54 protein-coding genes and 1 riboswitch (2 of these 55 cut by a window edge) are annotated in these 56,265 nt (G+C 64.9%); of the genes, 30 read left to right on the forward strand and 24 right to left on the reverse strand.

What is annotated here, in order from left to right:
* The 4 genes in view from cobD to CRO48_RS16885 are tightly spaced (each overlapping or abutting the next) and all read right to left on the reverse strand, a layout consistent with a single transcriptional unit that may run on beyond the window.
* Positions 1 to 726, reverse strand: the 5' portion of a protein-coding gene (gene cobD / locus CRO48_RS16870) for a threonine-phosphate decarboxylase CobD (RefSeq protein WP_097141027.1). It extends 279 nt beyond the left edge of the window; 726 of the gene's 1,005 nt are visible here — the first part of the coding sequence; the start codon lies at positions 724 to 726; its stop codon lies beyond the left edge, outside the window.
* Positions 723 to 2,030 carry a cobyrinate a,c-diamide synthase gene (locus CRO48_RS16875; RefSeq protein ID WP_097141028.1) on the reverse strand — a complete coding sequence of 436 codons (1,308 nt, stop codon included), beginning with the start codon at positions 2,028 to 2,030 and terminating at the stop codon, positions 723 to 725. The genes cobD and CRO48_RS16875 overlap by 4 nt, the downstream gene beginning before the upstream one ends.
* Positions 2,027 to 2,869 (reverse strand): uroporphyrinogen-III C-methyltransferase, encoded by an 843-nt coding sequence (gene cobA, locus CRO48_RS16880; RefSeq protein ID WP_097141029.1) that lies wholly within the window; start codon positions 2,867 to 2,869, stop codon positions 2,027 to 2,029. Before cobA ends, CRO48_RS16875 begins: the two co-directional genes overlap by 4 nt.
* Positions 2,869 to 3,360, reverse strand: coding sequence for a cobalamin biosynthesis protein (locus CRO48_RS16885; protein WP_097141030.1), 492 nt, complete (start codon positions 3,358 to 3,360; stop codon positions 2,869 to 2,871). Before CRO48_RS16885 ends, cobA begins: the two co-directional genes overlap by 1 nt.
* Before the next feature lie 314 nt (positions 3,361 to 3,674).
* Here CRO48_RS16885 and CRO48_RS16890 point away from each other — a divergent pair, with 314 nt between their 5' ends.
* The 3 genes from CRO48_RS16890 (at position 3,675) to CRO48_RS16900 (ending at position 7,031) form a co-directional block, all read left to right on the forward strand.
* Positions 3,675 to 4,712 (forward strand): patatin-like phospholipase family protein, encoded by a 1,038-nt coding sequence (locus CRO48_RS16890; protein WP_097141031.1) that lies wholly within the window; start codon positions 3,675 to 3,677, stop codon positions 4,710 to 4,712.
* 1 nt (position 4,713) lies between these two features.
* Positions 4,714 to 6,162 (forward strand): GntP family permease, encoded by a 1,449-nt coding sequence (locus tag CRO48_RS16895; RefSeq protein ID WP_097141032.1) that lies wholly within the window; start codon positions 4,714 to 4,716, stop codon positions 6,160 to 6,162.
* Between the two features lie 83 nt (positions 6,163 to 6,245).
* Positions 6,246 to 7,031, forward strand: coding sequence for a TSUP family transporter (locus tag CRO48_RS16900; RefSeq protein ID WP_097141119.1), 786 nt, complete (start codon positions 6,246 to 6,248; stop codon positions 7,029 to 7,031).
* Between the two features lie 21 nt (positions 7,032 to 7,052).
* On the opposite strand, the gene cobO is transcribed toward CRO48_RS16900, so the two are convergent.
* The 9 genes from cobO to CRO48_RS16945 all read right to left on the reverse strand — a co-directional run bounded on the left by cobO (position 7,053) and on the right by CRO48_RS16945 (position 18,798).
* A complete protein-coding gene (gene cobO, locus CRO48_RS16905; RefSeq protein ID WP_097141033.1) occupies positions 7,053 to 7,694 on the reverse strand; it encodes a cob(I)yrinic acid a,c-diamide adenosyltransferase in 642 nt (213 codons plus the stop codon).
* A 10-nt stretch (positions 7,695 to 7,704) separates the two neighbouring features.
* On the reverse strand, positions 7,705 to 8,094 hold the full coding sequence (locus CRO48_RS16910) for a GFA family protein (protein ID WP_097141034.1): 390 nt from the start codon (positions 8,092 to 8,094) through the stop codon (positions 7,705 to 7,707).
* Positions 8,091 to 12,086 carry a cobaltochelatase subunit CobN gene (gene cobN / locus CRO48_RS16915; protein WP_097141035.1) on the reverse strand — a complete coding sequence of 1,332 codons (3,996 nt, stop codon included), beginning with the start codon at positions 12,084 to 12,086 and terminating at the stop codon, positions 8,091 to 8,093. Before cobN ends, CRO48_RS16910 begins: the two co-directional genes overlap by 4 nt.
* Positions 12,087 to 12,315: 229 nt before the next feature.
* Positions 12,316 to 13,365 carry a cobalamin biosynthesis protein CobW gene (gene cobW / locus CRO48_RS16920; RefSeq protein ID WP_097141036.1) on the reverse strand — a complete coding sequence of 350 codons (1,050 nt, stop codon included), beginning with the start codon at positions 13,363 to 13,365 and terminating at the stop codon, positions 12,316 to 12,318.
* Between the two features lie 4 nt (positions 13,366 to 13,369).
* Positions 13,370 to 13,897 (reverse strand): bifunctional adenosylcobinamide kinase/adenosylcobinamide-phosphate guanylyltransferase, encoded by a 528-nt coding sequence (gene cobU / locus CRO48_RS16925; protein ID WP_097141037.1) that lies wholly within the window; start codon positions 13,895 to 13,897, stop codon positions 13,370 to 13,372.
* Complete coding sequence (locus CRO48_RS16930; protein ID WP_097141038.1) at positions 13,897 to 14,673, reverse strand: CbtA family protein; 777 nt, start codon at positions 14,671 to 14,673, stop codon at positions 13,897 to 13,899. The genes cobU and CRO48_RS16930 overlap by 1 nt, the downstream gene beginning before the upstream one ends.
* Positions 14,674 to 14,685: 12 nt before the next feature.
* Entirely contained in the window at positions 14,686 to 14,862 is a 177-nt protein-coding gene (locus CRO48_RS16935) for a CbtB domain-containing protein (protein ID WP_097141039.1), read from the reverse strand.
* A 44-nt stretch (positions 14,863 to 14,906) separates the two neighbouring features.
* Positions 14,907 to 15,223: riboswitch (cobalamin riboswitch) on the reverse strand.
* A gap of 92 nt (positions 15,224 to 15,315) precedes the next feature.
* Positions 15,316 to 17,145, reverse strand: coding sequence for a peptidoglycan-binding domain-containing protein (locus CRO48_RS16940; RefSeq protein ID WP_097141040.1), 1,830 nt, complete (start codon positions 17,143 to 17,145; stop codon positions 15,316 to 15,318).
* A gap of 192 nt (positions 17,146 to 17,337) precedes the next feature.
* Positions 17,338 to 18,798, reverse strand: a complete 1,461-nt coding sequence (locus tag CRO48_RS16945; protein WP_097141041.1) for a cobyric acid synthase — start codon at positions 18,796 to 18,798, stop codon at positions 17,338 to 17,340.
* Between the two features lie 226 nt (positions 18,799 to 19,024).
* Between CRO48_RS16945 and CRO48_RS32240 the strand changes: the two genes are divergently transcribed.
* The 7 genes from CRO48_RS32240 (at position 19,025) to CRO48_RS16980 (ending at position 26,296) form a co-directional block, all read left to right on the forward strand.
* Positions 19,025 to 19,168, forward strand: a complete 144-nt coding sequence (locus CRO48_RS32240; RefSeq protein WP_097141042.1) for a hypothetical protein — start codon at positions 19,025 to 19,027, stop codon at positions 19,166 to 19,168.
* Between the two features lie 735 nt (positions 19,169 to 19,903).
* Positions 19,904 to 20,902: an ABC transporter substrate-binding protein gene (locus CRO48_RS16955; RefSeq protein WP_097141043.1), complete on the forward strand. Its 999-nt coding sequence runs from the start codon at positions 19,904 to 19,906 to the stop codon at positions 20,900 to 20,902.
* Between the two features lie 253 nt (positions 20,903 to 21,155).
* Complete coding sequence (locus CRO48_RS16960) at positions 21,156 to 22,064, forward strand: ABC transporter permease (protein WP_097141120.1); 909 nt, start codon at positions 21,156 to 21,158, stop codon at positions 22,062 to 22,064.
* Positions 22,057 to 23,109 carry a quaternary amine ABC transporter ATP-binding protein gene (locus CRO48_RS16965; protein ID WP_097141044.1) on the forward strand — a complete coding sequence of 351 codons (1,053 nt, stop codon included), beginning with the start codon at positions 22,057 to 22,059 and terminating at the stop codon, positions 23,107 to 23,109. Before CRO48_RS16960 ends, CRO48_RS16965 begins: the two co-directional genes overlap by 8 nt.
* Before the next feature lie 319 nt (positions 23,110 to 23,428).
* A complete protein-coding gene (gene bmt, locus CRO48_RS16970; RefSeq protein ID WP_097141045.1) occupies positions 23,429 to 24,448 on the forward strand; it encodes a betaine--homocysteine S-methyltransferase in 1,020 nt (339 codons plus the stop codon).
* Positions 24,449 to 24,864: 416 nt separating this feature from the next.
* The gene (locus CRO48_RS16975; protein ID WP_245423555.1) at positions 24,865 to 25,731 is read left to right on the forward strand and encodes an amino acid ABC transporter substrate-binding protein; all 867 of its coding nucleotides are present in this window, start codon (positions 24,865 to 24,867) and stop codon (positions 25,729 to 25,731) included.
* Positions 25,732 to 25,954: 223 nt separating this feature from the next.
* Positions 25,955 to 26,296: a hypothetical protein gene (locus tag CRO48_RS16980; RefSeq protein ID WP_097141047.1), complete on the forward strand. Its 342-nt coding sequence runs from the start codon at positions 25,955 to 25,957 to the stop codon at positions 26,294 to 26,296.
* 107 nt (positions 26,297 to 26,403) lie between these two features.
* Here the strand turns inward: CRO48_RS16980 and CRO48_RS16985 are convergent, their stop codons facing one another.
* The 3 genes from CRO48_RS16985 to CRO48_RS17000 form a co-directional block, all read right to left on the reverse strand.
* Positions 26,404 to 27,150 carry a phosphodiester glycosidase family protein gene (locus tag CRO48_RS16985; RefSeq protein WP_097141048.1) on the reverse strand — a complete coding sequence of 249 codons (747 nt, stop codon included), beginning with the start codon at positions 27,148 to 27,150 and terminating at the stop codon, positions 26,404 to 26,406.
* 276 nt (positions 27,151 to 27,426) lie between these two features.
* Positions 27,427 to 28,125 carry a 4Fe-4S dicluster domain-containing protein gene (locus CRO48_RS16995; RefSeq protein WP_097141050.1) on the reverse strand — a complete coding sequence of 233 codons (699 nt, stop codon included), beginning with the start codon at positions 28,123 to 28,125 and terminating at the stop codon, positions 27,427 to 27,429.
* Positions 28,126 to 28,232: 107 nt separating this feature from the next.
* Complete coding sequence (locus tag CRO48_RS17000; RefSeq protein ID WP_097141051.1) at positions 28,233 to 29,807, reverse strand: trimethylamine methyltransferase family protein; 1,575 nt, start codon at positions 29,805 to 29,807, stop codon at positions 28,233 to 28,235.
* A 306-nt stretch (positions 29,808 to 30,113) separates the two neighbouring features.
* Between CRO48_RS17000 and CRO48_RS17005 the strand changes: the two genes are divergently transcribed.
* Positions 30,114 to 30,812: a corrinoid protein gene (locus CRO48_RS17005; protein WP_097141052.1), complete on the forward strand. Its 699-nt coding sequence runs from the start codon at positions 30,114 to 30,116 to the stop codon at positions 30,810 to 30,812.
* A gap of 80 nt (positions 30,813 to 30,892) precedes the next feature.
* On the opposite strand, the gene CRO48_RS17010 is transcribed toward CRO48_RS17005, so the two are convergent.
* On the reverse strand, positions 30,893 to 31,051 hold the full coding sequence (locus tag CRO48_RS17010; protein ID WP_097141053.1) for an entericidin domain-containing protein: 159 nt from the start codon (positions 31,049 to 31,051) through the stop codon (positions 30,893 to 30,895).
* A gap of 18 nt (positions 31,052 to 31,069) precedes the next feature.
* On the opposite strand from CRO48_RS17010, the gene CRO48_RS17015 reads away from it, so the two are divergent.
* From CRO48_RS17015 to CRO48_RS17060, 10 genes are all read left to right on the forward strand, one after another.
* On the forward strand, positions 31,070 to 31,708 hold the full coding sequence (locus CRO48_RS17015; RefSeq protein ID WP_097141054.1) for a DUF1638 domain-containing protein: 639 nt from the start codon (positions 31,070 to 31,072) through the stop codon (positions 31,706 to 31,708).
* Positions 31,709 to 31,826: 118 nt separating this feature from the next.
* Positions 31,827 to 32,684, forward strand: a complete 858-nt coding sequence (locus CRO48_RS17020) for a formyl transferase (protein ID WP_097141055.1) — start codon at positions 31,827 to 31,829, stop codon at positions 32,682 to 32,684.
* Between the two features lie 158 nt (positions 32,685 to 32,842).
* Positions 32,843 to 33,145: a virulence factor gene (locus tag CRO48_RS17025; RefSeq protein WP_097141056.1), complete on the forward strand. Its 303-nt coding sequence runs from the start codon at positions 32,843 to 32,845 to the stop codon at positions 33,143 to 33,145.
* Entirely contained in the window at positions 33,138 to 33,713 is a 576-nt protein-coding gene (locus CRO48_RS17030) for a methylenetetrahydrofolate reductase C-terminal domain-containing protein (protein ID WP_097141057.1), read from the forward strand. The genes CRO48_RS17025 and CRO48_RS17030 overlap by 8 nt, the downstream gene beginning before the upstream one ends.
* Positions 33,714 to 33,716: 3 nt before the next feature.
* A complete protein-coding gene (locus tag CRO48_RS17035) occupies positions 33,717 to 34,811 on the forward strand; it encodes a methylenetetrahydrofolate reductase (protein WP_097141058.1) in 1,095 nt (364 codons plus the stop codon).
* A gap of 80 nt (positions 34,812 to 34,891) precedes the next feature.
* Positions 34,892 to 35,857, forward strand: coding sequence for a methyltetrahydrofolate cobalamin methyltransferase (locus CRO48_RS17040; protein ID WP_097141059.1), 966 nt, complete (start codon positions 34,892 to 34,894; stop codon positions 35,855 to 35,857).
* 4 nt (positions 35,858 to 35,861) lie between these two features.
* Positions 35,862 to 36,209 carry a hypothetical protein gene (locus CRO48_RS17045; RefSeq protein WP_097141060.1) on the forward strand — a complete coding sequence of 116 codons (348 nt, stop codon included), beginning with the start codon at positions 35,862 to 35,864 and terminating at the stop codon, positions 36,207 to 36,209.
* Positions 36,210 to 36,407: 198 nt separating this feature from the next.
* Positions 36,408 to 38,462 (forward strand): ASKHA domain-containing protein, encoded by a 2,055-nt coding sequence (locus tag CRO48_RS17050; protein ID WP_097141121.1) that lies wholly within the window; start codon positions 36,408 to 36,410, stop codon positions 38,460 to 38,462.
* A gap of 202 nt (positions 38,463 to 38,664) precedes the next feature.
* Complete coding sequence (locus CRO48_RS17055) at positions 38,665 to 41,409, forward strand: cation-transporting P-type ATPase (RefSeq protein ID WP_097141061.1); 2,745 nt, start codon at positions 38,665 to 38,667, stop codon at positions 41,407 to 41,409.
* 113 nt (positions 41,410 to 41,522) lie between these two features.
* Positions 41,523 to 41,921, forward strand: coding sequence for a hypothetical protein (locus tag CRO48_RS17060; RefSeq protein ID WP_097141062.1), 399 nt, complete (start codon positions 41,523 to 41,525; stop codon positions 41,919 to 41,921).
* 51 nt (positions 41,922 to 41,972) lie between these two features.
* On the opposite strand, the gene CRO48_RS17065 is transcribed toward CRO48_RS17060, so the two are convergent.
* Positions 41,973 to 42,890: a LysR family transcriptional regulator gene (locus CRO48_RS17065; RefSeq protein ID WP_097141063.1), complete on the reverse strand. Its 918-nt coding sequence runs from the start codon at positions 42,888 to 42,890 to the stop codon at positions 41,973 to 41,975.
* 118 nt (positions 42,891 to 43,008) lie between these two features.
* Here CRO48_RS17065 and CRO48_RS17070 point away from each other — a divergent pair, with 118 nt between their 5' ends.
* Positions 43,009 to 43,215 (forward strand): hypothetical protein, encoded by a 207-nt coding sequence (locus tag CRO48_RS17070; protein WP_097141064.1) that lies wholly within the window; start codon positions 43,009 to 43,011, stop codon positions 43,213 to 43,215.
* 107 nt (positions 43,216 to 43,322) lie between these two features.
* Positions 43,323 to 43,547 carry a hypothetical protein gene (locus tag CRO48_RS17075; protein ID WP_102026007.1) on the forward strand — a complete coding sequence of 75 codons (225 nt, stop codon included), beginning with the start codon at positions 43,323 to 43,325 and terminating at the stop codon, positions 43,545 to 43,547.
* A gap of 149 nt (positions 43,548 to 43,696) precedes the next feature.
* Here the strand turns inward: CRO48_RS17075 and CRO48_RS17080 are convergent, their stop codons facing one another.
* Complete coding sequence (locus tag CRO48_RS17080; protein WP_097141065.1) at positions 43,697 to 44,293, reverse strand: GNAT family N-acetyltransferase; 597 nt, start codon at positions 44,291 to 44,293, stop codon at positions 43,697 to 43,699.
* Positions 44,294 to 44,584: 291 nt separating this feature from the next.
* Here CRO48_RS17080 and CRO48_RS17085 point away from each other — a divergent pair, with 291 nt between their 5' ends.
* Entirely contained in the window at positions 44,585 to 45,598 is a 1,014-nt protein-coding gene (locus tag CRO48_RS17085; RefSeq protein WP_097141066.1) for a GlxA family transcriptional regulator, read from the forward strand.
* Between the two features lie 130 nt (positions 45,599 to 45,728).
* Here the strand turns inward: CRO48_RS17085 and CRO48_RS17090 are convergent, their stop codons facing one another.
* The 5 genes from CRO48_RS17090 to CRO48_RS17110 form a co-directional block, all read right to left on the reverse strand.
* Positions 45,729 to 47,075 (reverse strand): diguanylate cyclase, encoded by a 1,347-nt coding sequence (locus tag CRO48_RS17090; RefSeq protein WP_245423556.1) that lies wholly within the window; start codon positions 47,073 to 47,075, stop codon positions 45,729 to 45,731.
* Between the two features lie 131 nt (positions 47,076 to 47,206).
* The gene (locus CRO48_RS17095) at positions 47,207 to 48,034 is read right to left on the reverse strand and encodes a response regulator (protein ID WP_097141067.1); all 828 of its coding nucleotides are present in this window, start codon (positions 48,032 to 48,034) and stop codon (positions 47,207 to 47,209) included.
* A 286-nt stretch (positions 48,035 to 48,320) separates the two neighbouring features.
* On the reverse strand, positions 48,321 to 48,566 hold the full coding sequence (locus CRO48_RS17100) for a hypothetical protein (protein WP_245423557.1): 246 nt from the start codon (positions 48,564 to 48,566) through the stop codon (positions 48,321 to 48,323).
* A 142-nt stretch (positions 48,567 to 48,708) separates the two neighbouring features.
* A complete protein-coding gene (locus CRO48_RS17105) occupies positions 48,709 to 51,210 on the reverse strand; it encodes a DUF3772 domain-containing protein (RefSeq protein WP_141402067.1) in 2,502 nt (833 codons plus the stop codon).
* A 153-nt stretch (positions 51,211 to 51,363) separates the two neighbouring features.
* Positions 51,364 to 51,924: a DUF924 family protein gene (locus CRO48_RS17110; protein ID WP_097141070.1), complete on the reverse strand. Its 561-nt coding sequence runs from the start codon at positions 51,922 to 51,924 to the stop codon at positions 51,364 to 51,366.
* Positions 51,925 to 52,080: 156 nt separating this feature from the next.
* Between CRO48_RS17110 and CRO48_RS17115 the strand changes: the two genes are divergently transcribed.
* From CRO48_RS17115 to ccoP, 6 genes are all read left to right on the forward strand, one after another.
* Entirely contained in the window at positions 52,081 to 52,566 is a 486-nt protein-coding gene (locus tag CRO48_RS17115) for a hypothetical protein (protein WP_097141071.1), read from the forward strand.
* 89 nt (positions 52,567 to 52,655) lie between these two features.
* Positions 52,656 to 53,084, forward strand: coding sequence for an OsmC family protein (locus CRO48_RS17120; RefSeq protein ID WP_097141072.1), 429 nt, complete (start codon positions 52,656 to 52,658; stop codon positions 53,082 to 53,084).
* A 290-nt stretch (positions 53,085 to 53,374) separates the two neighbouring features.
* Positions 53,375 to 55,033: a cytochrome-c oxidase, cbb3-type subunit I gene (gene ccoN, locus CRO48_RS17125; RefSeq protein ID WP_097141073.1), complete on the forward strand. Its 1,659-nt coding sequence runs from the start codon at positions 53,375 to 53,377 to the stop codon at positions 55,031 to 55,033.
* Between the two features lie 3 nt (positions 55,034 to 55,036).
* Positions 55,037 to 55,768, forward strand: a complete 732-nt coding sequence (gene ccoO / locus CRO48_RS17130) for a cytochrome-c oxidase, cbb3-type subunit II (protein ID WP_097141074.1) — start codon at positions 55,037 to 55,039, stop codon at positions 55,766 to 55,768.
* Positions 55,769 to 55,772: 4 nt separating this feature from the next.
* The gene (locus tag CRO48_RS17135; RefSeq protein WP_097141075.1) at positions 55,773 to 55,946 is read left to right on the forward strand and encodes a cbb3-type cytochrome c oxidase subunit 3; all 174 of its coding nucleotides are present in this window, start codon (positions 55,773 to 55,775) and stop codon (positions 55,944 to 55,946) included.
* On the forward strand, positions 55,937 to 56,265 hold the beginning of the coding sequence (gene ccoP, locus CRO48_RS17140; RefSeq protein ID WP_097141076.1) for a cytochrome-c oxidase, cbb3-type subunit III. It continues 574 nt past the right edge of the window; 329 of the gene's 903 nt are visible here — the first part of the coding sequence; the start codon lies at positions 55,937 to 55,939; the stop codon falls past the right edge of the window. Before CRO48_RS17135 ends, ccoP begins: the two co-directional genes overlap by 10 nt.

The following is a 56,265-nucleotide window of genomic DNA, read 5'->3' on the forward strand; positions in this document are numbered from 1 at the left end:
CAGCCCGGTGGCGATCGAAAGCGCGGGGCCGGAAACTGACCAGGGACCGAGCCAGTCGGCGAAATCGGCAAGGATACTCTCCGTGCCGAGGACGAAGCCCAGCCGCAGTCCGGCAAGCCCGAAGAACTTGCCGAAGGAACGAAAGACGAGAAGGCCCGGCAAGTTGCCGGCATGCCCCGCAAGCGAGGCCTCCGGCACCATATCTGCGAACGCCTCGTCGACGACAAGGGTGCCACCAGCCGATGCGAGACGATCCCTCGCCTCCAGCAGATCCTCGAGGCGATGGAGACGGCCGTCCGGATTGTTCGGATTGACGACGACGCCAAGCCCGTGTGCCGCGTCGAGGTCGCGCACATCGTTCACCGCGTCCACGGGATGACCGGCGGCCTGCAACACGCGCGCATATTCCCCATAGGTCGGCGATACGATCGCGACCCGCCGGCCGGCCGGCACCAGTCGCGGCAGAAGCTGGATGCCCGCCTGCGTCCCCGGTACGGGCAGGGGCATGCACGCCCGGCTGCCATAGTAGCGGGCGGCGGCCTGCCGGGTGCTCTCGACGCGATGGGCATCGGGCAGCCGGTGCCAGGCGGCTTCCTCGATCGCCGGAAGAACGACCGGACGCGGATTGATACCGGTTGAAAGGTCGAGCCAGTCCTCGGGGCGGCCACCATAGCGTCGGGCCGCCGCCGATATGCCGCCGCCGTGCTGGATCGGCGCCGCGCTCAAGACACACCTGCCGCAAGATCGATCAGGTGCATGTAGGACCCGCAGACGCTGCCGCGCCGCAGCCCTACCATGCCGAGGTCCTGCCCGGCCGCATCCCTCGCCCGGAAGACCCGGTCTGCGGCACCCTCCTCCACCACCGTGGAATAGTGAAACTCATGCGCCGTCATCGGTGCCTCGAACCCGGACCCTGCGAGCGGCACCACGCGGCGATAGCCGAGATGGCGACGCCGTTCGGCAAAGCTCGTGACGAGCGGCAGCAGGCCCAGCATACGATGTCGCGTGCCATCCGCCGAGATCAGCCCCTCGCCCAAGGTCATGTACCCCCCGCACTCGCCGTAGATGCGCGCCCCGCGTGCGACGGCCGCCAGCATGCCTTTGCGGAAATTGCCGGCATTGGCAAGCGCATCGCCGTGCAGTTCGGGATATCCGCCGGGAAGGAAGACCGCATCGCAGTCTGCTTGCGGCGCCTCGTCCCGCAGCGGCGAGAAGAAATCGAGCTGCGCACCCTGATGCTGCCAGCCCCGGACCAGATGCGGATAGAGAAAGGCAAACGCGTTGTCGCGGGCGACCGCGATCCTCTGCCCGAGCGGCGGCATGCCACCCGCCTGACGTGCCTCACCGCCACCGGCAGCGTCGCCGGCTATCGAAAGCAACTGCCGAAGGTCGATATGACTGCGCATCGTTTCGGCGGCGTGACGGATGAAGTCTTCCAGCGCGCCGTGCTCGCCGGCCTGCACGAGGCCGAGATGGCGTTCCGGCAAGGCCAGAAGACGGTCGCGGGGGATCGCCCCCAGCACGGACATACCCGCCTTGCCGAGCGCGTCCCGCAGCATCGCCTCGTGGCGGGCGCTGCCCACCTTGTTCAGGATCACGCCGCGAACGGAAATGTCGGCCCGGAAGTCCGCAAAGCCGCGCACCATGGCTGCGACCGAGTGTGACAGGCGGCTGCAATCGACGACCAGGACGACCGGCAACCCGAGCATGGCGGCAAGATCTGCGGGAGCCCCGCTTCCGTCGGCAGCCCCGTCGAACAGGCCCATCATCGCCTCGATGAGCAGCAGCCTGCCGTCTTGCCGCTGCTCCGATGCATGGGTCGCAAGCAACTCGGGCCGCATCGCCCATGGATCGTAATTGAGGCAATCCGAGCGGCTGGCCGCGGCATGGAACGCCGGGTCGATATAGTCCGGCCCCGCCTTGCCCGGCGACAGCATGACGCCCTCGTCGGCCAGCGCCCGAAGCAGGCCAAGCGTCACCGTGGTCTTGCCCGACCCGGAGGCCGGTGCTGCAATCATCAGCCCGCTCATGCGGGATCCTTCATGCTCCGGGATCCGAACGGATTGGCAAGCAACACCTTGCCTTCGCGCAAGGCACCCAGCCAGTCCAGCGAGCCGCGCAACCGCACGACATGGCCGACGACGACGATCGCCGGCGGTTCCAGCCCCGCCTTCATCGCGTCGGCCTCGGCCTCTGCCAGCGTCGTTTCCAGCACCGTCTGGGCGGCCGTGGCGGCGTTGCAGACGAAGGCGACGGGTTCGTCCGGCGCGCGTCCGGCGGCCATAAGGTTCGAAGCGATCTGGCCGATGTGCTTCATCGCCATGTACATGACGATGACCGGTGAACCTGCGGCAATGCCCTGCCAGTTGATGCGGTCGGGAACGACGCCGGACGAATCATGCCCCGTCAGGAAGGTGACGGCGTGGTTGAGCTCGCGATGCGTTACGGGGATGCCGGCATAGGCAAGGCCGCCGATGCCCGCCGTGATGCCCGGCACCACCCGGAACGGGACATTATGCTCGACAAGCGTCAACGCCTCTTCGCCGCCGCGGCCGAATACGAAAGGATCGCCGCCCTTCAGCCGCAGAACGCGCTTGCCCGCGCGCGCCAGTTCCACCAGCCGCAGCGAGATGTCGCGCTGCTTCGGCGACGGCTTGCCGCCGCGCTTGCCGGCGAATTCCAGCTCCGCGCCCGGCCGGGCCAACTGCAGGCAGTCCGCATTGACCAGCGCATCGTGCACGATCACGTCAGCCTGGCGCAGTCCCTGCACGGCAAGCAGGGTCAACAGTCCCCGATCGCCGGGACCGGCGCCGACCAGCCAGACGCTCCCGGCCTCCAGTTCAGGCAGATTAGAAAAGACCGCGTCCATCAGGCAGCGCCCCCGAGACTTGATTCGGCTTCCGATCGAGCGGAATCGCCCTGCGAAGAAACACCGGCAACAATCTGAAATGATTCGGCGATCGCCGCCGTCGCATGCGCGGACTTCCGCTTTGTCACCACGAGCCGTCCGTCGGCCCCAGCCGCAGCAAGCGCCGCGCCCTCGGCAACGCCGTGGCAGCCGGTATGGCGGAAGACAACATCCGAGGGCCTGGATAGCCGCGACGTCTCGGCCTCCAGCCTCGCGGCAGCAAAGGTGCGGAAGGGGACAGCGAAATGGCGCGCGGCAGCAATCATCGCCGGCTCGTCCGAGCGGGTATCGAGGGAGGCTATGAGGCAAAGTCTTTGAGAGGCGTCGAGACCGGCGGCGTCCAGCACCTCCTCCGCCAGCACGATGACCTCCGAAGGCGGCGTGCCGCGCTCGCAGCCGAGACCCAGCACCAGTGCGGGCTTTTCCACGACCTCTTGTGCAGCGTCATTCATCCGGCCGCCTCGCTCCCATGCAAATGCACATGCGCGGCGCGAACCGTCCGTTCCGGCAGTCCCGCATCCGGCCCCCTTGTTGGGTCGACCGCATCGGGCACCTTTCCGGCTCCGCAGGGAGCACCGCCGCATGTCGAACCTGTTTAACGAAGCGGCCATTCCCGGTCAAACCGGATTGCGGCGTGTGATGAAACGGCTGCGCCATCAGTCCTTGCATTCAATCATAAGAGGTGACGGCCAGGAAAACTTGGACTATGCATAGGCAGCTTTGTTGCGGTGCGGGAGGACACTGCCACGCACGGAGGACTCGTTTGATGTCGATGCCGCATGCAAAGTCCCGCAACACCAGACCGATCGACCTCGCCCTGCAGGGCGGCGGCTCGCATGGCGCGTTCACCTGGGGCGTGCTCGACCGCCTCCTTGAAGAAGACTGGCTGAAGCTGGAAGCGATTTCCGGCACGTCGGCCGGTGCCATGAACGCAGTGGTCCTGGCTGACGGCTATGAGCACGGCGGCCCCGAAGGCGCCCGTGCATCGCTTGAAACCTTCTGGAAAAAGGTGTCTGACGCCGCCCGGTTCAGCCCGTTCCAGCGCACCCCGCTCGATATCATGCTCGGCCGCTGGGCGCTCGATTTCTCACCCGCCTTCGTCGTCATGGACATGATGGCGCGCATGGTTTCACCCTACCAGATGAACCCGAGCGGCAGGAATCCGCTGACGGAGATCCTGGAGGCCTGCGTCGATTTCGACAGACTGGTCGCCTCCCCCGTGCGGCTGTTCATCACGGCGACCAACGTGCATACGGGGCGCGGGCGCGTGTTCCGCAACGCCGAACTGACGCCGGACGTTCTTCTCGCCTCCGCCTGCTTGCCGACCCTCTACCAGGCGGTGGAGATCGACGGCGTGCCCTATTGGGACGGCGGCTTCTCGGGCAATCCGACGCTGACGCCGCTGATCGAGGACTGCGCCGCCGAGGACACCATCCTCGTCCAGATCAATCCGATCGAGCGCCAGGAAACGCCCCGAACGGCGAGGGAAATCCAGAGCCGCCTGAACGAGGTCTCGTTCAACGCGGTGCTGCTGAAGGAACTGCGCATGGCGGCGATCATGCGCAAGATCGCCGGTTCCGGCCACGCCGAGGGATCGCGCTGGGGCACGATGCGACTGCACCGGATCGCCGGCGACGTGATGCTCGACCTTGGCTACTCCTCCAAGCTGAATGCCGAATGGCCTTTCCTGACGATGCTGCGCGACAAGGGACGCGAGGCGGCCGACGAATTCATCCGGCAACATGCCGACGACATCGGCCATCGTCCCACCTTCGACATCGACGAACTGATCCGGGGGAATTGAGATGGGGCTTCTGGGTATAGCTGCCGGCCTCGCGCTGCTGATCGCACTCGCCTACCGCGGCTGGAGCATCCTGCTTCTGGCCCCGCTTGCCGCGCTGCTTGCCGCCGCGCTATCCCGCGAGCCGCTGCTTGCCAGCTGGACGCAGATCTTCATGCCCAACGCAGCAGGCTTCTTCGCCCAGTATTTTCCGCTGTTTCTGCTCGGCGCCCTGTTCGGCAAGCTGATGGAGGATACCGGATCGATCAAGGTGATCTCGCGCGTTCTGATGGACAGGCTCGGCATGCGCCGGGCGATCGTGTCCGTCGTGCTGGCCGGTGCGCTCGTCACCTATGGCGGCGTGAGCCTGTTCGTCGCCTTCTTCGTGATCGCGCCGATGGCTGAGGACCTGTTCCGGCGGGCGGGCATTCCGCGCCGGCTGATGCCGGCCGCGATCGTGCTCGGCACCTCCACCTTCACCATGTCCGCCATGCCGGGCACGCCGTCGATCCAGAACGCCATCCCGATGCCGATCTTCGGCACCACGCCGTTTGCCGCCCCGGGTCTGGGACTGATCGCTTCCGCAATCATGGCGGCCTTCGGCCTTTGGTGGCTTGCGCGGGCGGAACGCGCCGCACGAAATGCGGGCGAAGGCTTCGGCGACGACCGTCCGCCGCGCAACGTTACTGAGGATCCCAAGCTGCGCGAGCACGCCAATGCCGCGCGCGAATTCGATCCTGCAGAGCTAGCGCGTGGCAAGGCTGCGGCCGTCGAGCCCTCCTTTGTCGCTGCGATCGCGCCGCTCGTCACCGTCATCGCCGGCAATATGCTGCTCTCGCTCGTCGTCCTTCCCTCCATGGACGCAGCGTTCCTGTCCGAACCGCGCTGGGGTGCGACCACCCTGTCGGCCGTCATCGGCGTCTGGGCTGTGGTCGCCGCACTGGCGGCGGGCATCGTGCTGGCGCTGGGCCTCAACTATCGTCGCCTGCCGCTGCTGCGCGATACCATCGACGCCGGCGTCAACGCCTCGGTCATGCCGTCGATCAGCGTATCCAGCCTTGTAGGCTTCGGCGCCGTCATCGCCAGCCTGCCCGCATTCGATGCCGTCCGCGACTGGGTGCTCGGGATAGGAGGCGGACCCGCCGTCTCGCTGGCTGTCGCCACCAACATTCTCTCGGCCCTGACCGGCTCGGCTTCGGGCGGCCTGACCATCGCCCTCGAAGCGCTCGGTCCCACCTTCATTGCGCGCGCGCATGAAGCGGGCATAGACGTGTCGCTGCTACACCGCGTCGCCGTCATCTCGTCCGGGACGCTCGACACCCTGCCCCACAACGGCGCCGTCATCACGCTGCTTGCCGTCTGCGGAACCGGGCACCGGGAGAGCTACCGCGATATCGCCATCGTCAGCATCGGCGGCGCGATCATCGCGCTGGTCGCAATTCTGCTGATCGGCGGGATGGTCGGCAGCTTCTGAAATCCGTTTCGGCTTTGCAATTCCGCGGCTCATCTGACAAAGAGGGCCGCAGTACGTTCCTGAGCCGGTGGTAATTGAGTTCCGTGGCCGACCTCGCCCTGCAAGTCCTGCTTCTTCTTTTCATCGCTGCCTTCATCGCCGGCTTCATCGATTCGATTGCCGGCGGCGGCGGGATGATCACCATTCCGGCCATGCTGCTTGCCGGAATTCCGCCGCTGGAAACGCTGGGCACCAACAAGCTGCAGTCGCTGTTCGGCTCCGGTTCGGCAACAGTCGCCTATGCCGGCGCCGGCCATGTGGACGTTCGCCGACAACTGCCGATGGCGGCGCTTGCGGCAGGCGGTGCGGTGTTCGGAGCGGCGGTCGCCACGGTCATCCCCCCAGGCGCGCTGCGCGCCGCACTGCCGTGCCTGCTGGTCGGTATCGCGCTCTACTTCGCCCTCAAGCCGAACATCGGCGACCTCGACAGGCACCGGCGGCTCTCCGAGGCCGCCTTCGCCTTCACGATCGTCCCGCTGATCGGCTTCTACGATGGGCTGTTCGGCCCCGGCACCGGCTCGTTCTTCATGCTGGCCTTCGTGTCGCTGGCGGGCTTCGGGGTGCTCAAGGCGACCGCCAATACCAAGCTCCTCAACTTCGGCTCCAATATCGGCGGCTTCGCCTTTTTCCTCGCATATGGCGTCGTGCTGTGGAAGGTCGGCATCACGATGGGGATCGGCCAGTTCCTCGGCGCCCAGCTCGGCTCCCGCTTCGCGATGAAGAAGGGTGCGCGGATCATCAAGCCGCTTCTGATCGTCACGAGCCTCGGGCTTGCCGTTCGCCTGATGGCTGATCCGAGCCAGCCGATCCGCGTCTGGCTCGGCTGGTAAAGGACGGATTGCGCCCCTTGCTCAGAACTCGACGCCGATCTGCGCCTTGATGCCCGACCGGAACGGATGCTTGAGGAGTTCCATCTCCGTTGCTAGATCGGCGATCTCGATCAACTCCTCCTTGGCGTTGCGCCCGGTCAGGACGACATGCGTCATGTGGGGCTTCTCCGTCTGCAGGAATTCGATGACCTCGGCGACGTCGATGTAGTCGTAGCGCAGCGCGATGTTGATCTCGTCGAGCAGCACCATGGAATTGCGCTCGTCGCGGATCAGTTCCTTCGCCTTCTCCCAGGCCTTCTGCGCCATCGCCACGTCGCGGGCGCGGTCCTGCGTCTCCCAGGTGAAACCTTCGCCGAGCGTATGGAACTGGCAGACATCGGAGAAATGCTTCTCGATCAGTTCCCGCTCGCCCGTCATCATCGCCCCCTTGATGAACTGCACGACCGCACAGGGTTTGCCGTGGGCGATGTGGCGGAAGATCATGCCGAAGCCGGCCGTCGACTTGCCCTTGCCCTTGCCCGTGTGGACGATGACGAGCCCCTTCTCGTCGGTCTTTGTCGCCATGATCTTCTCGCGGGCCTGCTTCTTCTTCGCCATCTTCTCCGAATGGCGCGCAAGCTCGGCCTCGCTCATGCCGGCGGTTTCTGTCTCGCTGTCGTTCATCGCTTGCTCCTCAATTCTCGTGTTTCGGCAGGTCGTCGTCGCAGGAAAACCAAGCGACGCGCTCGTTCCAGTACCAGTGCTGCGTCACCGAGACGCTCGTCGCATTGTCCAGCGATGCGACGTAGAGGTCGATCTCGGCGGGGCGCTCAGCCGTCTCGTAGCTCAGCGGCGAGCCGCAGTTTCCGCAAAAGCCGCGCGACACGCCCGGCGACGATGCGTAATGGCGAAGCGCCTCCCCCTCGAAGGCAACGTCGGCCTTCGCCACACAGAAGAAGCTCGTCACCGGCGACGACGTCGCCCGGCGGCAGCTCTTGCAATGGCAATGGCCGGTGCGGATGATCGGGCCTTTAACGGAAAACCGCACCGACCGGCACAGGCAGCGTCCGGAAAGCCCGTTCATGACGCCCTCCTCTTCCCACCGATGTCCTCCAGTTCAAACCGAGCCGAATTGGAGCGGGGCGACCATAGCCGGCGGTCGATCGCCTCCACCAGGCGATCGGACATTTCCCTCAACGCCGCAGGATTCTTCTCGGCCATGAAGCCGCGCACGCGCTCGTCCAGAATATACGCCTTGTAGACCGCCTCGAAATGGTGGTCCTTTACCGCCCCCGTCGTCGCAGCGAAGGCGAACATGAAGTCGACGGTCGCAGCCAGCTCGAAGGCGCCCTTGTAGCCGTGCCGCATCACGCCGTCGATCCACTTCGGGTTGACGACGCGGGCGCGCACGACGCGCCCGATCTCGTCCTCCAGCGTGCGCACCACCGGCTTTTCCGGCCGCGAATGGTCATTGTGGTAGACCGTCGGCTGCCGACCGCTCACGTGCGCCGCCGCAGCCGCCATGCCGCCCTCGAACTGGTAGTATTCGTCGCTGTCCAGAAGATCGTGCTCGCGATTGTCCTGGTTCTGGACGATCGCCTGCAGGCTTTTCATCCGCACCTCCAGCCGGTCGCGGCTGGAAACGTCCTCGCCCTCGCCGGCATAGGCATGCGCGCCCCAGGCGAGCCAGGCCTCGGCAAGATCGCCGCGGTCCTTCCACAGGCCCTCGTCCATCATCGTCTGCAGTCCAGCGCCGTAGGTCCCGGGCTTTGCGCCGAACACGCGGTAACCCGCCAAGGCCTGCGCATCGGCCGCCTGCATGCCATCACCGGCCAGCGCGGACGCCTCGGCGCGCATGCGGGCGGCGATCGGATTGTCCTCCTCGTCTTCGTCGAGCGCCCCGATCGCCCGCACCGCCCGGTCAAACAGCGCGATCTGCTCGGGAAAGGCGTCACGGAAGAAGCCGGAAATGCGCAGCGTCACGTCCACCCGCGGCCGGCGAAGCATCGCCGGCGGAATGATCTCGTAACCGGTGACCCTTCGCGATACGGTGTCCCAAACCGGCTTCGCGCCGATCAGGGCGAGCGCCTGGGCGATGTCGTCGCCGCCGGTGCGCATGTTCGAGGTTCCCCAGGCGGTAATGCCGAACGAGGTCGGCCACTCGCCGTGGTCCTGCGCGTAGCGGGTCACCAGCAGTTCCGCCGATCTCTTGCCAAGCTCCCACGCCGCCGGCGTCGGCACCGCGCGGCTGTCGACGGAATAGAAATTCCGCCCCGTCGGCAGTACATCCGGCCGCCCCCGCGTCGGCGCGCCGGAAGGTCCGGGCTCGACGAAGCGCCCCGAAAGCCCGCGCAGCAGCGCCGCCATCTCGGCGGCCCCGCAGGCTTCGATGGAAGGGCGGATGGTCGCCTCGACCTGTGCCAGCACCGCTTTCGTGGCATTCCATCCCTCGGGGCACGGCACCTCGCCCGACACGAGCTTCGCCGCCATCAACTCTATACGTTCAACCGTATCGCCGGCGGAGCGCCATGGGGCGTCGGACTGGGCGGCGAGGATATCGGGACACGCGCCATTCCAGGGGTCGGAAGGAACACAATCGAGGGGGTCGAAAGCGAAGGCAGGATCCGCCGCAGCCGGTGTCGTCGAAGACGGGTGCATCGGCACGTCGCCCCTGAACGCATCCGCCGCGATCGCGCGCTGCAGGCTGGCGTCGCCCCCCTCGCCGAGACCGCGCGGCACCCGCGCCAGCGCCAGCGTCAGGTCGGTCAGAAGCCGTCCCGAGGGCGAGACGCCGAAGACGTGCAGGCCGTCGCGGATCTGCATCTCCTTCAGGTCGCAGAGATAGGCGTCGAGTTTCTCGAGCGCCGCGTCCTCGCCGTCGGACTTGGCGATCCCCGCATCCTGGTCGAGCCCGATGTCGCGCACGAGATCGAGAATCTGGCGGCTCAGCAGCCGCAGTCGGCGCGGGTCGCCGCCCGAAGCGTCGTAATACTCGTCGACCAGCGCCTCCAGGTCCTTCAGCGGCCCGTAGGTCTCCGCCCGGGTCAAGGGCGGCGTCAGGTGATCAATGATGACGGCGGCAGAACGGCGCTTGGCCTGCGTGCCCTCGCCCGGATCGTTGACGATGAACGGATAGAGATGCGGCATCGGCCCGAGCACGGCCTCCGGATAGCACGCCTCCGACAGCGCCAGCGCCTTGCCCGGCAGCCATTCGAGATTGCCGTGCTTGCCGACATGGACGACGGCATGAACGTCGCAGACCTCGCGCAGGTGGGCATAGAAGGCGAAGTAGCCGTGCGGCGGAACGAGGTCCGGCGAATGGTAGGTGTCCTTCGGATCGATGTTATAGCCGCGCGCCGGCTGGATGCCGACCAGCGTCTCGCCGAAACGGCAGAGCGGAAGCGCGAAGACGTCGCCCGAGACGAACGGATCGGCCTCGGGCGGGCCCCAGCGCGCCGTCACCACATTCTGAATCTCTTTCGGAAGACTTCCGAAGAAGCGCCTGTATTGATTCAACGAAAGCGTCTCGCGGATCTCCCGCCCGTCGCTTGCCGCATTGGTCGGCCCCGCCATCAGGTGCGCCATCAGCGCGTCGCCGTCATCAGGCAGTTCGCCGGTCGCATAGCCCTCGCCCCGCATCGCCCGCAGGATCTCCAGCGTGCCCGCCGGCGTGTCCAGCCCGACGCCGTTGCCAAGCCGGCCGTCGCGGTTCGGATAATTGGCCATCACCAGCGCCACGCGCCGGTCGCCGGCCTGCGTGCGGCGCAGCCGTGCCCAGTTCGCAGCAAGCCTTGCGGAGTAGCCGATGCGATCCTCCACCGGCTCGAGGCTGACGATGTTGGTCTCGACCGCCGGGTCCCAGCGCGCCGCCGCCTTGAACGACACCGCCCGCGCCAGCACCCGTCCGTCCACCTCGGGCAGCGACACGTTCATGCCAAGGTCGCGCGCCGTCAGGCCCTGCCCGGATTTTTCCCAGGCCTCCCGCGACGAGCCGGAGAAAATCACCTGCAGCACCTGCGCACCAGCCTCGTCGAGCACGGTCGGCTTGCGGTTGGCGCCGGGCGCAGACACGGCGAAGCTCGTGGCGTTCAGCACCACATCGGGGCACGCGGCGGCGAAAGCGGCGCGGACGGTCTCGATGGATGCGGGGTCCTTCAGGCTGGAGACGAACACCGGCAGGGCGCGGACGCCCTCCGCCGAAAGCGATTCGATCAAAAGCTCCACCGGCCGCGTCTCGCCGCTCTGGACATAGGCGCGGTAGAAGCAGATGGCGACGGTGGCCGGGACGGCTCTCTCGGTGGCGATCGCGACCGCGTCATCGCCCCCGTGGTCATCCGGCAGGACAGAGGTGAGCGCCAGAGCTGGAGCACCTAGGTGCAGAAGCCCCTCATCCGCCCTTCGGGCACCGTCTCCCCGCGAGCGGGGCGATGGGAAGCCAGCGCCGGCCGCGGACGCGCGCTCTCGCCGTTCACGGGGAGAAGGCGGGGGCGAGTGGCAAATCTCGCTCCACATCGCGATATCGACCACGCCCCGCCCCGGCCACCAGATGCCGGCCTTTTCGAGCGGCACCGCCGGCGCCGGTCGGTCGCGGCCTAAAACCAGCGCGTCGGCATAGGCGAGGAAGCGGCCGGCATTTTCCGCGCCGCCCTCGTTCAAATAGGACCAGAACCGCAGCCGGTCCTCGTCCGCAATGCGGTTGAACGGCGCGATGCCCTCGTCCGGCCGATCGTCGCCGGGCAGCGCCACCATGAAGATGTCGTTTGCAACCGCCGTCGCATGCAGCGCCTCGAGCACGTAGCGGAAATAGCTGGCGCCCCCGAGCGCGCGCACGACGATCAGCCGCGCATGCCGCGCGGTCCGCTCCACATAGGTATCGACCGACATCGGATGGGCCAGCGAGGCGAGGCTGGCAAGCCGCAGCCGCGTGTCCGTCTTGCGGCCGCGATGTGCTGCGGCGATCGACGCCAGTTCCGTGTCCGCGGCGGAGAGAAACAGCACCTCCCCCGGCGTCTGGCCGAGATCGATCGCCTCCTTGCCGTCGGCGATCGTGCCCTTCTGGGCTAGGAGCAGGTGCATGCGGCGCCCTCCCGCTGCCGGCCGACGTGTTCAGATCCCCGGAACGGGCCCGAGGATGACGGCGTTGACGGCCACAAACGACTCGGACGAATTCGGGGCCGCCATGTCACACCTGCGCCATCCCCGGGTCCGTTCCAGGAATCCGCGCACGCAGCCTGCCCGATCCCATCCTGCCGGGAACCCGGCCAACGTGCCGAAAAAGGGAGCTGCCGCGCGCCCATGCCGCAGATCACACCGCAGCGGCGATCGCCGCGCGGACGGCAGTCTCGTCCATGTCGTGGAGGCCGATGACGACGAGGCGGGTGCCGCGCGTCTCGCCTGGGCCCCAGGCGCGTTCGAAATACTGGTCGATGCGGCTGCCGACGGCCTGGATCAGAAGCCGCATGGGCTTGCCCGGAACGTCCGCGAACCCCTTCACCCGCAGCACGTCGTGCTCGGCGATCACGCCCTTGAGGCGCTCGACGAAGCCGGCCGGATCGGCAACCGCCCCGAGCTCGACGACGAAGCTGTCGAATTCGTCGTGGTCGTGCTCTTCGCCGTTTTCATGCTCCAGCTCGTGATGCGACTTGCGGTTGGCAATGTCGTCCTCGGTACCGACGCCGAGCCCGAGCAGCACGGCGGCTGCGACGTCGCCGTTCCGCGCCTCGATCATGGTCGGCTTGCGGGCGATGCGGGCGGAAACCTCGTCGCGCACCGTCTTCAGGCCGGCGGCGTCGATCAGGTCGGTCTTGTTCAGCACGATCAGGTCGGCCGCGGTCAACTGATCCTCGAAGAGCTCCTCCAGCGGGCTCTCGTGGTCGAGATTGTCGTCCTCCACGCGCAGAGCATCGACGCGATCGTGGTCGTCCGCGAAGCGGCCGGCGGCAACCGCGGCGCTGTCGACCACGGTGATGACGCCGTCGACCGTCACCTGCGTCTTGATCTCCGGCCAGTTGAAGGCGGCGACCAGCGGCTGCGGCAGCGCCAGGCCGGAGGTCTCGATGACGATATGATCGGGGCGGTTCTCACGCTCCAGAAGCTTCGACATGGTCGGGATGAAGTCGTCGGCGACGGTGCAGCAGATGCAGCCGTTGGTCAGTTCGATGATGTCGTCCTCGCTGCAGGCTTCCGCACCGCAGCCCTTCAGCACGTCGCCGTCGACGCCGAGGTCGCCGAACTCGTTGATGATCAGCGCGATGCGCTTGCCATTGGCGTTCTGCAGGAGATTGCGGATCATCGTCGTCTTGCCCGCGCCGAGAAAGCCGGTGATGACGGTGGCGGGGATCTTTTGCTGGAGCATGGGCTCAACCCTTCATTTTCAGCGGCAGGCCTGCCGCGACAAAATAGACTTCGGAGGCGAGCTGCGCCACCTGCTGGTGCAGCCGCCCTGCGTGGTCGCGGAATTCGCGCGCCATCTGGTTGTCGGGGACGATGCCGAGGCCGACCTCGTTGGAGACGAAGACGAGCCGCCCGGGGGCGGTGACGATCGCAGCGGCCAGATCGCTGTAGGCAGCCGCCATGTCGTGGTTCTCCATCATCAGGTTCGTCACCCAGAGCGTGAGGCAGTCGACGAGCAGGACCCGATCGTCGCGCGCCGTGTCGTTGATGCGCTCTGGCAGGGCCAGCGGGTCTTCGTGGGTGATCCAGCCGTGACTGCCCCGCTGCGCCTTGTGCTGGTCGATCCGCTCGCGCATCTCTTCGTCCCAGGCGCGGCCGGTGGCGATGTAGTGCTTGGAAAGGCCGGTCTCAGCCGCCAGCCCTTCGGCAAACGCTGACTTTCCGGAACGCGCACCGCCCAGAACCAGGACGGCTCCGGGCGATGTCGTTTTCATCAGACTGCCTTTGCGATCTTCTCGTTGGCGAAACCCAGCGAAAGGCCAAGCACGATCCAGAAGAACAGCGTGGTGGCAAGCGCCGCCACGGCGAACTCGGCACCGAGGACCGCTGGAACATTGCTGGAAAGATCGGACGGCTGTGGGGCGCCATAGACCTGCGGGGCCGCGATCAGAACGATGCCGGCGATCTTCGCCGCGATGCCGTTCTTCAGGATCAGCAGATAGAGCCCCGCCCCCGACAGAACCACCGTGGCAACCCACCAGACCTGCCGGTCCCCGAGTTCTGCAGCCGGGAAGCCTGGAAGCTCCGGCGGCAGGCCGATCGCCGGCAGCAGATGAACGGCGAGCCAGCCGGCGGCGCCCCAGATCGCACCATTGGCGATCGTGATCGGGTTGCCCGTCAAAAGGCTCACTCCCGCCAGAAGCAATGCAAAGCCCGCACCAGTGACGAGATTGGCGAGCAGCGTGCCGGAAAAGCGGCTCATGCCGAACATGATGCCCCCGTCCTCGTGCTCGCCCTCATGCGCATGGGCGACCGAGATCGGCGAGAAGTAGACAGCGATATCCATCAGCGAGGGAACGCTGCGGAGCGAAGAGTGCTCGTGCGTCGCCTTCGGGGCTTCTGTTCCGGTGGCGGCAGGCTCGGCCTCCTCTCCCTCGAACTCCTCGGCATGGAGGATCAGCGGTATCACGCGCGCCTCCTGGGCGGCCGTCATTAACACGCCGGAGAACAGCCCGGCCACCAGAGCGGCCAGGAGATATTTGACGATCATGGCATCAGCTCCTCAGTGGCAGGGAAAGCCGTAGGAGTGACGGGTGTCGTGCGCGGTGTCGTGCAGGACGGACGAGTTGGCGAGGCCCGCGCCAAACACCAGGAACCCGCCGAGCAGAAGCGCCACGAGACCGGCGACGAGACGGTCGCTCAGAGAAAGGGAGACAGAAGAAACGTTAGAAACAGCCATGACAACCTCCGTGCTGGCACGGGGAACATCCCCAGAATCGGGCAAAATGCCCTTATTGGCCGGCAGGTCTCCTGGCTCGCAGCGTCGGGCGCTATTGCGCCGGCAGCCCTCCTCGCCTTCCCGGGCAGTTCGCAGCATGAAAGGCGGACGATTCGTAGAAATAGAGGCGTCCAGACCCCGGTTCATCATGCCGCCACCCAGTGGCTTTACCGGTTCGCGCGAACCGGTCGGATAGGCCTCGCTACTCTACAGTCGCGGGGTCGGCCGTGATTGGAGCGCCCTGATTGGGTCCACCCCGTCACGTTCCCATTTAAGCACCCGTCCATCACTGGACCGGTGCACCATCCAATAGTGGCGATGATTATGCCTGGCCGGTGCGGAAGTCAATTGACGGGAAACGCCGCCCGCCACCCTGAAAGCGGCGTTCGAAGGCCAGATCGGGAACGGCGCGCCTCAATAGCCAGGGCCGCTGATCGTCAGGTCCCCGCGCGGTCCCACGTAATAGCCATCGGCAGGCCCCTCGTAGTAACCGCCGACCGGCCCTTCGAGATAGCCGCCCACAGGGCCTTCGTAGACACCGTAGCCGTCGTTGTAGTAGCGGTCTCGCTCGGCGCGCTGCCTTGCGACATATTGGCGGTCGCGGCGCTGGGCATAGCGCGCCGCCTCCCCCAACTGGCGGTACTGCTTGCGCGTCAGGTAGCCGTCGGCGGCATAGCCCGACGCGCGCTGCCATGCGGCGATCGCGCCCCGGGTGCGTGAACCGAAGACGCCATCCACGCCCCCGGTGTTGTAGCCGAGCATGCTCAACCATTGCTGCGATTGCGCCCGCGTCGCGGGTTCCAGATAGGCCTCGCGGGCATTGCCGGGCGTTCGGTAGATCGTCGGCTGTCGCGGATCGGCAAGGGCCTCGCGCGACGCGGGTGACGCCGGCCTCGGAGAAACGACGCTGCCCTGGTCCGCATGGTCTGCACCCGCACTCCCGCCCGAGCCGCCAAGGCCCGCTTTGTCCTCGGTCGGCTGCCCGCCATCCCTGTCGGCGGTGCCGCCCTGATTCTCGATCGCCGACAACCGTTCGCGGGCCTGATCGGCGAAGCGCCCGTCCGGATAGACCCTCAGATATCCCTCGAATGCCTGCGCGCGGCCGTTCAGCACCGCACGGCTCCAGGCGTTGTCCTCCTGGCGCGCCTGCCGCTCGGTCTCCGTCGTGGCCTCACCGGCATCGTCCGTTGTGGCGGCCTGCGACCCGGCGTTCTGCCCGGTTGCCTGCCCAGTTCCCTGTCCGGCGTCCGTCGGAAGCGCCTCAGTATCCAGCGCATCCACCGCCGCCGCGGGACGGTTTTCCTCTTCCGGTCGGGCAACGTCTGCGGCCTTTTCGCCTTCGGCCGCTCCGGCTTCCGCCGCGCGCAGACGCTCGGCCTCGGCTTGTGCCTTTTCCGCTTCGGCCTCGGCCTTGTCCGCAGCCGCCTCGTCCGCCCTCGCCTGCGCCTCTGCGGCAGCCCGGGCTTCCTCTGCGGCCTTAAGGCGCTCAGCTTCGGCCGCGGCTTGCGCGCGCGCGCGTTCGGCCTCGGCGGCGGCCTGCTCGGCTTCTGCCTTTGCTTTTTCCGCCGCAGCGGCATCGGCCCTGGCCTGGGCTTCGGCCGCAGCCTTTGCCTCCTGCTCGGCCTTCACGCGCGCCTGCTCAGCCTTCGCCTCCTGCTCGGCCCGCAGCGCTTCGGCTTCTGCAGCCTCCTGCGCGCGCTTGCGCTCGGCTTCGGCTGCCTGACGTTCCGCCTCGGCAGCGCGCCTGGCTTCGGCCTCCGCGCGCGCCTGCTCTTCCTTGCGGAGCCGCTCTTCTTCCGCGATCCGTTTGCGTTCTGCTTCCGCCGCCAGCCGGTCCTGTTCGGCCTGCGCCTTTTCGGCTGCAACCTTCGCGTCCTGCTCGGCCTTCAGCCGTTCGGCCTCGGCGGCCTTACGCGCTTCCTCTGTCTTGTCCTTCTCGTCGCCTGCCGTACCCGCGGCCGTAGCGGCGTTCGACGGCTTGGACGCGCCGGCCGCGTTCAGCTCGGCGAGCCGCAGCCGCGCCATCGAGGCAAAGGTGCCGTTCGGAAACTGCTTGAGATATTCCTCATAACCTGCCGGGTCGCTGCTGGAAGAAACCTTCTGCCACATCGAGAATTCGCTCTCCCAACGCTTGGCTGCACTGACAGGCGGCTTGGTCTCGGCAGCCTGCGCTGCCGGCCCCCCGGCGAGCGCAAGCCCCACAAGCCCGGCCAATCCCAGTTTCGCCAAACGCGCAGTGGTCATTCGAGAACTTCCCTTTTCGATCGCATGCCAGACCTCGGCAGATAGATAGCGGCAATTCCGGAGCCCTCAAGGCTTGGCACGGGATTCTGACGCAAGTTTGATGGTAACCTTACCGCGGCAAGATGACGAAAAATCGTGCCGGGACGCGCCTGTGGCAGCGGCCGGACTTCTGCACCGCATGAGCCGGCCTGTTCAGTCCCGCTCCATCAGGCCCTCGAGCCAGGCGGGATCGAGCACCGCCTCGAGTTCGGCCGCAACACCGTCCAGCGCCTCGTCGACCGACTTGCGGTAGTCGAAGCCGCCGCCCTCGATGCCGAGCTCGGCAAGCAGCCGGCCCCGGAACGGGTCGCTGGAGAGTAGTCCGTGCAGATAGGTGCCGAAGACCCGACCGTCCGGAGAAGTCGCACCGTCTGGCCTGCCGTCGATGACCACGCTCGGCCGGGCGCAGTCCGGCCCCGCCGTCACGCCCAGATGGATCTCGTAGCCCTCCAGCGGGACGTCGTAGACGGGCGAGTGTGCCCGGCTGTTGCGCACCGTCTTCTCAGGGGCCATCTCGGTCTCGACATCGAGCAGGCCCAGCCCTTCGATCTCGCGATCGCTGCCTTCGATCCCGAGCGGATCGCGCACCGTCCGCCCCAGCATCTGGTAGCCGCCGCAAATGCCGATGACGCGGCCGCCGCGGCGATGGTGCGCGGCCAAGTCGCGGTCCCAGCCCTGCGCGCGGAAATCCTTCAGGTCTGCGATGGTCGACTTCGAGCCCGGCAGCACGACGAGGCCGGCATCGGCCGGGAAGCGCTCACCAGGCCTCACGAAGACCAGGTCGATGTCGCCTTCCTGGCGCAACGGGTCGAGATCGTCGAAATTTGCAATCCGCGGCAGGACCGGCACCGCCACGCGCAGGGCACCGGCCTTCCCGGCGGCGAGGCGCTCCAGCACGACCGAATCTTCCGCCGGCAGCCGCCGCGCGTCCTTCAGCCACGGCACGACCCCGAAACAGGGCCAGCCGGTATGCTGGCCGATGGCGCGAATGCCGTCGTCGAAAAGCGAGACGTCGCCTCGGAACTTGTTGATGAGGTAGCCGCTGACCATTGCCAGGTCCTCGTCCGGAAGGATCGCCTTCGTGCCGACGAGCGAGGCGATGACGCCGCCGCGATCGATGTCGCCCACGAGCACGACCGGCACGCCCGCACGCGTCGCAAATCCCATATTGGCGATGTCGCCGGCGCGCAGATTGATCTCAGCCGGCGATCCGGCCCCCTCCACTACCACGAGGTCCGCGTCGGCACAGACCACTTCGAAGCTCTCCATCACTGCGCCGAGCAGCTTCGGTTTGAGTGCCTGGTAGTCGCGGCCCCTCGCCTGACCGTAGACCTGCCCCTGCACCACGATCTGGCTACCGGTGTCGGATTGCGGCTTCAGCAGCACGGGATTCATGTGGACCGAAGACGGCACCCGCGCAGCCATGGTCTGCAGCCACTGCGCCCGGCCGATCTCGCCGCCATCATCGGAAACGGCGGCATTGTTGGACATGTTCTGCGGCTTGAACGGGCTGACCTTCAGGCCCCGGTTCGCGGCAATGCGGCACAGTCCGGCCACCAGTACCGTTTTTCCGACATCCGAGCCGGTTCCCTGCAGCATGATTTTCCGAGTCATGCGCCTCAATTAGCATCGCGCCCGCACGCCGCAAAGCCCTGAAAGCGCCGCGATGTCGCCGCAATACGCAGGCGATCGGTAGGGGTGCGACAAAACTACCGACGGGCATATTCCATTTGCGACATGCCATGGCGTTGGCAAATGCGATTTCACTGCACTGCAGGCCTATATCGCCGGCATGTGAGCCACGGGCCGAACCGTCGCCGCCCAACCAGGGAAAAACACCATGCTGTTCATCTTCAGCAAGCCCAATTTCGTCCAGATCGCATGGAACGGTCTGGCTCCCCGCCATCACTCGCGCGTCCGCAACGTCGTTGACGATGCGCCGCTGGGCCCGATCAGCCTGATCCGGACCCGCAACGTCGGCTGAGCGATCGGGAACACCGTCTTCGAGCGCCCTCGCACTGCGGGGGCGTTGCTGCTTCTGGCAGCGGAATGGATTGGCAGCGGGAACAAAAAAGCCGCGGGCACCCGGGCGGGGCATTCCACGGCCTTTCGGATGCAAAACGCGCATCGTCGAATGTTCGACCCCGGTACGCACTACCTTATCCGGGGATGGGCAAGGATCACCTGCCGCGTCACAAGTGATAGCCGCACATCGTTACTGGATCGTTATTAAGACCTTAAACAAAGATGAATTGCGCATTTTTTAGCGCGATCCTCGAAAAATCCCTCCGGAGCACAACGGGCGCTTTCAGGATAGCGAATGTCCCGATCGGAATATCCGCCGGCGATACTGCGACACAAGCCTGCACGGGCAACGCCCATCCGTGAGCAAAAGCTCATTTTTTGATCGAACTCCTGCCTGATTCCCGGGCACTCCCGCTCCTGCTGGCCGCACCCAAATTTGTTACTGCGCCCCTGTACGGTTGATTTCTTTGCGGGAATCCTTACGCTGCCTTCAGCGATGAAACAGGCGAGGCAGTGACAGGGTTCCGCTGCCGGCAGACAAGAACTCAAGTCGCTGCAAGCAGGGTTTCGACTTGCCCGACCCGGTTCTTCGACCCCAGCCTGCCGAACGTATCGATCGGGCCGCAAGGGAGGCGTACGGCTTCTTCACCGTCCGGAATAGATAACCGCATCAAGACTGGGAGATCGCACAACCATGAAGACGCTGCTCGCTTCTACCGTCCTCGCCGCCGGCCTCTACGCCGGGGCAGGTTCCGCACAGGCTGCCGATTGCGGCAGCGTATCCATCGCCGAGATGAACTGGGCTTCGGCCGGCGTCGCGGCCTATGTCGACAAGATCATCCTCGAAAGCGGCTATGGCTGCACGGTGACGCTGGTCACCGGCGACACCATGCCCACCTTCACCTCGATGTCCGAAAAGGGCGAGCCGGACGTGGCGCCGGAACTCTGGGTGAACTCCTTCCGCACAGCCCTCGACACGGCGGTGAAGGACGGAAGCCTCATCCAGGCGGCCCCGCTGCTGTCGGAAGGCGGCGTCGAAGGCTGGTGGATTCCGAAGTTCCTCGCAGACGCCCATCCCGACATCAAGACCGTGCAGGATGCATTGAAGCATCCCGAGCTTTTCCCCGCGCCGGAAGACGCATCCCGGGCCGCAGTTCACAACTGCCCGTCGGGCTGGAACTGCCAGGTTTCCACCGCCAACCTCTACAAGGCGCTGAACGCCGAAGCGGCGGGCTTCGACCTGGTGGACACCGGCTCCGCCGCCGGCCTTGACGGCTCGATTGCCAACGCTTTCGAAAAGAAGACCGGCTGGCTCGGCTACTACTGGGCGCCGACCGCCATTCTCGGCAAGTACGAGATGACCAAGCTCTCCTTTGGCGTCGAGCACGACAAGAAGGAATGGGACGCGTGCACCGCAATCCCCGATTGCCCGAGCCCGAAGGTGAACGCCTATCCGGTTTCTGACGTCTACACCGTCGTGACCAAGGCCTTCGCCGACAAGGCGGGCGTGGCGATGGACTACATGAAGGCGCGCCAGTGGGACAACCAGACGGTCGGCAAGGTGCTGGCCTGGATGGTCGAGAACCAGGGCACCAACGAGGACGGCGCCAAATACTTCCTCGAAAACAACCCCGACATGTGGACGAAATGGGTTTCGCCAGACATCGCCGAGAAGGTCAAGGCGTCTCTCTGACAGGTCCGATAGAGGGCCAGCGATCACCCGCCGGCCCTCCTTCATATTGACGCGACGAAGGAAAGACGGGTTTCCGCTTTGAATTGCTAATAGAGAAAGCAAGGTCGCAAACAGCACATGAATGCCGCGGGCTTCATGGGACAAAGATAAAAAAGGCCGGAACGAAAACAAGAACAACGGCCCGGAGGTGAAAGCGCGCACAAGGCGGCGGAAGCGATCCGGAGTCGGCGATCGGCAGACAAAGGGGATTGATATGGCATTGTGCGACAGCTTGCCGGCACTGCTCTGCAAGTTTCCCGCGCTGAGCGACTCCACCATTCGCGCAGGCCGCAAGACAATAGACGACGGTTTCCGCGCCTTCGTCCGCTCCTACAGTTCCATCATCGACGCGGCGGTCCAGCCGCTGCAGGTCTTCCTGAACTTTCTCGAACGGCTGTTCGTCACCTCGCCCTGGCCGATCATCCTGATCGTGATGCTGGTCATAGTCTATCTCGGCAGCCGCAGCGTGCGGGTCACGATCGGCACGGCGATCGCCATGTATTTCATCGGCCTGTTCGGGCTATGGAACGACGCGATGGTGACGCTCGCCATGACCACCGTCTGCACGATCTTTGCCGTTCTGCTCGGCATTCCGATCGGTATCCTGATGGCGCGCTTCGACCGGGTCCAGGCGGTCGTCAACCCGGTCCTCGACGTGATGCAGACGATGCCGAGCTTCGTCTACCTCATCCCCGTCGTCATGATTTTCGGTATCGGCAAAGTGCCGGGCATGATCGCCGTCGTCATCTACGCCGTTCCGCCGATGATCCGGCTGACCAATCTCGGCATCCGCCTCGTCGACAAGGAAGTCCTGGAAGCGGCCGACGCCTTCGGTTCGTCCGGCTGGCAGAAGCTCAGGAACGTGCAGATCCCGCTTGCGCTTCCTACCATCATGGCCGGCATCAACCAGACGATCATGATGTCGCTGGCGATGGTCGTCGTCGCCTCGATGGTGGGCGTGGGCGGGCTGGGCAAGAACGTTCTCGGCGCGATCAATAACCAGTTCTTCACCGTCGGGTTCCTCAACGGCTTTGCGCTCGTCGCGATCGCCATCATTTTCGACCGTACCAGCCAGGCCTTTGGCAAGCGCCTGCAGAAGCATTCGGAGGTAGTCCATGGCTAGTCATGCCATCGAAATCAAAAGCCTGTACAAGATCTTCGGCCCGCGGGGCGCCGACTATATCGAGCAGGTGAAATCCGGACTATCCAAGGCCGAACTGAATGCGAAGTACGGCCATGTCCTCGGCCTGCAGGACATCAACATCTCCATGCCGGCCGGCGGCGTCATGGTGGTGATGGGGCTTTCGGGCTCGGGCAAGTCGACGCTGATCCGCCACATCAACCGGCTGATCGAACCGACCTCCGGCGAGGTGCTTTACGACGGCGTCGACGTCTGTCGCATGAACGACCGCGACCTGCGCGAGTTCCGCCGCCACAAGACGGCGATGGTGTTCCAGAAATTCGCGCTGCTGCCGCACAGGACCGTGGTCGAAAACACCGTCTACGGGCTGGAGATCCAGGGCGTACCGGCCGCCGAAAGCGAAAAGCGCGCCCGCTACTGGATCGACCGCGTCGGTCTCTCGGGCTTCGAGAACCACTACCCCAACCAGCTTTCCGGTGGCATGCAGCAGCGCGTAGGCCTCGCCCGCGCGCTCACCAACGACGCCGAAATCCTTCTGATGGACGAGGCCTATTCCGCGCTCGACCCGCTGATCCGCGTCGACATGCAGACGGTCCTCCTCGATCTCCAGAAGGAACTGAAGAAGACCGTCGTCTTCATCACCCACGATCTCGACGAAGCGCTGCGTCTCGGCGACAAGATAGCCATCCTGCGCGATGGCCGCGTCGTCCAGCAGGGCACCGGCCAAGACATCGTGCTCGCGCCGGCCGACGACTACATCACCGCCTTCGTCAAGGAAGTGAACCGCGGCCGCGTCATTAATGTCGAGACGATCATGAAGCCGCTCTCCGGCAATCCGGAAGGCATGCCCGTCGCCAAGGGCACCGTGCTCGAGACAGCCGCGCGCGCGATGACGACAGCAGGCCAGTCGACGGCGCACGTGGTCGATGAGGCGAACCGGCCGGTCGGCACGGTCTCGCTCGACACGATCATCGCCGCCATGGTGACACCCACCAGTCACGACGCCGAGGCGCAGCAGGCAGCGTGAGGCGAAGCCGGAACTGGTCCGGCACGGCCGCCCGAAACCATCAATATCGCGGACCTGGTCCGGGATCTGCTACACCACGCCTGCGACGCGCGGGTCCAACATCCCGCGCTTTAGCTGCGCCGCCCCGCACCTACGAGTGACGCCGCCTCGGATGCAACGCGCAACGCCTGCGCACATGCCACAGCAGACAGCCTGGATTTTGCCGCCGGGGTAGCTCCTGCCTTGCAAGGACATAAAGAAATCTTTATATCCTCACCTACAATGAGGACCTCAGCCTTCGACCGCCTGCCGGTTGGGCGCGTTAAAGGAAAGTGACCCGATGACGACCGAAAGCAATGCGCTCGCCGCCCTTCTCGCCGAGAAGCCCTTCCTGCTCGCCGATGGCGCCACCGGAACGTCGCTGTTCGCCATGGGGCTGGAAGCCGGCGAGGCACCGGAGCTCTGGAACGAGGCGAAGCCGGAGAACATCACCAAGCTGCACCAGGACTTCGTCGATTCCGGCGCCGACATCATTCTGACCAACACCTTCGGCGGCACCCGCCACCGTCTGAAGCTGCACCATGCGCAGGACCGGGTCTTCGCGCTCAACAAGCGCGCCGCCGAAATCGCCCGTGCGGTGGCGGACAAGGCGCCGCGCAAGGTGATCGTCGCCGGCTCGGTCGGACCGACCGGCGAATTGCTGGTCCCGCTCGGCGCGCTGACCTATGAGGATGCCGTCGCAGCCTTTGCCGAGCAGATCGAGGGTCTGAAGGCCGGAGGCGCCGACGTCGCCTGGATCGAGACCATGTCCTCGCCGGAGGAAATCCGCGCGGCCGCCGAAGCCGCCGTCAAGGTCGGCCTGCCCTTCGTCTACACCGGTTCGTTCGATACCGCCGGCAAGACGATGATGGGTCTGCATCCGAAGGACATCCACGGCGTCGCCGGCGATATCGGCGAGGGCCCGCTGGCCGTGGGCGCCAATTGCGGCGTCGGCGCCTCCGACATCCTCTCCTCGCTGCTCGACATGACCGGCGCAGATCCGTCCGCGACCATCGTCGTCAAGGGCAACTGCGGCATCCCGGAGTATCGCGGCGCCGAGATCCACTATTCCGGCACGCCGCCGCTGATGGCCGAATATGCCAGGCTCGCCCGCGACGCCGGTGCCCGCATCATCGGCGGCTGCTGCGGCACCTCCTGCGAACACCTCGCCGCCATGCGTGAGGCGCTGGACGCCCACGAGCCGCGCCAGCGCCCGACGCTTCAGACGATCATCGAGGTGATCGGCCCGCTGCGCAACAAAAGCGCCAACGAGACCCCCGCCGCCCCCGCCCGCGAACGCGGCCGCCGCGGCCGGAGCTGAGCGATCCAAGGTCCCGCAAGGCAGAAAGCTTGGCCGTTGCGCGCGCCTCCTCGCCCTCGAGGGGAACGTCGCCGCGCTTGTACCGACTGCGTATGACCCGCGGCGCATTTAGGTTCGCCCTGAAAAGGCCCGTCATCACCCAGTATGCGTGACGGTCACGCGCCCGCTGAGACCGGGTCCGCCCCTGGCCCTCAGGCGGAAGCGTTGATCCTTCGCCGGACCCTCGCACGCTGGGGCATAGGGAGCGAGCGGCCGGATCGACCTTGCCGTGATGCCGGTGCCGCCGGGCAACGTCGGGTGGCGTCGGTTGACAAATGGGTTGCAGCCCATAATCTGCATGCACGCCTTTGAGATCGACCCCGTTTTGCGGAGACAAGGTTCATGCAGGTGCCCCGCAGACACGTATGGCCAAGCGCATGAGACGGTTTCTGCTGGCGATACCTGCCCTTTGCCTCTCGGCTTTCGCGACCGTTGCCGCAACACTCGACACGATTGCCGAGCGTGGGACTGTCCGCATCGGCTACATAGCCGACCAGGCGCCCTTTTCCTCCGGCAAGCCGGGGGCTGAACCGGCGGGATATGCCATCGACCTCTGCCGCAAGATCGCCGACGAGATCGAGCATCAGCTTCCTCAGCTGAGACGCGAATATGTCGAGACGACGCTCGCCGACGGCTTCGACGCCGTGAAGAATGCGGAGATCGACTTGCTGTGCGGGTCCATCACCGTGAACCTGGAGAGGCGCGAGATCGTCGATTTCTCCCAGCCGATCTTCCTAACCGGGGCGAGCGCGCTGCTGCGGAAGGATTCGCCCAGTTACCTGCAGACACTCTTTCTCGACGGCCCCGCCGTGCAAGCTGTCAGCGAGCGCGTTGCCACAAACATCATCGGTATGCGCGCAAACACGACGACGGCGGCGACGCTTCGCGAGGCACTGGCGATCCAGGAATCGGAGACGAAGCTGACCGATTTCAGCACGCACGAGGACGGACTCAAGGCGCTGGAGGACCGCAAGATCGATGCCTACATCGCCGATCAGGCGCTGCTCATCAGCCTGGCGAAGCGGGCGCGCGATCCGTCCTCGCTTACGGTCGGCGACCGCATGTTCACGCATGAACCCTATGCCATCGCGTTGCGTCGCAACGACGCCGACTTCCGCTTGCTGGCCGACCGCGCGCTGACGGATTTCTACATGTCGGACGATCTTTTGCCGCTGCTGGAGAGCTACTTCGGTGCCGAGGCCCCGACGCTGCACACGCAAATCATCATGCAGCACGTACCCTAGGCGCACGCGTCGGGCTTCTGCCGCCGGAGGTGGTCAGTAGCGCCAATGCCAAGCAGCCCCGAAGGCAGGCACGGCGAGGCGATGCGGACTTGCGTGCCACCTTCACCGCAGCAGAAGAGGAGCAACGACCGACACTGCCACCCCGAGTTTGCCTTCAGCGCTTGCACGCCTCCTCGCCCTCCACTATCCGGGACTCCCATAGAGATTCGCTGGAGCCGCGCGCATGAATGCAGCCGTTTTTCCCGACCGGGGGACGATCGCCGAGAAGCTTGCAACCCATGGGGAAGCCGAACAGTCGTTCCTGCGTTTACTGCTGGAAAATCCATCGCAGGACGAGAGCCTGCTGGCCGGGCTCGACCTCCATCTGGCACGTGCGGCAGAAAGCAAGTTCCTGAATACGCTGAAGCTGGAAAGGCTCGGCGAGTGGCTTGGCAACACGGCGCCGGCGCGTCTGCAGATGCGGCTGATGGAAGCCGCGCGCTCCAGCCAGCACCCCGCCCATCAGGCCTTTCGCGCCGGGCTCACCCGTTCCGGCGGTTTGGAGAGGGCCTTCCCCAAGGTCTGATGCTCCCGGCCTGTACTCTTTGGGTGCTGGGTTTCCGACGCCTGGCCTTTCTGGGCGTGCGGTCACGGGCGCCTGCGATTCCGTGGCGGGCTGAAAGCGAAGTCGCCTCAATAGGGCAGCACACCCGCCACCGCGATCACCGTTCCCATCCGCGAAAACCGGTCGTTGCGCCGGACCTCCGGCGCATAGAGGCTGGAGATGCTGCCGTCGAGAAAAAGCGCGTCCCGGCAGCCCAGCGTATCGCGAAACAGCGTGGCGAAGTCGTGGAACCGAACCATCCCGCGCGAGATCGCAAACACCACGCGCCCGTCAGGCAGGATGCCGACGCCGTTGCGGACGTAGAGGCTCGTGCTGTCCGGCAGGAACCGCGGATGGATGCGCCCGTCGACAACCAGCATCGGTCCCGACTGGGTGGCGAACTGCACCTCGGTCAGCGCCGCCCTTGCAAACGCCTCCGTCTCCATCACGCCCGCCCTGCCCTTGCCGACGAAGAAAACGCCATTCGGCTTGAGGAAGAAGTTTCCCTCACCCGTATCCCGGTTCAGGGGATGGCGCTCGCGCCCGTATTCGACCAGCAGCCCGACCGGACCATAGCCCGGGTGATACATGCCCCCGTTCATCCCGAAGACGAGGAACTCCCGGTCCTGCCGCAGAAGGTCGCGCACCGCGCCATAGGTCAGCGGCTCGCTCGGACCGTCCGCCACGCCGTAGACGCGGATCGTCTCCCGCGCCGGATCGAAGGTGCACACGATGTAGCTGTCGGCGAGATGGCGGATTTCCGTACAGACGGCCGAGGCCGGGCTGGCAACAAGCGACGAGGCTGCAAGCGCGAGGCCGAACAGGCGGCGCTTCATGGGTCGTCGAACTCAGTGATCGAACCGACGAAGTTGCGGCCGCCGTCGATATGGTCACTGTTCCGCCAGGCCTCCGGCTGACGCCGCGCCTCTGTTGCGATAATGGGCGGACGGCCCCCTACGCCTGCGTGATCACGCAACGCCGGCGCGCCAGACCGGCTGCCGTGCCGTTCCGCCTTATCCCGTGGGTCCGGTCCGCTGTGGTTCATGTCGTCACTCCCGATGACAGGCTCCAGATGGCCCACCCAACCTCGCATCTTCGAGCCTCCGCCGCAATCAGACGCCGAGCGCCGCCATGTGGAAGCGCAACTGGTCGGCGCAGTAGCGATACCCGGCGCCGACGGGACAGACTTCGCGGGCAATACAACCGGCTGTCATGCAGCCTTTGCGGCCTGTGTTCGTGCGAAGATGGTCGCGACAGGCCGGGACGTCGAACCCCGCGGCCCCCACGGCACCGGCCGGACACCGTGCAAGGCAGGGCCGCTCCCGGCAGTTGTCGCAGGGATGCGAGCCAGGCGGCTCTGCCCACGCCTCCGCATCTACCGCATGCTTGAGCGCGAGCGCGCCGCGATAGCCGTGCCAGAGGCCGTAGACGGGATGGATCAGGATGCCGAGCGGCGAGGCCCGCAGGCCCTCTGCCCGCATCGCCCACTGCTGGAACGGCTGCCAGGGCGGGTCGGAGGGAAAGTAGGCGGTAGCACCGAGCGCGTTTGCCGCAGGCCCGATCACCGCCTTGGACCAGGCGTCAAGCGGGTCGCTCCCGCCACAGTCCGGCGTCTGGTCCTGCCAGGCACGGAAGTGCGGCCAGATAGAGCTTCCGACATTGCCGATGAGCGCGACGCTGGCCGCGCGCCGACCGTCTGCCAGGAAAGGCGCAGCTTCGCCTCCGGCGAAGTTGATGACACCGCGCAAAAAGAGTCCGTGCGGCCGCAGGGCCGCACGGATCGTGTCGCTTGAGGGGCGTTCGGCCGTCATTTCGGCTTCGGTCCCTGCAGTTCGTAGTGCGGCCGCCAGACTTCCTTCTGGATCATGTCCGCCACCGCCGATGCTCCGCCTTGCTCCCTGGCGCGTTCGGGAGCCTTTCAGGTGAAGGCGTCGGGCATGGAATCCTTGCGCTTGGCCATGTATTCCAGAAGCGCCTCGTCGATCGCCGGATCGAGGTAGGGCGCCTCGTACTGCTCGAGCCAGGTGCGGCAGAGCGCATTGGCTCGCTGCTCGATACGCTTGCTGCCCTCGATCTCCCACTGCTCGAACGAATTGTTGTCGGCAAGCGGCGAGCGGTAGAACGCGGTCTGGAAGTTCGCCTGCGTATGCGCGCAGCCGAGATAGTGGCTTCCAGGACCGACTTCGCGAATGGCGTCGAGCGCCTGGGCGTCCGTTGACAGATCGATCCCTTCGGCCATCTTCTGCATCATGCCGAGCTGGTCCTGGTCGATCATGAACTTCTCGTAGGACGACACCAGACCGCCCTCCAGCCAGCCGGCCGCATGCAGCACGAAATTGGTGCCGGCAAGCAGCGTCATGTTCAGCGTGTTGGCGCTTTCGTGCGCCGCCTGCGCGTCCGGGACCTTCGAGCCGCAGAGCGAACCGCCGGTACGGAACGGCAGGCCAAGGCGACGGGCGAGCTGGGCGGCACCGTAGGAGACGAGCGACGGCTCCGGCGTGCCGAAGGTCGGCGCACCCGACTGCATCGAGATGGAGGCTGCAAACGTGCCGAACAGCACCGGCGAGCCGGCGCGGATCAGCTGGGTGAAGGCGGCACCCGCCAGCACCTCGGCCAGGATCTGCGTCAGCGTGCCTGCGACCGTGACCGGGCTCATCGCACCCGACAGGATGAACGGCGAGACGACCGAGGCCTGGTTGTGGCGGGCGTAAACCTTCAGTGCACCCACCATGGTCTCGTCGAACACCATCGGCGAGTTGGCGTTGATCAGGTTCAGCGTCACCGTGTTCTTCTCGACGAAGTCCTCGCCGAAGACGAGCTTCGCCATCGCGATCGTGTCTTCGGCGCGCTCAGGCGCCGTGACCGAGCCCATGAACGGCTTGTCGGAATATTTGATGTGGCTGTAGACCATATCCAGGTGACGCTTGTTCACCGGGATATCGACCGGCTCGCACACCGTGCCGCCGGACGAGTGCATCGACGGCGCCATGTAGGCGAGCTTCACGAAATTGCGGAAATCCTCGATCGTCGCATAGCGGCGGTTGCCCTCGAGGTCGCGCACGAAGGGAGGCCCGTAGACGGGCGCAAAAACCGTCGCCTTGCCGCCGATTTCGGCGCTGCGCACCGGATTTCGGGCATGCCAGGTAAAGGTCTTGGGCGCGGTCTTCAGGAGTTCGCGGCAAAGCCCTTTCGGAAAGTGCACCCGCTCGCCCTTGATCTCGCAGCCGGCATCCTTCCAAAGAGCCAGAGCCTCGGCGTCGTCGCGAAACTCGATGCCGATCTCCTCCAGCACCGTGTCGGCATTGCGCTCGATCAGTTGCAGGCCTTCTTCGTCCAACACCTCGTATTCACGGATCTTGCGGGTGATGTAGGGCAAGGACGGGCCAGGCCCGCCGCCGGACCGCGATGCGCGGCGCGCTGCAGCCCCGCGTCCCTCGCCGCGTGCGCGGCGACCGCCACCCTCGCCTTCCGGCTGCTCTGTCGTCAAACTCATATCCGTGTTTCCTCAGCTTCTGAATGGCGCTCCGTCGCCTGTCGCCCATATGCTATCAAGCAACCGACCCGGGACGGGTCTCAATGCGCCAACAGGTGGCGCAGTGGAGACACCGCAGGCTCCTCCAGTCGCCGCTTTGATTTGCCCTGTCAATCCCGCGCCCGACCCGTTACGATGACCGCGTTTGCGTCGTCGCTTTTTGCTCCGCGCGACGTCGCTTTCGAAATCGGATTTTAAGGCCAACGCAGCTAACACTTGAATGCCCGGCCATTTGCCTGCCGTGCCAATGGAGACGAGGAGACACCTATGGCAGACGACGAAATCATTCTCGCCGACCTCTCCGACGAAGAGCTCGTGCAGCAGATGCACGACGATCTCTACGACGGCCTGAAGGAGGAGATCGAGGAAGGGACGAACATCCTGCTCGAACGCGGCTGGACGCCCTACGACATTCTCACCCAGGCGCTCGTCGAAGGCATGCGCATCGTCGGCATCGATTTCCGCGACGGCATTCTCTTCGTGCCCGAGGTGCTTCTCTCCGCCAATGCGATGAAGGCCGGTATGACGATCCTGCGCCCACTTCTCGCCGAGACCGGCGCGCCGAAGCTCGGCAAGATGGTGATCGGCACCGTAAAGGGCGACATCCACGACATCGGCAAGAACCTCGTCGGCATGATGATGGAAGGTGCGGGCTTCGACGTCGTCGATCTCGGCATCAACAACCCCGTCGAAAACTACCTGGAAGCCATCGAGCGCGAGCAGCCGGACATCGTCGGCATGTCGGCGCTTCTGACAACGACCATGCCCTACATGAAGGTCGTGATCGACACGCTGAAGGAAAAGGGCCTGCGCGACGACTATGTCGTGCTCGTCGGCGGCGCGCCGCTGAACGAGGAGTTCGGCAAGGCCGTCGGCGCTGACGCCTACTGCCGCGACGCCGCAGTCGCCGTCGAAACGGCCAAGGACTTCATGAAGCGCAAGCATAACATGCTGGCCGGCGCCTGAGGTTTCGGCGCCCGACGGCAAACGGCGGCACCTTCTTGCGAAGGCGCCGCCGCATCGACATATGAGGCTCCGGGCCGCCGTTATTCGGCAGCGCGGGCAACATCCCTGCCGGCAGCCTCGGTCGCATTGACCGTATTGGCAGTATCCCGGCCGATGCCGCGAATGGTGTTACCGCAGGCGCTGAGCGTCAGCAGTGCGGCAAGGACGCAGCAGATCGTAGTCGTGTTCTTCGCAGTCATGGTCGGAGTTCCTCTCTGATGGATGCCAATAGAAATGAAGTATGGAACGACAATTCCCTGCTTCAACGCGCGAACAAAGAAAAAGTTCGCGTGATCGCGTGCGGTGCGATCGCCCGCGAGGTCATCGCCGTCTGCAAGGCCAATGGTTTGGGACACATCGACCTCCACTGTCTTCCCGCCATCTGGCACGCATATCCCGAAAAGATTGCCCCCGGCATCGAACAGGCGATCGCGGCAGCCCGCGCCGAAGGCATCGGCCGCATCTTCGTCGGCTATGCCGATTGCGGCACCGGCGGCGAACTGGACAGGGTCTGCGCGCGCGAAGGCGTCGCCCGCATCGAGGGTCCGCACTGCTACTCCTTCTTTTTCGGCAACACGGCCTTCTCCGAAAACGACGACGATGTCACTTCGTTCTTCCTGACCGACTTCCTCGCCCGGCAATTCGAAGCATTCGTCGTCGAGCCGCTCGGCCTCGACAGGCACCCACAGTTGCTTCCCATGTACTTCGGCAACTACCGCAAGCTGGTCTACCTGTCGCAGCTTGAGGACGGAGAACTGCAGGCCAAGGCAAAAAAAGCCGCGCAATATCTGGGGCTTGAATACGAGTACCGGTTTACCGGTTATGGCGACCTTACTTCTGCCCTCACTGGCCTCTAGGCAGCGATCACGCCAAGGTGCGCAATTCGCCTTGCAACGATAGCGACATTCTCCTTAAGTTTGGATCAAACCCGCGCTCTCCACGCGGGCGGAGCAACAGGGCCTTCCAGTGACGGACATGATCATCAATGAAAAGCGGGCGGAACCGCTGACCAATGCCGAACGCGACGAGCTGATTTCTTCGCCCCCTCTGGTCTTTTCAGAGGAAGCCGGGCCGCGCGTCGTGGTGCTGACACAGGGCGGCCCGAACCCGGAGATACTCGTCAACACGCTCAAGCGCCACTTCTCCAATCTCGTCGTCATCGAAGAGCAGCCCGAATCCAAGCAGCAGATGCTGCGCCAGAAGGCGCGCCGCTTCGGCTGGGGCACAGCCCTGGGACAGGCCGCCACTATGGCGGTGTCGAAGTTCGGCAAGCCCCTGGCCCGCCGCCGCGCAAACGAGATCGTCCGCCAGTTCCATGTCGACACCCGGCCCGATCCGACCATCAGGCGCATCGTGGTCGACAGCGCCAACGGCGCGGAGTTCCGGCGCCTGATCGGAGAACTGAAACCAGCCGTCCTCTTTCTCGTCAGCTGCCGCATGCTCAAGCCGGCAACGCTCGAAGCGGTCGGTTGCCCGGTCCTGAACTTCCACGCCGGCATCAACCCGCAATATCGCGGCCAGCAGGGCGGCTATTGGGCGCGTGTCATGCGCGACGAGCGCAATTTCGGCGCGACCGTGCATCTCGTCGATGCCGGCGTCGATACCGGTGGGGTGATCTACCAGGTGCGCGTCACGCCGTCGCGCAAGGACACGATGCACACATACCCTTTGCTCTTGACGGCCGCCGGCACCAACATCGCCGTGCGCGCGGTCGGTGCGGCACTTTCCGGCAAGCTCTCCCCGCAGAAGATGACAAAGAAGCCGTCCCGCCAATGGTATCACCCGACGGTCTGGAAATGGCTGTGGATCGGCGTGTCGCGCGGCATCTGGTAAGCTCCCGAACCCCGCGGCGGACAGGCTGTTGGCCGCCGTTGCGTGCGCCGAAGATGTGCGGTCAAATCCGACGTCGCTTTTGAGCGATGCCCGGTCGTGGCGAGCGCAGCCACGGCGCGGCGCAGCAAGCATTGTCGGGGCCGAGGAGAACGATCACCATGGCAGACCGCATCATCGTCTATTGGCGCGACATTCCCGCCCAGGTCATCATCAAGCAGGGCCGCAAGACAGCCAAGCGCGAACTGTCGCTGCGCTTCACGGAAGCCATCGACATGTGCGCCATGCGCACCGGCGCGGCCGAGACCGACGACTACCTCGCCGAGTGGCGCAAGGCCGATCCCGTACCCGTTTCCGACGACCTGGAGACGGAAGCCGACAAGGCGGCAGCGGAACTCGAAGCCGCCTATGACCGCGAAAAGCTGGTGGCGCTCGTCAAGGCCGGGGGCCGCGACGATGGCTGACCCGAAGCCCGGCAACGCCGCTCCGGCGCAAAAGGCTGCGACCGGGGCCTACACGCCCGCCGGCGTCTCGCCGAACCGCCGCGCGCGACACAAATACACGGTCCGGCTATGGGCCGTCCGTCATTCCCGCTTCTTCGAGTGGTTCTACAATCGCTTTGCCGCAGCCTTTCTCCTGCTGCACCCTGTCTGGAAGCTGTTCGGCTACGATCGCGTCGAGCGCCCGGTCACCTTCGTCGAGCGCCACGTCAAGGGCTTTTTGTTCGACTGTCGCATGTGCGGCCAGTGTGCGCTGTCGTCCACGGGCATGTCGTGCCCGATGAACTGTCCCAAGCAGTTGCGCAACGGGCCCTGCGGCGGCGTGCGCGCCAACGGCAATTGCGAGGTGGAACCGGACATGCCCTGCGTCTGGGTCCAGGCCTGGAAGGGGTCGCAGAACATGGTGAGGGGAAATGCGATCATGAACGTGCAGAAGCCGGTCAACCAGTCGCTGCGCGAGACATCCTCCTGGCTGCGCGCGACCGCCGAGGCTGCGGCCGCGCGGGAAGCTGCGGCCGGAAAGGACGCCTGAACCATGGCCCATATCGATGAAAACCCGCTCGGGCCCCACCTGCCGCTCGATCCCCTGCCCGGCCATTCCTCGCTCGGCCGGCTGGAGCGCGTGCTGCGGCGCGGCGAGTTCGCAGTCACCGCCGAACTGAACCCGCCCGACAGCGCCAATCCGGAGGACGTCTACGAGCGCGCGGCGATCTTCGACGGATGGGTGGACGGCATCAATGCGGTCGATGCCTCGGGCGCCAACTGCCACATGTCGTCGGTCGGCATCTGCGCGCTTCTGACCCGCATGGGCTATGCGCCGATCATGCAGATCGCCTGCCGCGACAAGAACCGCATCGCCATCCAGGGCGACGTGCTGGGTGCGGCGGCGATGGGCGTCTGCAACATCATGTGCCTGACCGGCGACGGCGTGCAGGCCGGCGACCAGCCGGGCGCCAAGCCGGTCTTCGACCTCGACTGCATGTCGCTTCTGGAGACCGTGCGGATCATGCGCGACAACGCCAAGTTCCTCTCCGGCCGCAAGCTGACGACGCCGCCAAAGGTTTTTCTGGGCGCTGCCATCAACCCCTTCGCGCCGCCCTACGACTTCCGCCCCTACCGGCTCGCCAAGAAGATCGAGGCCGGCGCCCAGTTCGTGCAGAGCCAGTACTGCTTCGACGTGCCGATGTTCAGGGAATACATGAAGAAGGTGCGCGACCTCGGCCTGCACGAGAAATGCTATATCCTCGTCGGCGTCGGCCCGATGGCGTCGGCCAAGACCGCCCGCTGGATCCGTACCAACGTGCCCGGCATCCATATTCCCGACAGCATCATCTCCCGTCTCGAAGGCGCGCAGGACCAGAAGAAGGAAGGCAAGCAGCTCTGCATCGACATCATCAACGAGGTGAAGGAGATCGAGGGCGTGTCCGGCGTCCACGTCATGGCCTACCGCCAGGAGGAGTATGTAGCCGAGATCGTCCACGAATCCGGCGTACTTAAAGGCCGCAAGCCCTGGACGCGCGAACCTAACCCCGTCGACAGCCTCGTCGCCGAGCGCCTCGAGGAAGCGCGCGTTGGCAAGGAGCAGAACCAGCAGGAAATGGCCGAGATCGCCGCCCATCACCCGCACTGATCCAGACGGACGCCCCCCGGCAGCCGCCTTGTAACCCGACATCCCGCGCGCTACTGTCGCGCCCGACCAGAGGAAACTTCATGACCCGCACCATCGTCGCCTCCGCCACCCGCGAGATCGTCATCGGCTTCGACCAGCCCTTCTGCGTCATCGGCGAGCGGATCAACCCGACGGGCCGCAAGAAGCTGGCGGCCGAGATGATCGAGGGCAATTTCGACACCGTCATCAAGGACGCGCTGGAGCAGGTCGCCGCCGGCGCCACCATGCTCGACGTCAATGCGGGCGTCACCGCCGTCAACCCGAACGAGACCGAGCCGCCGCTGCTGGTCAAGACGCTGGAGATCGTCCAGGGCCTCGTCGACGTGCCGCTGTCGATCGACAGCTCCGTCACCGCCGCGATCGAGGCAGGACTGAAGGTCGCCAAGGGCCGGCCGCTGGTCAATTCGGTCACCGGCGAGGAGGAGAAGCTGGAGGCCATCCTGCCGCTGGTGAAGAAGTATGACGTCCCCGTAGTGGCGATCTCCAACGACGAGACCGGCATCTCGATGGACCCCGACGTCCGCTTCGCCGTCGCCAAGAAGATTGTCGAGCGCGCCATGGACCACGGTATCAAGCCGCACGACATCGTCGTCGATCCGCTGGTCATGCCGATCGGCGCGCTGGGCGATGCCGGCCGCCAGGTCTTCCAGCTGCTCTACCGTCTGCGCCACGAGCTGAAGGTCAACACCACCTGCGGGCTCTCCAACATCTCCTTCGGCCTGCCGCACCGCCACGGCATCAATGCCGGCTTCATCCCCATGGTGATCGGCGCAGGCATGACCAGCGCGATCATGAACCCCTGCCGCCCGCAGGAGATGGAAGCCGTGCGCGCCGCCAACGTTTTGAACGGCACCGACGCCAACTGCACCAACTGGATCATGACCTATCGCGACCACAAACCGGCCGAAGCCGGTGCAGCAACCGCAGCAGCCCCTGCTCCCGCCGCCGGTGGCGGGCGCCGTGGCGGCCGTGCGGCCCGCGCCGGCGCTGGCGCTTCGAGGGAGTAAGCCCATGACCCCGCGCCGCCTTCGCAAGGATGCTTCCACACTCTGGTTCCAGGCGCCGTTCGTCATGGCGATGCGGATACACGAGATGCAGATGGCGGCGCTGACCGGCAAGTCGCAGGATACGGTTGAAATGAACCGCATGGTGACGGAAAAGGTGATGGCCACAGCCGAAAGCGCCGTGGCCGTCAACATGGCGATCTCGCGCGCTGCCTTCGGTGCGGCGATGCAGATGATGACCGGGGGGCGTCCCTCGGCCAAGAAGGCCGGCGAGGCGATCGCCGCAGCCGCCGTCAAGCCCTACGGAAAGCGCGTGCGCAGCAACGTCCGGCGGCTGTCGCGCAAGAAGACCTGACATCCCCGGTCCCCGCACCTGCCGGTTCCCCGGAAGAATGCTGCTGGCAGATCTTTCCATGTCGGGATTTGACAATTATCACGCGATTTTAGGGTGCAGTCTGGCACCAAGGCGGGACACGTCGGCCGTTTGAGCCGCGCGCCCGGGAGGAAGACGAGAGCGATGCGCATCGAAGGCACGTCCGACAACGAGAGCAACATGAGCGAAGCCGCGCAGAACGATCCCCTGCAGACCGATCCCCTCGTGCTGTTCATGCCGTCGGGCAAGCGCGGCCGCTTCCCGGTCGGCACGCCGGTGCTCGATGCCGCCCGCAAGCTTGGCGTCTATGTCGAGAGCGTCTGCGGCGGCCGGGCCACCTGCGGGCGCTGTCAGATCGAGGTGCAGGAAGGAAGCTTCGCCAAGCACAAGATCGTCTCCAGCCTCAGCCATATCTCGGAAAAGGGCCCCAAGGAGGATCGCTACGAGAAGGTGCGTGGCCTGCCCGAAGGGCGCCGCCTCTCCTGTTCCGCCCTCATCCTCGGCGATCTCGTCGTCGACGTGCCGCAGGATACCGTCGTCAACGCCCAGGTCGTGCGCAAGGCCGCCAGCGACCGCGTCATCGAGCGCAACGCCGCCGTCCAGCTCTGCTATGTCGAAGTGGACGAACCGGACATGCACAAGCCGCTCGGGGACCTCGACCGGCTCAAGGTCATGCTGGAGAAGGACTGGGGCTGGAAGGACCTTTTGATCGCCCCCTACCTCATCCCGCAGGTGCAGCAGATCTTGCGCAAGGGCAACTGGGGCGTCACTGCCGCCATCCACCGCGACATGGACTCATCGCGCCCCTTCATCATCGGCCTCTGGCCGGGGCTGAAGAACGAGGCCTACGGGATTGCCTGCGACATCGGCTCGACGACGATCGCGATGCACCTCGTCTCGCTCCTGTCCGGCCGCATCGTCGCATCGTCCGGTACATCGAACCCGCAGATCCGCTTCGGCGAGGACCTGATGAGCCGGGTCTCCTATGTCATGATGAACCCGGACGGCCGGGAAGCGATGACGAAGGCGGTGCGCGAGGCGGTGAATGGCCTGATCGGCAAGGTCTGCAATGAAGGCGGCGTCGACCGCCACGACATCCTCGACATGGTGTTCGTCGCAAACCCGATCATGCACCACCTGTTCCTCGGCATAGACCCGACCGAACTCGGCCAGGCGCCGTTCGCACTCGCCGTCTCCGGCGCGCTGCAGTATTGGGCCAACGACCTCGACATCGACGTCAACCGCGGCGCCCGTGTGTACCTGCTGCCCTGCATTGCCGGCCATGTCGGCGCGGACGCGGCCGGCGCGACGCTGTCCGAAGGCCCCTACCGGCAGGACCGGATGATGCTGCTGGTCGACGTCGGCACCAATGCCGAGATCGTGCTCGGCAACAAGGCCCGCGTCGTCGCCGCCTCCTCGCCGACCGGGCCCGCCTTCGAGGGTGCGGAGATTTCCTCCGGCCAGCGCGCCGCCCCCGGCGCGATCGAGCGCGTGCGCATCGACCCCGAGACGCTGGAGCCGCGCTTCCGCGTGATCGGCGTCGAGCAATGGTCTAACGAGGAAGGCTTTGCCGAAGAGGCCGCAAAGGTCGGCGTCACCGGCATCTGCGGCTCGGCGATCATCGAGGTCGTTGCCGAGATGTACCTCTCCGGCATCATCTCGGAGGACGGCGTCGTCGATGGTGCGATGGCGGCAAAGAGCCCGCGCATCATCGCCAACGGCCGCACCTTCTCCTACCTGCTGCACGACGGCGCACAGCGCATCACCGTGACGCAGAACGACATCCGCGCCATCCAGCTCGCCAAGGCCGCCCTCTACGCCGGCATCAAGCTCCTCATGGAAAAGCAGGGCGTCGACCATGTCGACACCATCCGCTTCGCCGGCGCCTTCGGCTCGTTCATCGATCCGAAATACGCCATGGTGCTGGGGCTGATCCCCGACTGCGACCTTTCCGAGGTCAAGGCGGTCGGCAATGCTGCGGGAACGGGCGCGCTGATGGCGCTGCTCAACCGCGGCCATCGCCGCGAGATCGAACAGGTGGTCGGCCGGATCGAGAAGATCGAGACGGCGCTGGAGGGCAATTTCCAGCAGCTCTTCGTGAACGCCATGGCGATGCCGAACAAGGTCGACGCCTTCCCGAACCTAGCGACCGTCGTCACCCTGCCCGAACGCAAGACCGTCTCTGACGATGGCGGCGAAGGCGGTGGCCGTCGCAGGCGCCGCAGCCGCGAGTAGCAGCGTTTCGCGCCGGATAAATTCCCGTTTCACCAAACCGTGATCGCACGATCGTGATCACGCAAGTGTTTGCGCCACGTCCTTGACGTGCGTCAAACGTCTTCCGCTACACTCGTGTTACGCGCCGAACCGTCGCTGTCCTGTCGTGGCTCCCTGGACAGGACGCGTCCGACGGAAGCCTGCTGCACGGAGAAGAACCGGGATGAATCTTCGCACGGCCGCCGAAGGCGGAATTCCAGCCGATGAAGACAAGCAGATCCCATCGTGGCACGCGCTCTCGACCGCCGCAGTGTTCGCACAACTGCAGACAAGTGACGAAGGGCTCGATCCGCAGGAGGCAGGGCGGCGTCTTGAGTGCTACGGCCCGAACGAACTGCCTGCCCCGCCGCCGCGCCATCCGCTGCTCCGTTTCCTCGCCCAGTTCAACAATACGCTGATCTATTTTCTGCTTTCTGCCGCCGTGCTGGCGGCGATCGTCGGCCATGTGATCGATGCCTCCGTCATCGTCGGCGTCGTTCTCGTCAACGCCGTGGTCGGCTTCATCCAGGAGGGGCGCGCCGAACAGGCGCTCAACGCCATCCGCGACATGATCGCGCCGCATGCCCGCGTGTTGCGCGCAGACCGCCAGCACGACATCGACGCGCGCGCCATCGTGCCCGGAGACGTCGTCATGCTGGAGGCCGGCGACATGGTGCCAGCCGATCTGCGCATCGTGCGCGCCCGCAATCTTCTGGTGAACGAGGCGATCCTGACCGGAGAATCGCTCCCCGCGGGCAAACGCGAGGAGCCGGCCCCGCGCGGGGCTCCTCTGGGCGATCGACACAGCATGCTCTTTTCCGGCACGCTGCTCGCCTCCGGGCAGGCGACCGGCATTGCAGTGGCAACCGGCGCCGAGACGGAGATCGGCCGAATCTCCGCCCTGATCGGCGAAGTCCAGACGCTGGAAACCCCACTCCTGCGGCAGATCAACAGCTTCGGACGGTTCTTCACCTATTTCGCGCTCGCGATCGCCGTCGCACTCATGGCCCTTGCCATGCTGGTTCACGACTATCCCTGGGTCGATGCCCTGATGATCGTGGTGGCGCTCGCGGTCGGCGTGGTGCCCGAGGGCCTGCCGGCCGTGATCACCATCACCCTTGCGATCGGCGTCCAGCGGATGGCGCGGCGCAACGCCGTCGTGCGCCGCCTTCCCGCCGTCGAAACGCTGGGCGCCGTCTCGGTCATCTGCTCCGACAAGACCGGAACCCTGACCAAGAACGAGATGACCGCCCGCAGGATCGCAACCGCCGACCGCGAAACGCTGGTGACGGGCGCCGGCTATTCCCCGGACGGTCGCATCGAGACCATGGAGGATGGCGTTGCCCCGGCAGAAACGCTTCTTGTGCGCTCCGCACTCCTCTGCAACGACGCCGAACTGGTCGAGGCGGCGGAGCGCTGGAACGTTCTGGGCGACCCGATGGAAGGCGCGCTGGTCACGCTCGCCATGAAGGCCGGGCTTCACCCGGAAGCGGAGCGGGAACGCTTCGCCCGCATCGACGAGATACCCTTCGACGCCCAGCATCGCTTCATGGCGACGCTCAACCGTGAGCTCGACGGCGACAGCCGCATCTTCGTCAAGGGCGCCCCGGAGCGCGTGCTTGCCATGTGCGCCGGCCAGATATCAGGCGAGCATGGTGGCACCGATGCCGCCGTGGACGCCGAATACTGGCGCAGGCGCATCGCGGCAGCAGCAGCCAACGGCGAGCGCGTGCTTGGATTCGCCACGGCAAGGGCGCCCGCAACGCTGGAAAGACTTGGCTTTCGCGACGTGGAGACCGGGCTGACATTCCTCGGCATCGTGGGCTTCATCGACCCACCACGCGAGGAGGCCATCGCCGCTGTCGCCGACTGCCGTTCCGCCGGCATCGCGGTCAAGATGATCACGGGCGATCATGTCGACACCGCCGTCGCGATCGCCCGTCAACTGGCGATTGCGGATGATCCCAGGGCGATGACGGGTGCCGAGGTCGACCGGATCTCCGACCATGACCTCGGGGCCGTCGTAGAAGGGACGAGCGTCTTCGCGCGTACCAGCCCAGAGCACAAGCTGAGGATCGTCCGCGCATTGCAGCAGAACGGCCGCGTGGTTGCGATGACCGGCGATGGCGTCAACGACGCCCCCTCGCTCAAGCAGGCCGACGTCGGCATCGCCATGGGGCGCAAGGGCACGGAAGCCGCCAAGGAAGCCGCGCAGATGGTGCTGGTGGACGACAACTTCGCCTCCATCGTCGCTGCAGTGAAAGAGGGCCGCACCGTCTTCGACAATATCCGCAAGGTGATTTCCTGGACGCTGCCGACCAACGGCGGCGAATCCTTCTGCGTCGTGCTCGCGATCGTCTTCGGGCTGGCCCTACCGATGACGCCGGTGCAGATCCTGTGGATCAACATGATCCTGACAGTGACGCTGGGACTGGTGCTGGCCTTCGAGCCGGCGGAGCCCAACGTGATGCAGCGGCCGCCGCGCGAGCGCGACGCGCCGCTGGTCGGCCCGTTCCTCGCCTGGCGGATCCTGTTCGTCTCCATCCTGTTCACGATCGGCGTCTTCGGCATCTATGACTATGCGATGCGCAGCGGCCTTGGCGAACCGGTGGCACGCACCATGGTCGTCAATACGCTGGTGGTGATGGAGATCTTCTATCTCTTCAATGTGCGCTACCTGCACATGACGTCGTTCAGCCCCAGGGGCGTGCTCGGCACCCCGTCCGTCTTGCTCGCCCTCGTCGTCGTCGTGGCGGGCCAGTTCGCCTTCACCTATGCGCCTTTCATGCACGCGCTGTTCGGCAGCGCGCCGGTGGCATTCTTCGACGGCCTGATCATCGTCGCGATCGGCATCGTCCTGATGGGCATTCTGGAAGGGGAAAAGGCGTTGATGCGGCGCTTCGGCCCGCTTCGCAAGGCGAATGGCTGATCGGCCCTCAAAGCCGGATCGACCTGCTGGCGGTGCGGGTCAAAGCGTTGTAAGCGGATTTGTCGGCGAATTCACAGTCCCCGCCCCATTCCCGGTTTTCAGGAAGAAACGTCATGTTCCGCGCCCGCCTCGCTGCCCTTGCCTTCATGCTCTTGTCCGCCCTTACGGCGGCTGCCGAAACGTACACCCCCGACAGCAACACAGCGCAGGCGATCACCGGGCGCATCGATCTGGACGATGCCGGCATAACCTTCGAGAACGGCGCGCATATGGCGTTCGGGGAGCGTGTCGCCGACACGCTGATCTACTTCGAGAAGCCGGTACAGGCCTCCGTCTACCGCATCGCGGAGCCGAGCGATCCTGTGCTCCTCAACGGCAACAGCTTTTGCGGGCAGCCCGTGACCTATGTCGCGACCTGGGCCGACGGCAAGGACAGGATCGTCATTGCCTACAATGGCGCAGACGTGCCGAAGAGCGATGAAGGCATGTGCGCGCTGTACGTCTATCAGTAAGCGCCCGGCATACGGCGGCCGGGGCAAGGCGCCCCCGGGCGACGAGCCTTTTCAGCAGGCAACCTGCAGCATCTCCATCGGCCGGCGCTCCATGCGGGCGAAGGCGGCGCGGATATAGTCTGCGACCGCCAGCGCCGGCGCCTCCGCCTCGTCGGACACGACAAGGCCGATGTGGTAGTGGCCGAGTTCCGGCAGGCCGTCCTTCTCTCCAAGCGCCACCATGTCGTCACCGACGAGGAAGCGTGCAAGCGGCGCAACCGCAAGATCGGCGCGGATGGCAGCGCGCTGCCCCATGTGATGGGCGCAGAAATAGGCGACGCGGAACTCGCGGCCGGATTTCGCAAGCTCTTCAAGCGCCCGCGCCCGCCAGATGCACCCTTCTTCCCATACCGAAACCGGCAGCGGGTTCTTCAGATGCGCGCTGCCGCAGTTCTTTCCGGCCCAGACGAGCTGCTCCTTCATCAAGAGTTCGCCGGGCGAAGGCATGGAAGCGTCCGGAGCGTTGAAGATCGCCAGATCCAGCCGCCGCTCGGCGACGGCGCGCCGCAGGCTCGAACTCGTCTCGATCGAAACGTTGACGGCAATCGAAGGGAAGGTCTCGGCAAACCGTCGCAGCACTTCCGGCAGGATCAGTTCGCCCACGTCGTCGGGTGCACCGAGCCGCACCACGCCGTTCATCTCCGGCATCATGAAGCGAGAGACCGCCTCGTTGCTGAGGGAAAGCAGCCGGCGCGCATAGGACAGGAGCACCTCGCCGTGATGCGTCAACGTCACCGAACGGGCGTCACGACGAAAGAGGCTGCAGCCCAGCATCTCCTCCAGCTTCTTGATCTGCATCGAAACGGCGGAAGGTGTGCGGTGCACGGTCTCCGCGGCCGTCGTGAAGTTCCCGGTTTCGGCGATGGCCACGAAAGTTCTGAGAATGTCCAGTTCCAGCAGCGGCAGCGCCTGGCGCAGCATCAGGTTCATGGCCCTCTCTCCCATTCAATTTATCTGATCGTTTAGATCACTCCATTTCGTTTGATTGAACACTCATTCGGCGCGATAGTCAATGCAACGAAACCCGGCAAGGAAGAGGTAAGGTGTCATGACTACCGAGAAACCGCACTCGAACGCCGTTCCGTTTGCAATTCGCGTCGCCGGAAAGGGGTTTGCGCTGTCGATCCGGCAATTTCTCGATGCACAGGCCGCCCGCCGCCTGCGGCGCCGCGCGCAGCGGGAACTCGAAGCACTCCCCCCGGAATTGCAGAAGGATGTCGGCTGGGAAGGCCGCCTCTTGCATGACAAACGCTGATGCATCGCATCAATTATATTCGATTGATTGATGAATAGGGCCGCGGCATGATGACAATCAAGGTCGCGACCTTTCGAAAACTCCCAAGCTCGAAAGGAACCTGAACAATGAGCATCTTGACGTCGCATTTGCACCATGGGTCTATAGGCTCGGGTACTTACCGCTATTCGGCCTCCGTCCGCAGCTTTGCCGGCCGGCTCGTCCAGGCATGGCGCCACCACAGGGCGGAAGCTGAACTCGAAAGCCTGCCGTTCGACGTCCGCAAGGACATCGGTTTTCCGTCTACCGAACAGGGCTCAGACCTGAATGCTCTGCCCAGGAAGACACGATGAGCGCGGATTGTCCGCAATCCACTCCCAAGACGACCATCTCAATTCGCCAGGTCTGAAATCGCTCGATGCGATCACCAGCCTGGCGATTTCTTTTCCAGCCATCCAAACGCCATCGGACGCCCTGAGAGTACCGCCGTTCGGTTGGTAGACTATCCCCGCAGGATCGGTATCTGCGGTGCCGCATGTTCCGGCAGCACGCCCGTCAGCCGCGGATCGTCGAAGACCTCGACCATGCGCTCATAGGGCACGAAACCGGAGCGGATGTAGAAATCCAGTGCTTGCGGGCTGTCGAGGCTGCAGGTGTGCACCCAGAAGCGCGAAATCGGCCTCGACCAGGCGCGCTCGATTGCCCGGTTCATCAGCCATCGGCCCAGGCCCTGCCCTATCACGTTGCTGGTCAGGCCGAAAAATGCGAGCTCGCATTGGTCCTGCTCGCGGAAGTCCAGTTCGAGGATGCCTTCGGCGCGCCCGCCCGACACGACGGCGTAGACCTCGACACGAGGGTCCTCAAGAATCGCCGCAAGCGCGTCGTCGCCGAGCACCAGCCGCGAACCCCACAGCCAGTCGCCTCCCACGCGCAGATAGAGATCGCGATACCAGTCCAGCCCCGGCTTCTCCTGACGTTCCAGCGTGACGCCCTCCGGCACCAGGTCGCGTGCCGCCTTCACCGGTGTCCGCATTTCCAGGCACGTCACCGCGGCCACCAGTTTCCCGGCCGGAACTTTCGTGTAGCCGTCGACAAGCATATGTCTCTCCCAGAACATTCAGACCGCACCTACATAGGCTGTCGCGCGCGCCAATGGAACAGCCCACGTCGGTGGCGCGCGGTTTTCGAGAAGGCAGGGGTGTGGAAAATGCTCAAGCGCCCAAAATCCGGGCCATTGCACACATTTTGATGCATCGCGGCCGCCTGTTCGCGCAGCGATGGTCGGGCCCCATCTTCACAGTCGCACCATTCCATGCAAATGTCGCAAACAGACAATCCAGATGGCGCGTCTTCATAAGACGCTTGGGAATAAAACCAGAGCGGAACTCCCATGACCAAGACAGCTGCAAAAAAGCGTTCGCTTGTGTTCTTCCTCGTGCCCAACTTCTCGATGCTGCCGTTCTCTGCAGCCATCGAGGCGCTACGCATCGCCAACCGCATGCTCGGCTATGAGGCCTATAGCTGGCGCCTTGCCTCGACCGACGGCCAGCAGGTCGTTTCGTCGAGCGGCATCGGCCTTGAGGTCAATTCGTCGCTCGCCGACGAACGGAAGTATCTCGGCGGGGAAAGCCGCCCCTCGATGGTTCTGGTCTGTTCCGGTGTCTACGTCGAGGATTTTAGCAACAAGTCGGTCAATGCCTGGCTGCGCGAAGCCTACAACCGCGGCGTCGCGATCGGCTCGCTCTGTACGGGCGCGCATGTGCTTGCTCAGGCGGGCCTGCTGAACGGAAAGCGCTGCGCCATCCACTGGGAAAACCTGCCGGGCTTTGCCGAAGCCTATCCGCAGGCCGAGGTTTACGCCGATCTCTATGAGATCGACAGCAACATCTACACCTGCGCCGGCGGCACCGCCTCGCTGGACATGATGCTAAACCTGATCGACCAGGACTTCGGCGAAACACTCGTCAACAGCGTCTGCGAACAAGCCCTGACCGATCGCGTGCGCGGGCCGCATGACCGCCAGCGCCTGCCCCTGCGCGCCCGCCTCGGCGTGCAGAACTCCAAGGTTCTGTCCATCATCGAGCTGATGGAAAACAACCTTTCCGAACCGCTCTCGCTGCTGGAGATCGCCGATAGTGCAGATCTTTCCCGCCGCCAGATCGAACGCCTTTTCCGCCAGGAAATGGGACGCTCGCCGGCCCGCTACTATCTCGAGATCAGGCTCGACCGCGCGCGCCACCTGCTGGTGCAGTCGTCGATGCCTGTCGTCGAAGTGGCGGTCGCCTGCGGCTTCGTCTCGGCCTCGCACTTTTCCAAGTGTTACCGCGAACTCTACAACCGTTCGCCGCAGCAGGAACGCGCCGATCGCAAGCTGATGGTACCGGCCGCAGCGGCGGCCCGTTGAGGTGAAGCCTGTGCCGGCCGAAAGCGGAAAGCGTTCGGCCGCCGTTGAAACGGCGCTTAGCGCTGCATTGCGGGCATGTCGCTGAAGACGAATAAGTGGTTGAAAGCGCCGTTGAATCGGGGCGCGCCGTTCAGTAGGCGGCCGCCCGCCTGGCCGCCAGCGTGGCTTCGAGCGCCAGCACCGAGAAGACCCGGTTGCGACCGCCATGCTTGGCCATGTAGAGGAACTGATCGGCGGCGTTCAGGTGGTTATCGAAGGCCTCTTCGGCCTCGATCGCCGCAACGCCTATCGATACGGTGATCGTCACCGGCTCCCCGTCCGCCTCGATCGGCGTGGCCGCCAGTTCCTTGCGCAGGCCGTCGCAACAGGCGACAGCCTCGGCAAGGTCGAGATCCTCGAACAGCATGCCGAATTCCTCCCCGCCGAGCCGCGCCAGCAAGTGGCGGCCGCCCAGCCGCGCCTTCAGCTGGCGTGACACGTCCTTCAGCACCATGTCGCCGACCTCGTGGCCGTAAGTGTCGTTCAGGCGCTTGAAGTGATCGATGTCGAGGATCGCGATGGAAGCCTTTTCGCCGCGGCGTATGGCCTTGTCCACCAGGCGCTTGCCTGTCTCGAAGAAATAGCGCCGGTTATAGACGTCTGTGAGGTAGTCGCGCGACGCAGCCATGCTGAGCGCCTGGATGCGCTTGTGGATCGCAGCCAGATGCAGCAGGCGCGACGTGAACTCGTCGGCGCAGAACGGCTTGCGGATGAACTCGTCGCCACCGGCCTTCAGGAACCGCGGTGCCGCCATGTCGTCCGCCCTGCCCGACAGCCCGACCACCCGAACGCCCATGTCCGTATATCGCCTGCGAATTTCGGCCAGCACCATCAGGCCTTCGTAATCCGGGCAGTCGAGATCCAGCAGCACCAGGTCGATGTCGCGCTCGGCATCGAGCACTTCAAGCGCCTGGGCGCCTTCAACCGCAATGATCACTTCGAAGCGCTGCCGTTGCAGCAGGCTGTGCTCCTGCTCCATGCAGCCCTCGGACGGCTTCACGATCAGCGCCTTTGTCCGCTCGCTGGCAAGGATCCGGTCGACGCTGACGACGACCTGCTGGATGGCGGACGGACTGTCCTTGACCACGTAATCGAGAACGCCCTTGGCCAATATCTTGTCCCGTGTCGCGTCTCCGAACGAACCGGTGAAGACGAGCGGGCGGATATTTTCGCCGAGTAGGAAATCGAGCGCCTCGCAGTCCGGCGCGCCGGGAAGGTTCAGGTCGACGATGGCAAGGCCGAACTCCACCTCCTGCTTTGCGACCACGGTGCGAAGGCTCTTCATGTCGGCGCAGTGGACGACACGCACGCCGAGCTCGGATTCCAGCCGGAAGCGGATCGCCGTCGAGAACATCCGCGAATCTTCGACGAGAAGGACGGAGCGACCGCCATGGCGCAGGAACGCAACCTCGCGGTGCCGTTTCCGTTTCAATGCCACGCCCTCTCCCGTTCACATCGCTTTGCGCGCATTACAACCACAGGGTTTTACCATGCCGTTAATTCCGCAGAACTATCTCACGTTACGTGAGATCGAAACGCCGGCTTCGGCTCACCGCGTGCTTGCAAGCCCTACGCCGCACGCCGGGCATGGGCGATCCTGATCTGCGTCAGCGTGTCGAGGTTCTGGTTGACGCGGCAATAGAATTCCTCGTCGATGAAGGGGCGCAGGATGAAGTCGTTTCCGCCGGCCTTGAGGAAGCGGGCCGACAATAGCCGATCTGTCGATGACGATACGCCGATGATGCGCAGCTGGTGCGATCCCATGAAGGCGCGAATGCGCCGGGTCAGCTCGAAGCCGTCGATGTCGGGCATGTTGTAGTCAGTCACCATCAGGCCGATATCCGGATTGGCCTGCAGGATTGAGAGCGCGGCCGCTCCGCTGTCGGCGGTGCTGACCCGGAAATTGTAACGCTTGAGGCGCGTCGAAAGCAGCGCCCTCGCCGTGGGGCTGTCGTCTACGATCAGGACGTGATGATCGTGGTTGGTGAGGAAGCGGCAAACGGATTCGGCCAGCATGTCGACGGCGAACACGTTGTCCTTGATGATGTAATCGACGATTTCCTTCGACAGCAGCTGGTCGCGCGTCTGTTGCTGGAACGTGCCGGTGAAGACGATCGTCGGCACGCTCAGATCCACCAGGTAGTTCAGCGCCTCGCCCTTCTCGGCACCGGGCAGGTTGATGTTGGAGATGGCCAGCGTGATCGGCGTCGACGAGCGCTCGTAGCTCTCCTCCAACTCCAGGAAATTGCGGCAGATCTCGACCTCGATGTCGAAAAGCTCCTTCAGCCGCATACCGATCATGGAGGTGAAGACATTCGAGTCCTCAACGAGCAGGATGCGATGGTGGGAGAGCGACTCGCCGGAATACTGCATGCCGGAGATACCAATGAACGACATCGTGTGCCTTGTGATGTAAGGGTTTTCGCGCTGCCGCCGGTTCTGGCGTGGTTGGAAAGGCAGCACCGGACCTGTGCATGGTCCCGTCCGAAGGGATCTTCCACTCTTCGGGTAACAGGCGAACAACTAAGCGCAACGTTTTTGAGAAAGCGTTAAAGCGCGATCCCGACAACTCCGTAAGTCATGGCGCGGAAAGTGCTTTCTCGCGCCGCCACAACCGGATCGATCGGACATGAAAAAACGGCGCCGGCAGGAGCCTGCGCCGCTTTGCAAATCGGCTTCGATTCTACTTGATGACCGCGGCACCGCCGCTGATTTCCACCGTCTCATCGCCGTTCAGCGCCACCCGGTCGCCATTCGGCAGGGTAACGAAGCAGCCCGACGGGCATACAGATTCAGTCTGCCCGGCCCCGACGGCGACCTCGGAACGGCTGCCGTCCTCCACGATCGTCAGCACGACCGCGTCGGCATCCTTGTTGGTGATCGATGCTGCAAAAGCCGGGGCAGCGACCACCGTCGACATAAGCAGCATTGCAAGCATTCGCGTCATTTATACCCGGCGTCGAGCGCCGCCCCTGTTGCAAACCCCAAGTCGAACGTAGCCGCACTCGGAAGGATTTGCATGTGTTTTATGCCCGCGATGCTGAATATGGCGTGAATGAGGCATTCAGCGTTCAGCCGGTTTCGTCCGCCCCCTCTTCTACCGGCTTCGGTGCCGGCTTGCGCGGAGCCTCCGTAGGAACGACCAGTCCGGCCTTGGCATTTTCGATCATCGCGCTCAGCAACCGGGCGCTTTCCGGGTCCATGGTAACCGGCACGGTCGGAGCGGCAGGCCCGGCGAGTGCGATGCCCTCCTCGCGCAGCCGCTCCAGGATCGCAGCACGCATCTCCGTCTTCACCGTCCCCGCCAGCAGCACGTCCGCCACGAACGCCCTGACCTCGAAATCGAGCGTGGCTGCGGAGAAATTCATGAAGGTGACGGAGGGCTCCGGGTTGCGCAGGACGGCCTGCTGCAATGCCACATCGAGCAGGATCTCCGTGACCCGGCGCGGATCGTTGCCGGAAAACACGCTGACGGGGATTTCGATCCGCCCGAGCTTGTTGCGGTGGGTCCAGTTTCCGACCTGGCCGTTGATCAGGACGGAGTTCGGGACGATGATCGTCTGCCGCTGGAAGGTCTCGATCTCGGTCGCGCGCACGGAGATCCGCTTGACGAAGCCCTCGGTGGTCCCCGCCACGACCCAGTCACCGACCTTGAAAGGTCGCTCGGCCAGCAGGATCAGGCCCGACACGAAATTGGAGACGATGTTCTGCAGACCAAAACCGATACCCAATGACAAGGCACCGGCGACGAGCGCGAGACTGGAAAGATTGATCCCCGCCGCCGATATGCCGATCAGGCCTGCCAGCCCGACGCCGGCATAGCCGACCGCCGTGCGCACCGAGTTGCGGACGCCGGGATCGACATGACTGCGAACCATGATCGTGCCGTCCAGCCAGCGCTGGAACCAGCGCGTCACGACCAGGCCGACGACGAACAGAAGAAGCCCCGCCACAATTCCGACGATCGAGATGGAAATGCTGCCGATCCGGATCTCCGTGAAGATCCTGTAGGCCCAGCTTTCGATATCGCCGATCTGGAAGCCCCATTGCAGCAGAATTCCCGGCAGGCCGAGCAGGACGACGATCAGATAGATGCCGAGGCTGGCGGCAAGGCCGGCCTGGTCGAGGACGACCTCGTTGAGCTGGTAGCGTTCGGCCATCCGCTGGCCCAGATAGGTCTGTGCAAACGCCCCTTGCGTGCCGATCGCCCGCCCCGACAGGATACCGATATACATCGTGACGAGGATGGCGCCGGTAACGACGATCTGCGTGGCGATAAACCGGGCAAGCCCCACATAGCCGATCATGGTCAGCGCGATCAGGCCGAAACCGGTCAGCATCAGTACCATCGTCAGAGCGCGTGGCCAGGGGCGGCCCTCGCTGGCGGGATCGTCCCCGGCACGCAGCATTGGCCGGATGAAGGAAATCCAGATGAGGATCAGGCCGATCACGATCGAGGCGATCATGCTCTTGGCGACCGTCAGCACGACCGCCGAGCCGAGCGCCACGCTCACCGCACCCAGGAAATAATCGAGCGCATTGGCGAGCGCCATCGCGAAGATCGACCGTTCGAGCCGCTGCGCACCGCGATTCGAGACGCTCACAAGCCGCCAGGCGGGCCGCTTGGGCGCAAGCACGGCCCGCGTAAGCGCCGAGACGAAATAGAGGCCGACGGAGACGCCGAGCAGCGACGACACCATCGGCGTGATGTCCGGACGCAGCACGTTGAAGCTGTAGAGCAGCGAATAGCAGGCGAAGGCGAAGGCGCCGACGGCAAGCGTCGGTATCGTGATGGACCAGAACGCCACCATCAACCGGGTGATGTAGTGCGGCTTCTCGATCTGCTTGTTGCGCTGGATGAGGGGGCCGGCCACTCGATGGCCGATGGAATAGAGCAGCAGCCCGACCACCAGCGACAGCGAGACAGCGGCCAGCAACGATTCGCGCTTGAAGTTCCATACGAACCGAAACCAGCCACCGACGGTACGATGCAGATCCGTCCCTTCGTCCGCGCCGGCCGCAACCGCCTCCTCGAACACCTCCGGACTGACGCGCGTGCGTTCGAACAGCGTCTCCGTAAAGAGCGTGCGGCGCATCTCGGTGATCTGGTTGGCAAGCTGCGTCGCCTCGATGGACAGCGCCTCGGCGTTGCCGATGACGGCATTGATCGCTGCGCGCTCGTCGGAGAGGCGTGCACGCTCCTCCTTGATGATCTCCGATTCTGCCGGCTGGCCTTCTGCCGGCACGGGGCCGAGCTCGTCCTGGCGGGCCTTGATCTCGTTGAAACGCTGGCGGGTCGAGACGGAGGCATCGAGCGCCCCGCGCCCGACCTGCTCGACGTGCTGCTTCAGTTCGGCAAGTTTAGCCTCGCTGCTACGGGCCTCTTCGACCTGCCGGCGCAAGGCTGCGAGCTGGTCGCGCGCCTTGTTCACGCGCTGGTTTGCATCGTTGATCGGATTGGGTACGGCGGCGGATTGCGCGTCGGCGGCCGGATCCTGCGCGACAGCCGCGACCGGCAGCAGCAGCGGCATAAGGGCCAAAAGGGCAAGAAAGGCGCTCTTCAATCTCGTCACGGACAGTCCCTGTCAATTTGGCGCACAACGGATGGTCGATAGTTTCGCGTGCAATATCAATGAATGGCCGCGGGCCGGCGGCAACCGCCGCGCAAGCGCGGGAATCGGCGCGCAAGCTATTGCGGGACCCGGGCGAAGTGAAGGCATGTCCGATCAGAACCCCGCCCCCGGCAATGCCAGGTAGTCAAGCTCGGCAGAAGTAGACGCGCGACCGAGCAGGCAATTGCGGTGCGGAAAACGGCCGAAGTCACGAATGACCGCATGATGGCGCAGGGCATAGTCGAGATATTCCCGGTCTCCCAGCGCCTTGAACAGGGCCACTGACATATTCTGGTCGGCAAGATCCTCCGAATGCTCGAAGGGCATGTAGAAGAAATGGCGGCGGCCGTGCGCGACCTTGACGTCGGCGCGCGCATCGACTGCCAACCGCGCCTCGCGCAGGGCGATCCAGTCGGTGGCAAAAGCCAGGGGCGTCCCGCGATACATGTTGCGCGGGAACTGGTCGAGAACGATGACAGCCGCCTGGCGGGCATCCGGCGTCTCCCGCCACGCCTCGGCGACATGCCGCGCCAGCGCCAGATGCGTTGCCGCATAGCGCTCCCGGATATGCGCGTCCAACTGCGGCGGCGGCGAGAACCAATGTTCCTTTGACAGCATCTCGCACCAGAATTCGATCACTTCCATCGGCTCGGCGACATCGCCATCGGCACGCATGCTCTCTCCTCCCGACACTTGCATTCTCCGCAGGCGGTTGTGCGACGCGGACGGTCCGCGAAGAATAGCGCGGAATCAATGCCTGGCGAAATTTACAAACGCTTCGGCACAACGTCTAATGCACCCGCCATATTTTCCAGGATGGGGACTATCGACATGATACTTGGCATGGCATCTTTTACTCTCTTTCACGTTATTCTCAGCCTCGTCGGCATCGTAAGCGGGCTTGTCGCATTGCGCGGCTGGCTGGCGTCCGACCTGCGTCCGGGCTGGACGGCCACCTTTCTCGCCACCACCTTGGGCACGACGATCACTGGCTTTCTCTTTCCCATTACGGCATTCACGCCGGCAATCGGCGTCGGCATCATCACGACGGCGTTCCTGCTCGGCGCTGTCGCAGCGTTGTACCTCTTCCGGCTTTCGGGCCGCTGGCGGGCAACCTTTCTCGTCTGCGCGATCGTATCGCTCTATTTCAACGTCTTCGTCCTCGTGGTTCAGGCCTTCCTCAAGGTCGACGCCCTGAATGCGCTGGCGCCGAACGGCAACGAGCCTCCCTTCGCCATTGCTCAAGGCATCGTTCTCGTGGCATTCGTCACCGCGGGTTACCTCTGTCTTCGCCGCTTCCGAACCGCATCGGCCTGACGGCCGGCAAGCAAACGCCGGACTGCACAGGCCCTGGCGCCGGGGGAGCGCGAACGGAGGGCGGAAATCTCAGCGCGGAGCATTGCGGAATGCCTGGAGCAAAGATGCGGGAACGCCCGACCGGGGCCACGGCGACGATCGGGCGCACCGGTTTTCCGGCGATCCGCTCCAGAACCGGCGGGACGCTTAACATCATGACCGGCGCCAACCAGGCCGGCTTCAACCCGCTCGACCTGCTCTATGCCTCGCTCTCCGCCTGCCTTGCGATGAGTGCCCGCTACGCGGCCAGCCGGATGGGCGTTCTCGACAGGTTGACGACGATCGAGGTCACAGTGACCGGCGAGAAGGCCCAGGCCGGCCCCGCACGCGTGGAAACGTTCGACATCGCCTTCGTCATCGGCGGCGATATTGACGAGGAGACGAGACAGGCGATCGTCCGCGCCGCCGAAGACGAAATCTGCACCGTCAGCAACACCATACTTGGCAACCCGCAGTTTCGGACCGCGATCTCCGCCTGACCGCAACCGATCAGAGGAACGGCCGTGCCGGCTGCCCGGTGGGTCCGTTGTGCTGGGTGGATCCTTGAAAGCGCAACCGGACGTTTACTGATACGCAAATCCGATTGCCGCGCCCTCGAAATCGTGTAACCATCAGCATGTTAGCGCGCCGAACTCGACACCGGCCCCGACATGCAGGGCACGGTCTCCGCTAACCGCATCGCTACAGACTTTGACGTTACAGGACTGCCACGAGAGACAGGTAATGGATGATCCAGGGGACTTGGATCGTCCAGTGCGGGGGTGTCGGAATGGTTGCACAACTGACGGCGTTGGAGCGCACCTATGCGGCGATCATCCTTGTCTGCGTCATCTGCGTCGGAGTGGCAATGGCCGTGGCCGGTCGCGGCGATCTGATGGCCGCCCATGGCTGGATCGTCGCCCTCTTCGGCATGGTGGTGATGGCCCTGCTCCTGCGTGGCATCGATGCACCGGATCCCTGGGAAGAACGCTTTCGGGAGTACTATGACGATCCGACCAAGGTCGGCATCATTCTGTCCCTGATATGGGGCGTCATCGGTATGTTCGTCGGCGTATGGGTCGCCGCCCTCCTGGCCTGGCCGGACCTGACCTTCGACGCGGCATGGGCGAGCTTCGGCCGCCTGAGACCCGTCCACACCAGCGGCGTCATCTTCGGCTTCGGCGGCAACGCGCTGATTGCCACGTCCTTTCACGTGCTGCAGCGCACCACCCGTGCCCGCCTGCCCGACCAGTTGAGCCCCTGGTTCGTGCTGCTCGGCTACAATCTCTTCTGCGTGCTGGCTGCCACCGGCTATCTGATGGGCCTCACACAATCCAAGGAATATGCCGAACCGGAATGGTATGCCGACCTCTGGCTGGTCATCGTCTGGGTCGTCTATTTCCTGATTTACCTGCGCACGCTGGCCCGCCGCCGCGAACCGCACATCTATGTGGCCAACTGGTACTACATGGCCTTCATCCTCGTGGTGGCGATCCTGCACATCGTCAACAACCTGGCGGTCCCCGTCTCGATCGGCCATGCCAAGAGCTATTCGCTCTTCTCCGGCGTTCAGGATGCCATGACGCAATGGTGGTACGGCCACAACGCCGTCGCGTTCTTCCTGACCGCCGGCTTCCTCGGCATGCTCTACTACTACCTGCCCAAGCGGGCTGGCCGGCCGATCTATTCCTACCGCATGTCGATCATCAGCTTCTGGGGCATCACCTTCATGTATATGTGGGCGGGCTCCCATCACCTGCATTACACCGCCCTGCCCCATTGGGTGCAGACGCTCGGCATGGTGTTCTCGCTGGTGCTGCTGGTCCCCTCCTGGGCATCGGCCGGCAATGCGCTTCTGACGCTGAATGGCGCCTGGCACAAGGTGCGCGACGACGCGGTGCTGCGCTTCATGATGCTGGCGGCAATCTTCTACGGCATAGCCACCTTCGAGGGCTCGTTCATGGCGATACGCGCCGTCAACTCGCTCTCGCATTACACCGACTGGACGGTCGGACACGTCCATGCCGGCGCGCTCGGCTGGGTGGCCATGATCACCTTCGGTTCGCTCTATGCCCTCGTTCCCTGGATGTGGAAGCGGCCGGCCCTCTATTCGGCAAGGCTCGTCGAGGTGCACTTCTGGCTCGCGCTGGCCGGCACCGTCGTCTACGTCTTTGCGATGTGGAACTCGGGCATCACCCAGGGCCTGATGTGGCGCACCTATGATCAGAACGGCACGCTCGCCTATTCCTTCATCGACACGCTGGTCGCCATGCATCCCTATTACATCGCCCGCACCGTTGGCGGGTTGCTGTTTCTGGCCGGCGCCGTGGTGGCCTTCTACAACATCTGGATGACGATCAGCAGACCGGCGCCCGTGGACGAGGGGGCGGCGGCCGACCTGCCGGTCGAGCCGCCCGCACCGCGGGCCTGGGCGCAGGCCGGGGAATAGGCGATGTTCAACTTCCACTATCGGCTCGAACGCAACGCCATGGGCCTGGTGCTCGCCATAGTCGTCGTTGCCAGCATTGGGGGCCTGATCGAGATCGCCCCGCTCTTCACCATCGACGAGACGGTGGAGGACGCCCCGGACATGCGCGTCTACACGCCCCTGGAGCTTGCGGGACGCAACATCTACATCCGCGAGGGCTGTTACGCCTGCCACTCGCAGATGATCCGCACGCTGCGCGACGAAGTCGAGCGCTACGGTCCCTATTCGCTGGCCGTCGAATCGAAATACGACCACCCGATGCTGTGGGGGTCGAAGCGCACCGGCCCCGACATCGCCCGGCTCGGCGGCAAGTATTCGAACGAATGGCACGTCGCCCATCTCTACAACCCGCGCGACCTGGTGCCGGAATCAAAGATGCCGGCCTACCGCTGGCTCATGCGCAACGCGCTCAAGATCGGCGATCTCGGCGAGCACCTGGCCGCCATGCGTGCGGTGGGCGTTCCCTACACGGATGACATGATCGCCAACGCCACCGCCGACGCCTACGGCCAGGCCAATCCGGACAGCGCACAGTCCGCCGGCGTGACTGCCCGCTACGGCGAGTCGACGAATGTCAGCCTTTTCGACGGCAAGCCGGAGACGCTGACGGAGATGGACGCGATCGTCGCCTATCTGCAGATTCTCGGGCGACTGACCGACGTCGCGCAAAAGACCGAACAGGCCAATGTGGAGTAGCAGCATGAGCTTCGACCACGACACCGTCACCGGCTTCGCCAAGTCCTTCGGGCTTTTCTACCTCATCGCCATGTCGATCGGCGTCATCATCTATGCCTACTGGCCGGCCAACCGGAAGCAGTTCGACCACGCCGCCCATTCCATCATTTCCGACGACGAGGACCGGCCATGTCCGTAGGCGAACGCGATCCCGTCACCGGCCATATGACGACCGGCCACGAATGGAACGGCATCAAGGAACTGCACACGCCGGTGCCGAAGCCCGTCTGGTTCTTCCTGATCGCCTTCACACTGTTCGGGGTGATATGGGTCTTGCTGATGCCGAGTTTTCCTTATGGCACCGGCTATTTCAAGGGCTGGCTCGGCGTCGACCAGAAACAGACGGTGGCAGAGCGTCTGCAGGAAGGCAGCGCGGATCGCGCCGCCTGGGTCGCACGGATCGACAGCGAGGATTTCGCGACCATCCTGAAGGATGGCGAACTCATGCCGATCGTCCG

The organism is Rhizobium subbaraonis (assembly GCF_900220975.1).
Lineage (GTDB): Bacteria > Pseudomonadota > Alphaproteobacteria > Rhizobiales > Rhizobiaceae > Mycoplana > Mycoplana subbaraonis.

Coding starts and splice junctions, on each gene's coding strand:
- CRO48_RS16975 (WP_245423555.1), top strand. CDS start 24,865: ATGAGACGGTTTCTGCTGGCGATACCTGCCCTTTGCCTCTCGGCTTTC.
- CRO48_RS16930 (WP_097141038.1), bottom strand. CDS start 14,673: ATGATCGTCAAATATCTCCTGGCCGCTCTGGTGGCCGGGCTGTTCTCC.
- CRO48_RS32240 (WP_097141042.1), top strand. CDS start 19,025: ATGCTGTTCATCTTCAGCAAGCCCAATTTCGTCCAGATCGCATGGAAC.
- CRO48_RS16985 (WP_097141048.1), bottom strand. CDS start 27,150: ATGAAGCGCCGCCTGTTCGGCCTCGCGCTTGCAGCCTCGTCGCTTGTT.
- CRO48_RS16965 (WP_097141044.1), top strand. CDS start 22,057: ATGGCTAGTCATGCCATCGAAATCAAAAGCCTGTACAAGATCTTCGGC.
- CRO48_RS17100 (WP_245423557.1), bottom strand. CDS start 48,566: ATGCTGCTTATGTCGACGGTGGTCGCTGCCCCGGCTTTTGCAGCATCG.
- CRO48_RS17080 (WP_097141065.1), bottom strand. CDS start 44,293: ATGCTTGTCGACGGCTACACGAAAGTTCCGGCCGGGAAACTGGTGGCC.
- CRO48_RS17040 (WP_097141059.1), top strand. CDS start 34,892: ATGACCCGCACCATCGTCGCCTCCGCCACCCGCGAGATCGTCATCGGC.
- bmt (WP_097141045.1), top strand. CDS start 23,429: ATGACGACCGAAAGCAATGCGCTCGCCGCCCTTCTCGCCGAGAAGCCC.
- cobA (WP_097141029.1), bottom strand. CDS start 2,869: ATGGACGCGGTCTTTTCTAATCTGCCTGAACTGGAGGCCGGGAGCGTC.
- CRO48_RS17015 (WP_097141054.1), top strand. CDS start 31,070: ATGGATGCCAATAGAAATGAAGTATGGAACGACAATTCCCTGCTTCAA.
- CRO48_RS17070 (WP_097141064.1), top strand. CDS start 43,009: ATGACTACCGAGAAACCGCACTCGAACGCCGTTCCGTTTGCAATTCGC.
- CRO48_RS16895 (WP_097141032.1), top strand. CDS start 4,714: ATGGGGCTTCTGGGTATAGCTGCCGGCCTCGCGCTGCTGATCGCACTC.
- CRO48_RS16885 (WP_097141030.1), bottom strand. CDS start 3,360: ATGAATGACGCTGCACAAGAGGTCGTGGAAAAGCCCGCACTGGTGCTG.
- CRO48_RS17020 (WP_097141055.1), top strand. CDS start 31,827: ATGATCATCAATGAAAAGCGGGCGGAACCGCTGACCAATGCCGAACGC.
- CRO48_RS17000 (WP_097141051.1), bottom strand. CDS start 29,807: ATGAGTTTGACGACAGAGCAGCCGGAAGGCGAGGGTGGCGGTCGCCGC.
- cobO (WP_097141033.1), bottom strand. CDS start 7,694: ATGAACGACAGCGAGACAGAAACCGCCGGCATGAGCGAGGCCGAGCTT.
- CRO48_RS17010 (WP_097141053.1), bottom strand. CDS start 31,051: ATGACTGCGAAGAACACGACTACGATCTGCTGCGTCCTTGCCGCACTG.
- CRO48_RS16980 (WP_097141047.1), top strand. CDS start 25,955: ATGAATGCAGCCGTTTTTCCCGACCGGGGGACGATCGCCGAGAAGCTT.
- cobN (WP_097141035.1), bottom strand. CDS start 12,086: ATGCACCTGCTCCTAGCCCAGAAGGGCACGATCGCCGACGGCAAGGAG.
- CRO48_RS17050 (WP_097141121.1), top strand. CDS start 36,408: ATGAGCGAAGCCGCGCAGAACGATCCCCTGCAGACCGATCCCCTCGTG.
- cobU (WP_097141037.1), bottom strand. CDS start 13,897: ATGAAAACGACATCGCCCGGAGCCGTCCTGGTTCTGGGCGGTGCGCGT.
- CRO48_RS17135 (WP_097141075.1), top strand. CDS start 55,773: ATGAGCTTCGACCACGACACCGTCACCGGCTTCGCCAAGTCCTTCGGG.
- CRO48_RS17065 (WP_097141063.1), bottom strand. CDS start 42,890: ATGAACCTGATGCTGCGCCAGGCGCTGCCGCTGCTGGAACTGGACATT.
- CRO48_RS16940 (WP_097141040.1), bottom strand. CDS start 17,145: ATGACCACTGCGCGTTTGGCGAAACTGGGATTGGCCGGGCTTGTGGGG.
- CRO48_RS17060 (WP_097141062.1), top strand. CDS start 41,523: ATGTTCCGCGCCCGCCTCGCTGCCCTTGCCTTCATGCTCTTGTCCGCC.
- CRO48_RS17025 (WP_097141056.1), top strand. CDS start 32,843: ATGGCAGACCGCATCATCGTCTATTGGCGCGACATTCCCGCCCAGGTC.
- CRO48_RS16875 (WP_097141028.1), bottom strand. CDS start 2,030: ATGAGCGGGCTGATGATTGCAGCACCGGCCTCCGGGTCGGGCAAGACC.
- CRO48_RS16995 (WP_097141050.1), bottom strand. CDS start 28,125: ATGACGGCCGAACGCCCCTCAAGCGACACGATCCGTGCGGCCCTGCGG.
- CRO48_RS16955 (WP_097141043.1), top strand. CDS start 19,904: ATGAAGACGCTGCTCGCTTCTACCGTCCTCGCCGCCGGCCTCTACGCC.
- CRO48_RS16945 (WP_097141041.1), bottom strand. CDS start 18,798: ATGACTCGGAAAATCATGCTGCAGGGAACCGGCTCGGATGTCGGAAAA.
- CRO48_RS16935 (WP_097141039.1), bottom strand. CDS start 14,862: ATGGCTGTTTCTAACGTTTCTTCTGTCTCCCTTTCTCTGAGCGACCGT.
- CRO48_RS16960 (WP_097141120.1), top strand. CDS start 21,156: ATGGCATTGTGCGACAGCTTGCCGGCACTGCTCTGCAAGTTTCCCGCG.
- CRO48_RS17115 (WP_097141071.1), top strand. CDS start 52,081: ATGATACTTGGCATGGCATCTTTTACTCTCTTTCACGTTATTCTCAGC.
- CRO48_RS17110 (WP_097141070.1), bottom strand. CDS start 51,924: ATGCGTGCCGATGGCGATGTCGCCGAGCCGATGGAAGTGATCGAATTC.
- ccoO (WP_097141074.1), top strand. CDS start 55,037: ATGTTCAACTTCCACTATCGGCTCGAACGCAACGCCATGGGCCTGGTG.
- CRO48_RS17035 (WP_097141058.1), top strand. CDS start 33,717: ATGGCCCATATCGATGAAAACCCGCTCGGGCCCCACCTGCCGCTCGAT.
- cobW (WP_097141036.1), bottom strand. CDS start 13,365: ATGCTCCAGCAAAAGATCCCCGCCACCGTCATCACCGGCTTTCTCGGC.
- CRO48_RS16910 (WP_097141034.1), bottom strand. CDS start 8,094: ATGAACGGGCTTTCCGGACGCTGCCTGTGCCGGTCGGTGCGGTTTTCC.
- CRO48_RS17075 (WP_102026007.1), top strand. CDS start 43,323: ATGAGCATCTTGACGTCGCATTTGCACCATGGGTCTATAGGCTCGGGT.
- CRO48_RS17055 (WP_097141061.1), top strand. CDS start 38,665: ATGAATCTTCGCACGGCCGCCGAAGGCGGAATTCCAGCCGATGAAGAC.
- CRO48_RS16890 (WP_097141031.1), top strand. CDS start 3,675: ATGTCGATGCCGCATGCAAAGTCCCGCAACACCAGACCGATCGACCTC.
- CRO48_RS17120 (WP_097141072.1), top strand. CDS start 52,656: ATGCCTGGAGCAAAGATGCGGGAACGCCCGACCGGGGCCACGGCGACG.
- ccoN (WP_097141073.1), top strand. CDS start 53,375: ATGGTTGCACAACTGACGGCGTTGGAGCGCACCTATGCGGCGATCATC.
- CRO48_RS17005 (WP_097141052.1), top strand. CDS start 30,114: ATGGCAGACGACGAAATCATTCTCGCCGACCTCTCCGACGAAGAGCTC.
- CRO48_RS17095 (WP_097141067.1), bottom strand. CDS start 48,034: ATGTCGTTCATTGGTATCTCCGGCATGCAGTATTCCGGCGAGTCGCTC.
- CRO48_RS17045 (WP_097141060.1), top strand. CDS start 35,862: ATGACCCCGCGCCGCCTTCGCAAGGATGCTTCCACACTCTGGTTCCAG.
- CRO48_RS17085 (WP_097141066.1), top strand. CDS start 44,585: ATGACCAAGACAGCTGCAAAAAAGCGTTCGCTTGTGTTCTTCCTCGTG.
- CRO48_RS17030 (WP_097141057.1), top strand. CDS start 33,138: ATGGCTGACCCGAAGCCCGGCAACGCCGCTCCGGCGCAAAAGGCTGCG.